The organism is Variovorax sp. Sphag1AA, from assembly GCF_014192575.1.
Classification (GTDB): Bacteria; Pseudomonadota; Gammaproteobacteria; order Burkholderiales; family Burkholderiaceae_C; genus Variovorax.
Genome location: NZ_JACHYC010000004.1, coordinates 1 through 54705 on the forward strand (window position 1 = coordinate 1; position 54705 = coordinate 54705).

A 54705-nucleotide genomic window follows, 5' to 3' on the forward strand; every position below is an offset into this window, starting at 1 on the left:
CCGGGCGGTCGACGCCCCGGAGGTACGCGCTCCCTCGTGAATCGAGAGAGAGGGGCGCGGCGAGTGCGGCTGCCCACCTGTTTTTCAACAGAATCGCTGCACAACGGCCTTCCATCCATCTACGAAGCGAACCATGGGCAAGTCATAGTCCACCCCCGAGCCGATGCTGCATTGAACCAGCGAACCCACCCCGCGGCGCGGGGCGGCGGGCTCAAGCTTCGACTCTTGGCTTTCGATTGCGCCAACGCCTCGTCGGCGTTCTCGTAGAAGGTGCCGATCCAGTAGATCTCCCGCGCCTCCTTGCCGTTGGCGACTTCGCGGGCGAACCCACGGGCGATGCGTACCAACTGCTCGATTTGCTCGACGGTGGTCATCTTGCCCGTCTGGCGCTGGTTCCAGATGTTGTCCTCGATGCCGCAGCGCACGTGCAGGCCGAGCGCTATGGCCATCATGTTCAGCGGCAGGACATTGCGCATGGAGGTTTCGAGCGTGAGCACCGAGCCGTCCGGGCATGCGCACGAAATTGGCCAGGTTGTACAGGTTCGGCGCTTCGAAGCCGCCACCGATGGCCACCCAGGTCAGGATGAGGGGCACATTCGCAACGCCGCGCCGCATCATTCGCTCGACGGTCTCCAGCTGCGAGATGCCGGCCAACTGGAAGTGGGTCTGGATGCCGTTGACCGTCAGTCGGCGGATGTGCTCCTCGACCCATTCAGGACCGGCGGGAATCGTCATCTCGAGGTAGGCTCTGGTCATCTCTGGATTCGCCAGAGTTTGGGTGTCGTTCGGGGCACGAATCGGCTGGCCGCACGGACTTTTGGTGAAAAACCCTATCGCGCTTCCTTCGCGGCGTGACGCTCGACGTAGAGTCCCACGTCGACTCGACCCAAAGCCTGCCGCAATAGCAGAGTTGGCACTCCCCGGCGTGGAAATTGCGGTAGCAAGAGCACGAGTGCACGCCCACGTGTATACTGCCCTCATCGTTGCGGCTTGCTTGCTGCCGCAATGGTTGCTTGACATGACTGCAAACATGCAGCTCACATTCTTCCCGGACACCCCTTGAAGATCGTCAGTCTTCATTAGGCAAGCTCCTCGCCAGTCCATCCACACGACATCGGACCGGCTTCTCCTCCGATCTAATAAGCGACCGCTCTCCCGGCAAGGGACGGATGTCGTTTGCGCCGGGCCGAATGCCCGCCATCTACATGCAGAACAACACCATCGCGGTGGGCAAGTACCTTGTCACGCCGCTCACGAAACTCATTGGAGCCAATGCCTATGCCGCGTCGGTCTCCCTCCGCCGAGGCATGCACGACCGGGTTTTCCGGCTGCTGCCGCGCTTCACGAGCGAATCGCAAGCGATGTGCTACGCGCTCGATCAGGGACGGCGCATGGCGGCTCACAGCCAATTGCCGTGAGCGTCTCAATCCTTCACTTCAACATGGGAGCCCGGTGGCCAAAGAAGAACTTATCGAAATGCAGGGCCGAATCGAAGAGGTTCTGCCCGATTCACGCTTCCGCGTGGTGCTCGACAACGGGCACGCGCTCATCGCCTATACGGGCGGTCGCATGCGTAAGCATCGCATTCGCGTACTGGCGGGTGATCGTGTCTCGCTCGAGATGTCGCCTTACGACCTGACAAAGGGGCGGCTGACCTTTCGGCATCTGGAGCCGCGCGCCCTAGGTGGCGCCTCCATCGCGAGACGGCCACGGCGCTAAGGCCTGCCCCGTCGCTTTCCCATTCACTCACCCCCTGCGCCGGACCCGCACATCGCGGCCGGCACGACACAACCAACCATTCAAGGACTTCCATGGAAAACAAACTCTACGTCGGCAACCTCTCCTATTCGATGCGCGACGACACCCTCCGGCATCAGTTCGCCGCGTTCGGCCAGGTTGACTCGGCCAAGATCATGATGGAGCGGGACTCGGGCCGCTCGAAAGGATTCGGCTTTGTCGAGATGGCTACGTCCGACGAAGCGCAGGCCGCCATTCGAGGGCTGAACGGCAAGGAGGTCGATGGCCGTGCGCTGACGGTGAACGTGGCCCGTCCAATGGAACAGCGAAGCGGTGGCTCGTATCGCAACGGCGGCCGCGGATACTAAGCGGGAGCCACCCGTTACGGAGCGCTCGGTTTCGCCCAATGTATCGATGGACTTCCAATACTCGCGCAGGATCGAACACACAGTGTCTCCCCTCGCAGTGATGGGGTCTGGCTCAAGATTGAAGGCACTACCGTCGGCAGTGCCGAAAAGACTCATAGGTGAATCGAGCGATCGCGCGCAAGATGCGGGTTCGAGGCGTCCCGCCTTCCTCCCAACAGGAAAATCCTATGTTTCCCACCCGCCATCTCCGGGCGTTGCAAGGCTCGGTCGAGCCGGCGAGTTTGATGTCTCCGCCTGATCTCCATCTGGTTCCCGTTTCCGACGAAAACCTTGTCACCCGATACAGCCTTGTTTGCCATGAGACCAGGACGAGGGTCGTCGTGGGTGCCAATGGCTGCTGCAAGACCGAGATGCTCTCAGCACTTGGAACGGACGACGCCAGAGATGCCTTGTGCGCCTTCCTCATGCACAACCGTTCACATCCGCTGGTGCTGGTCGCAGAGAACTGGGCGGAAGAGAGAAGCTTTCCTCTGTATCGCGAGTTCTCGGACGGGTTGAGCGAGGAAATCGCCGAATGACCTATTTCGTCATCGAGGCAATAGGCAGTTTCGCGATCGCACTCAGCTTCGGGGCGCTGTGCTGTTTGCTGGTACGCGCGCTCAAGGTTCGGCGTCGCGCCAGCAAGCAATTGCGGATGACCCGTGAAATGCGGCGCGCATTCGAGGATGAGCTCGGACAATTCCCCGCGCTGTTCCTAGGCAGCCCGGATCGGCCCGCGCCCCTTCGCTAGCGTTCTCGAAGCTCGCTTTCCAGACCCAAGGGGGCGAGTGTCCACCAGCGTCGGAGTTCGTGCGGCCGTGCAGCGTGAACTCCTTGGATTGCGACTCTGAGAGGTGAACTGGCGTCATCCACACAGCTGGATTCGTCGCAGATCGTGACCATGCCCGCGAGCGGCAGTGGGTCGGCCGGTTCACCACGAGCGGAAACGACGCGTGTTCGATCCTGCGCAAATAGTGGAAGTCCATCGATACCTCGGTCGAAGCCGGTTCCGCAGGAAAAGTCATCAGGACCGGCATCAGCGGCCGCCGTGCAAGTGTCCCGTGATCCTCAGATCCACATTTGCGCGAACCGGACTGTCGGCGATGTCTCTGCTCGTGGCGGCCACGTTCTGGACGGCGCTCTGGTGTCCGATTGGCCTGATCATGTTCGCGCCGCTTACTGTTTGCCTGATGGTCATCGGCCGGCATGCCCAGACTTCACCTCTTGAACGTTCTGCTCGGCAGCCAGGCAGCGCTCGACCCGCCGACCCGCATGGATCAACGCCTTCTCGCCGATGACCTGGAAGAGCGACCGAGCTTGCGAGCGACCAGGTGGTGGACGGCAACGTCCTCGGCTTCTACAACGACATCGGCCTGCCCGTCCCTGCGGGTGGCCTCCAGTGACCACGCCAACGTAGCGAGCGCCGAACACTGTCATCGTGTGTCATCGGCACCGAGTCCATCATCGAAGAGCTGCGCGATTGCATCCGGAACCCCAGCGGCAAGCCGGCGCGCCGGCCGTCGTCTGCAGCGGCGGCAAGTGGGAAATCGATGCGCTCGCGTCGCGCATGCTGGCCCACTCGCTTTGCGTGCAAGGATGCGCGGCCGGGTCGTGCGGCATGGGCGCGGCGACCTCGGAGTTCATTGCCGGCGCGCGCTCGACGGCGTGCAGTACGGCTGCCTCTCTTGCTTCAGTCCAGACCCAGAAGTCCAGGCGCGCCCTTTCAGTCGTCGCCTCAAGCGGCGATGGCCGGGGTCGGGATCGTGCTGGGACTATGGAACGCACCGCCCAAACTACTCGGAGACGAGGCGGGTCGTGCGATGGGTGCTGAAGCGGTTGTGGCGTCGATGGGCGAAGCCGCCGTTCGCCTCACCGAGTGGACCGGGACGCGGCTCCGCGAGCGATTCAGGGAAGCCACCATTCCCTGAGGCGGAAGCCGAGCGCTTGGACGCATTGCATGCGAGCGGCGCACTGGACCCGCACCCAGCCGAACTTCATTGCGGCATGGCAGCGCGCTGCGGACGTGTTCGACGTGCCGCTGACCATGGTGTCGATTGTCGAAGCGGACACACAGGAAGTTTGCGGCGCATCGGGCGAACTACGAGATCCCCCCGATCCCTTTCAGTCTGCGGCCACTGTGCCTCAAACCAAAGGACTTCGCGCTTTTGTGCGGGCGCGCCGCTTCGATGGCGGGATGGCCTCGTGCTGGAAGCCTGGTGTCTTCTCGCCACGGCATCTGAACAACACCGAGGTCCGTCTGCTCCATGCGATGGCAAAGGAGTTGATGCAGGCCTTGCGCGCTGCTGTTTCGCAATGGGGCTTACCCGCCAATGCCGCAGGCATCACTGCGAGCAGTGACTCGGCAACGGTGGGCCAGATGATCCCCGAGGCCCGATGAGCTGCCCGGGATCGGACAACGTGTCAGGCGATTGCGCTAGAGAGCTCGGCCATCAACTCTTCCTTGCGGGCCGCCAGTTCTTCGCGCATTCCGACGAGGTCCAGCCCACGCGCCGCGCGCGCCTTGACGAACATCTCGTTGCGTTCCTCCTTGACATGGTGGTCGATGTATTCGCCAAGCACCGTCACCTTGGCGTCGAACATGTCATCCACCTCCGTCGCATCCTGGATCTGGGCGATCAGGTCCTTCGCCGTCGCGTGCTCCACCTCCGCTTCATCGAGGAGGTCGGTTTCCTTGAGCGCTCCACGCACGGCTGGATAGAAGATCTCCTCTTCGATTCGGGCGTGCACGGTCAGCTCCGCGCAGATCTCTTTTGCGAGCTCACGCTTCCTCTGCGATGCGCTAGCGGCTTTTGACTTGGTCAGATCTTCGTATGCCTTGAACAGCTTCTTGACTTGCCGGTGGTCTGCATCCAGCAGACTGCAGGCATCGGGTTCGGCGCGTTTGGTGGTGGGCATCTTGGGCTCCAGTTGGGTTCGGGGGGTGCCAGAGTGCGTCCCTCGACCACGATGCCGCGTAGGAGGTCGCCGCGTGGCCTTGGGGGCGGAAGAGGATGCGTCGGGTACATTGGCGCATAGGCGTGCGCGTTCTCGCCGCCCATCGACAACGGCGTCCGATCCCACAACACCACGGGTCTATCCCTCCACTCTTGTCAGGATAGGTCCCTCAGGATGGTCCGCTGGAAACACCGGAGATCGATATGTCCAACCCCTGGTTGAAGAAGAACCCCCTCATGAGCATGTGGCTCAGCGCGGCCAACTCCGCCGCTGGCTCCGCGCGGGGCCGAATGACTGCGCAAGCAAGACGCGCGGGCACCTCGGCCGCGTCCTCGGCGAGCTCAGAGTGGATCAAGCTGTGGACCACGCCGCCCAAGCCGGCCCGCAGTACTCCGACCACGCGCGTCAAGAAGCGTCGTTGACGCACGTGCAGCCTGTCAAGGGGACGCGATGAAGCAGATGACCTGCTCGAAATGCGGCAATCGCGTGTTCTTCGAGAACCTTCGTTGTGAAGCTTGTGGTTCGACCCTCGGCTACGCGCCCGAAGAGCAGCGCATGCTGGCCTTCGATGAATCGGGCGAAGACTCATGGCACCGGCTGGGTCCGGAAGGCGCCGCGTACAGCCCGTGCGCCAATCGAAGGGCGAACGTGTGCAACTGGATGGTGCCCTCGGCCACCGGGCATCACCTTTGCCTGTCGTGCCGCACGACCCACACGATTCCCGCACTGGCCAAGGCGGAGAACCACGGGTACTGGGCCGTGCTCGAACAGGCCAAGCGCCGTCTTTTCTACACGCTGATCGAGCTCGTGCTGCCGACGCCGAACAAGCTGGAGGACCCCGTCAACGGCCTGTCGTTCGAGTTTCTCGAGCAAGTGAGCCCGCAGGAGCATGTCCTTACCGGGCACGACGAAGGCGTCATCACGCTCAACATCGCCGAGGCGGACGATGCGCGCCGCGAATATGCCCGCCAGCTGATGCACGAGCCCAGCCGCACGTTGCTGGGTCACTTCCGCCATGAGATCGGGCACTACTACTGGGACCGGCTGGTGCGCTGCACGCCGTGGATCGACGAGTTCCGGTCTCTCTTCGGCGATGAGCGCGCGGATTACGGCGCGGCATTGAATATTCACTATTCGTCGCCCGACCCCGATTGGCCCCGGCGCTTCATCAGCGCCTACGCGAGTTCGCATGCGTGGGAAGACTGGGCAGAGACCTGGGCCCACTACCTGCACATGGTGGACGGTCTGGAAACTGCCGCCTCCTGGGGCACGCACCTGGAGGCGGCCTCGCCGTCCGGCCCCGCCCTGAAAGTCCGCCCGCTCGACCTGAACGCGGAATCCATCCGCGACTCCATCGCCGAACAATGGCTACCGGTCTCGCAGTTCATCAACGCGATGGACCGCAGCCTCGGCGCGCATGACAGCTACCCCTTCATCGTGGTCCCGCCGGTGATCGAGAAGCTCGACTTCATCCACCGCGTGGTGCGTGCCGGGAGCACCGGACGCATGTCGATGAATTTCCTGCCGCGTTCCTGAACGCACCAATGCGAGCGCACCCTCATGGTCAGCTTGCAGTCGCCGCCACTTCGTCGCACCGGACGTTGAATCCAGTCAGCTCGTTGGGGCCGAAGGTGCTGGACAACGCCACGTCGCTGGCGTCGCGCCCCTGCGCAATCAGAACGCGGCCGATGCGGGGCACGTTGTTGCGGGCATCGAAGGTATACCAGCGGTCGCCCAGGAAAGCCTCGAACCAACCCGCAAAGTCCATCGGGCCATAAGGGGGCGGGGTCCCGACATCGCCGAGGTAGCCGGTGCAATAGCGGGCAGGAATGTTCAGGCAGCGGCAGAGGGTGATTGCCAGGTGCGCATAGTCGCGGCAAACGCCTTGCCCTTCCTTGAAGGCGTCCAGAGCGGAGCGGGTGCGACGGGCGTGCTGGTAGCCGAACTCGATGTGATGATGCACGAAATCGCAGACCGCTTGCACGCGGCCCCAGCCTGTCGGTCCGCTCCCAAAGCGCTGCCAAGCGAAATCGGACAGCAGGTCGGTTTCACAGTAGCGGCTACCCAGCAGATAGATTAAGGTGGACTCGGGCAGGTACTCCACCGGCGTCTGCGGTGCCGAGGGCGCGACGATGTCTGGCGCGCCGCTGTCGCGGATGACGGTATCCGTACTCAGCACGAAGCGTCCCGCGGGTGCTACCAGGCGTGTGCACCAGTTGCCAAACAGATCGCGGTACGCGGTGGTGGGTACCGCCGGCTTGGTGAGCAGATGGTCCGGCCGCAGGAGATCCGAGGTGCGCGAGTAGTGAATGCTGAGCGTCAGGATCATCGGCGTCGGCTGCGGGAACTGGTAGGCGATCTCAAAACCGAGCTGGATGTTCATGAACCCATCATGCGCTCTGATTGGTACTTCCGGAGGAACTTCTCGGTATGGTTACAAATAGGCTCGCCCCAGCGCGTGCAGATCGAGAGGTACGCCAAGACGCAATCCGTGGCGGAAGCGGCGAGCAACCGGCGGCAGAATCGATCGATTTTCCATCGATCCCGCGCATCACGGCGTGTTCAAAGCCTCACGTTGGTCATACGCGGGGCCGCGCCATGACGCCCTTGGGGAATCCCGTGGTTCCGCCGGTGTAGAGAATGCAGGCCAGATCGTCGCCTGCACAGCCCGCGTCCCCGACAGGCGTTGCGTTTTCGATCAGGGTCTCGAGCGCAGCATGCCTTGGGGCGCCGCCCCGTCGCCGCCATGGATGAAGAGGGGCGAACTTAACTGCCGCGGCGAATCCGCGTCGGCACATTTCACGCCAGCACGACCCCGCCGGCCGCATGAAAGTACTACCCATGAGGGAGCTTTTCCGCGGTCATCGGAGCGCACTGCTCGATGGTTCCCTCTTGGACCAGCCGGTCATGATGGTATGCGTGCCACTCCGCCCGCCTCATTTGCCCTGGCGTGGAGACCACAGTGCTCTCGGTGAGCCTGTAGATCTCTTCGTCTGACGAGGCCATGTCGAGTGGAATAGAGATTGGCGGCACATACCAGGGCGTCGGCACAGACAGTTCGATTCGATTGCCTTGCGGGTCCAGGAAGTAGATTGACCAGGATCCGCCGTGGTTGGTCGGGTTGATGCCCGCGACGCCGGCCGCCTCGACTTCGACATGAAGGCGGCGCAATTCCGCTAACGAGACGACCCGGAACGAAATCTGACTGATGGTAGAGGGTCTGCCTGGCGCACGACCCGGAACCAGAACGATCTGATGGTGCTCATCAGGACTGCGCGAGAGGAAGACCGCGTCGACGCCGCAAATGTTGGCGCGATCGGTGATTGAGAATCCGAGCACCGCCGAGTAGAACTGGACCATCGTAGGCATGTTCCATACATAGAGGCCCATGTGGGAGAACGTCATGCGCGGTGCGGGGTTCATGTTTCAACTCCTGTGAGTGACACAAGGCCCGGCGTGCTGCGGTGCTGGCTGGACGAGTGAAGGCCTCGATAGTAGGCTCACAATCAGCAAACAGGCCCGAATTTCTCGCCGGGGCCGCCCCTCGCCGGTCCGCATCCTTCCGAAAAGATTCATTCGCGGCCTTGGCCACGCAGATGCATTGCACGGTGATCGGGAGTTGGCGCATCAGTCCGATTCCTCGTGCCAAGGCACAACACACGGTTGCAAGGGCACGCTCCCGCTGCTGCGCGCCCATATCGCGCTCCACGCTCCAGCAACTACACCGCGCTGGCAAACACTGCCAGATTGTTGAAGTCGTGTGCCGCGCCGCAGGTCCGCCGCCCGATACCTTTCAACTTCTGCGACAAGTGAGGCGCCCAAGGCTCGAAAGTCTGAGAGACTCTACTTGGCTTTCAGATGCAGCAAGCCGAGTTCCAGGCCTTGGTCAAAAGCGTCCTGCAAACTGTGGGCCCGATGACTCGTGGGGCGGTCCGTCAGGCGATCGGCGCGCCCCTGGTTGTCGTGAAGGTACACATGAAAAAGCCACTCGTCGGATTCGATGCTGTAGCCGGCGATCACTTGGATGCGGACGCCTTGGTAGGTACCCTGAATGACATGACGCGGTCCGGTTTCGACCTGCACAAGGTTTTCTATCTGTTCCATTCTCAACTCCGTTCACCGAAATTTGGCTATACCGCGAGTCGGAATCTAAGCGATCTGGCGCATTGGCAACCTGAGCACGCTTGCTATTGAACTCGATTGTCGTTGCCTGAGGTGGACGAATGTGCCTTGGTGAGGCGTCGTTGATGATGGTTCATTGCAGCCGATAACTGAATCTGCGGCCGCCCGCGACGACGGCGTCGAGCCCGATCCAGTCGCCCTGCACCGAGTACCACACGTCCAGCGGCGCGGCCGGTCCCTCGATGCGCCAGTGCTGCGCCGCGACAGGCTCGCCGCGCACATCCAGCGCGCCATCGCCGAGGCGGCGAACCCGCACAGACTCATCCGCGCCGCTCTGCGGGTTCAGCAGCCTCGTTTGCAACCGCAGGGCCGGATTCCAGTACGCGAAGGTCATCGTGCAGCCGGAAAGCGAGCGCGAGGCGCTATTGACGGTGACGTCGAGCCGGCCGCTGTCGCCCGCACGCGCGCGCACCTGGGACACCTTGCCGTCGTCGTCCGTGCTCGCCTCCCCGCCGACGACCCGGAAGCCGCCAAGTCACTGACAGCGCTGGTGACCGAGATGAACGGCAAGCTGGAGCAGGCATTGCGCGACGGCATCGCGAGCGGCGAGATCCGCGCCGACATCGATGCCGCCGCCATGGCGACCGCGTTGTGGGGCATGTTCAACGGCATGCTGACGCTGGCCGTGCGCAACGACGCCTTCAAGCTCGACGAGGCAACGCGCGACAAGGTGCTGGCCACTGCGACGCTCGTGCTCGAGGCTGGATTGGCTGCGACGCAGCGCCAGCCGGCAACGGCCACGAGTGGTCGTCGCAAGGCCGCACAAGGCAGGTTGTCGCGCGAGAAGCGGAAGCGCTCCTGATCGGAATGACGACGGCGTCGGCGGCCGCGGGATCGAAGATGGGGCCTCGTACGGGTGACTGCGAGGGTGTACTACCGGCAGCTTCAGAGCGGCGAGATCGCTGCCAGCGGATGTCGGCTTGGCGCTGCCTACATTCGATCTCGCACCGCGACCTCACCTTCCTGGCCGGTCTTTAGTGGCCGCGATCGGCTGATACGAGCATGGCCACCGCGAAAAGCGGTGGCTCCATCGTGCGGCAGCTTTGTGGAAACCGAAGGTCAGCTGAGGGCACCGAGCTGCCGTGCGCGGCAGGGAACTTCGCATACCGCTTTCCAGCCCATTGCAGACGAGCGGAACTTCAAGGGGCGGGTCAGCGCGCTTCATGGCCCGTTAGCATCGCGCACCGCCTACAAGCTCCTTGAACGCGTTGCGCTCAAACCCCTCAAGTTTTCGGATGTACCGATGGACCGTGGCCTCGGAGCGTTGGCCCGTTTGACGCTGAATCGCCCATGTCGGCACCCCCGCCCTAGCCGCCTCCGTGACCAAGCCGGCTCGAAGGCTGTGAGCAGAGATGCCCACTGTGTCCGCGCCCACCTGTTTCATTCGCATGCGAAGAATCTCGCCCACAGTGGGGCCCTGCAGCCCCTCCCCCAGACACCCGTAGCGATCGATTCGCCGGAACAGCGGTCGGTGCTGCCCCAGGGGATCCTTCTTAGCCAACACGAGCAACCATGCACTGAGCAGCTTCACAGGACAGGAGCGCCCACCGCGCCGCGGGATTTCCACCACCCTTCCCTTGGCCTCCTGATCCGTCTTTGAGCGTCGCACCAGAAGGATGATGCCGCTGGCACTGATTCGCACATCCGCCGGCGTCAGCGTCACCAACTCGGACCGTCTGAACCCGCCTGCAAAGCCAATGAGCAGCAGGGTGCGGTCACGCAAATCGCGCAGCGGATGTACGGAGCGAAGGGGCGCCACCAGCCGCTTGAGCGTCACCAGCTCCAGCGCCCTGGCCTGTTTCTGGGCTGCGCCGTGCATACGCCTGATGCCCCGCATCGTCGAAACCACCAAGGCCGAACGCGCCGGCGACGGCCTCTTCACCTGCGCATGGGCGCTCGAAATGGCTGCCAAGCGTCTTTGCAGCGTCGCGACTTTGAACACGGACGCGTGCGCCACCAGGTAGCGGGCCACCATTTGGGGCGTAGCGGGAATGCGCCCGCCCCAAGCCCGGAAGTGCGCGAGGTCCGATGCGTAAGCCTCTCGGGTGCTCCGCGCCAGGGCGCTGGCCACATACAGCTGAACCTTGCGGTCGTACTGATTCTTTGTTCTCATGAGCGCCGCCTCCTAGGACAGTTGAGGCGACAAGGAGATGGGCAGACGCGAGAAGCTGACCACCAAGGTCAGCACGCCCGGCACTCCCGGGGCAGCATTTCCGCCGAGCCGGATGGTCAGGTGCAGCGCCCCCGCGCCCATCGCCAGCGCTGCCTGCCGCCCCACACCTCGGACGTCGCGCACCGTCAAGCCATGCTCGCGTGGCGCCCACAGCACGATTAGCATGCCCTGGGCACGCTCGATGCCAGGACCATGGCCGCTCAACTCTTCCAGGGCTTGCACCATGGCTTCTGGCAATTGCGCGGCGCTGTCGAACGGCTGCGCGAGCAGGACCAACTCCACCTCAGGCAGGCCCAGCGTTTCGACCACGTCGTCGCAGTCCCAGGCGGCCTCCAACAACAATGGCGTGCCATCGAGGATCGCTCGACGCAATCCCAGGTAGAACCACTGCAGCGGCCCCAGCGTCTCGGGGTCGTCGTCGGGCACATCGATGCGCGCATCGATGGCATCACACAGGACGCCCAGCATGCTGTCGCCCGAAGGCCGTAAGTGTTCTCCGGCGATGACAACGCCGATGACATGACCCTCGCGAGCCCACATGCCCCAGACGAGGTGCATGGCCGCCTCAATCTCAGCGGGCCGGGCGTCCGCGCCAAAGGCTAGAAAGAGCAGGCGAGCATTGCCCAGGTCCGCCGGGTCCAGCAAGGCATCGCTCTGGCCGCCTGCGATCAGAATGAAACTGGAGGGCTCCTCGCGCAGCTGCGCCAAGGGAGGGTGTTCAGGTGGCGCGCTGGCATGGAAGCTCTGCACGAAACGCGCCCCAGTGGCGCCGACGCCGATCAGGCGCGCGGCCTGCAAAGTTGGGCCGCTCGCAGCGGCGTGAAGAATGGTCATGGAGTAGCTCGAGATGGCGCAGCCGCCCCCTCGTCCCGAGCGGGCGACTGACAAACTGAGAATTCAGGAAGAGGCGAACCTGAATGCGGCTCGCCCAGAAATGGCAAAGGCGCCGAGCCGGCCTTGTGGCCAACCCGGCGCCTCGTGCGCGGTGCGCTGGTGCGCTTGGGGGAGATGCTTTGGGGTGCGCGCTGGGACTGTCGTCAGTCCAACGCTCTCACCACCCGCTGCCTCCGATTTACCAGTCGATGCCTACTGCATGGAAACGCGCAGCGTGCACACCTCGTAGAAGTAGTTGCTTGGCTGGATGCCGGGGTCGCACGCTGCCATCTGGTTCGCAAGTTTGTTCTTGCTCGTGAGCTTCAGCGTGCCCGCGCTGCCGGCGCTCGTGGGGCTGGCGCCCGTGCGCTCCTTGAGCACGACACTTTGGCCGGTGGCAAAGTCGGTCTTGATGTAGCCCTCGTAGGCGTAGTCGAAGGACACCCGGCTCGTGTAGAGGAAACCATCCTTGTAGATGGCATCCAGCATCAAGCCGAAGCTGAGGCCTGTGGCACTGACCTTGGGGATGCCCGCGCTCAGGTCGTTGACGTACTGGAACGCCCCGCTCGCGAACTGCAGCACCTTGGTGCCGTAGTCCGACGGATCGGCCGCGTGGGAGCCGGCCGGATTGCCCGAAAGCAGCACATTGAGCTTGCCATTGACGGGAATGGCCACCAAGCCATAGATCGACATGTTCTGGGTGTCCGCCGGGAAGGCTGTGTAGTCGGGCGTGAACGTCCCATCACCATGGCCCCACATCACCAGCGGCTTGCGGTGGCCGCCCGCGGCGGCCGAGGTGTCCGTCGAGAGAATGTCGACGTTCCCATCGCCGTTCACGTCGGCGAGCGACGCCTGGTGGCCGTAGATCGGGGCGATGGGCAACTGCACGACTTTGTAGGTACCGTCGCTTTGGCTGAGCAGCACGTGCTGCGCCGACAGGTCCTGCCATGCGCTGCCCTGGCTCACGAACTGGTAGTCCGGGCCGGTGCAACCAGTGAAGACGTCGGGGCGACCGTCGTTGTTCAGGTCCGCGATCTGCACGAAGCCCGGAGTCACGCAGGTGTAGCGGCTGGCCGCGTCCTTCACCAAGGTGCTCGTCACGTCCGTCCACCGGCCCTGCGAGTTCTTGCGCAGGAAGTACAGCTTGGCCGGCGCATCGGGCCACTTGTTCGGGTTGCTGCCGTCGGTGTCCACACCCTTGTACAAGGTGCTGTAGGCCACCGCGGAGAAGGCACCCTCCTGCAGGAAGTCAGCAAAGCCAACCGCGCGCTGCGAAAAGTTCTGCTCGCCCGGCTCGGGGTTGAGGCCCATGCCGAACATCGAGGGGATGGTCGGATCGTCCAGGGCAATGCTGTTCTTGTTTTCGTAGCTGGTGGGCAGCACGGGCATGGGAACCACCAGTTGGGCGCTGGCCGTGGCGTCGCCGCCTGCGCCAGTGCAACGCAGGGTGTAGGTGTAGCTGCCGCCGGCGGCGGGCGTCAGCGTGGTTTCGCCGGAGGTGGGCTGCGCGCCATTCCAGGCATCCGAGGCGGTGCATGAGGCCGCGTTGACGGAGGACCAGCTGAGGGTCACGGCCTGGCCCACGGAGACCTTGCTGGCCGAGAGGGTGAGCTGCGCGGTGGGTACCGGAGCGGTCGGCGTCGTGGGATCGCCGGCGCTGCTAGTTCCGCTGCCCTCGCCTCCCCCGCCGCCACCACAGGCAGCGAGCAGCAGGACGGGAAGAGCGCAGACGAGTGTTTGTAGCTTGTTCTTCATTGGTTCTTAGGCTTGAGGTTGCGAACTTGCCCATGGCACCTGATGAAGAGGTGCGCCTGGGCGTTGGATGGAATCAGCAATGAAGGCGGCTCGTGCGGCTCCGCACGAACCTGCCCCGGTTCAACATGAACTCCCCACGGATTCGGCGGTGAACTCCCGGCCCTCGACGCGCTCGAGCTGCCGCAAGCACACCGGTTGTTGGCTCTTCACGGCGTGCGCCAGGAGGAATCGGTCGCCGTCGGACAGCCCGAAGGCGTTCATGCGCACCGTGTTGCCCTTGGCCGTGTACAGGCACATGGCTTCCTCGCCACACATCTCGTAGCGGGTGACGACCGACATTAGGTTCTCGGGGCCGGACTGCTTCGCGGCCGCCGGCGCCAGCGTGTCTGCACCGCGGTTGGGATTGCCCGCGGCGATCAGGTCGGCCGCCTTCTGCAGCTTGGCCTCCTCGGCTTGGGCCGCAGAACTGGCTGCGACCGTCGCTGGCCCACCTGGTGCAGCACCGGGCGGGCAATCGAGCGCTTCGCCCTTGTCATTGCGCTGCGTCGAGTAGCCCTGCACTTTGAAGATGTTCGGGTTCACGGTCTTCTGGATGCCCGTGAGGCACACGGCGTGACCGCCGCGCTGGGCCGCCAGCAGCGCGTTGGCGCCGCGCTCGTCGACCTTGCGCTCGTCCAGTTCGTAGTAGGCCTCGGTGCCTATGCCGCCTTGCGCATCGCGCGCCCGCATGCAGTACAGCTGGTGCTTGCTGCAGTGGTACGGGTCGTTGTGGCCAGTGGCAAAGTCCTGGATGACCACCGCCTTGCGCCAGGTGCCGCTGGCCGAGAGCCGATCGGTCTCGGCTTGCTGGGCCGCCTGCGCCTTGCCTTGCTGGGCCTCGCGCTTGAGCATCAAGTCTGTTTGCGCGGCGATACGCAAGTACTGAATGGAGCCGTTCACATCGACGTTGGTGCGCACCACGTAGTCCTTGCCGCCCTCCTCCTTCTGGATGCGGTAGTTCACGCTCTTGCGCACCGGATCGGCGGTCAGCGGCCCCTGGTTCCAGAGCTGAAAGGCGGCCACATCGGCTTGCTGCTGGGCCAGATCCTTGCGCGGGTCCGGACCACCAAAGGCCGCGGACAGGCCTGCGATGTTGCCCATGATGTTCAGCAGCGGGCTCTCCATGGCTGCCACGTACCTTGCCATCTGGGCGGGCCGGTCCTTGGGTGCCTGCACGGTGTAGGTGACCTTGCAGCTGCGAGTCTTGAGCTTGTCGTCGTAGGCCGTGACCTCGGGCGCATCCAAGGTGATGGTGGCCAGGTCACTGGTCTTGTAGCTCACGCCCTTGAGGTTGTCGTCGTGCGCCTGGGTCACCATTTGCAGCATCGAGCGGGTGACCTCCGCATCGTTGCAGGGCGGGGCTTCGGGGTCGCAGCCCGTGAGAAGCAGCATTGCACTGGCGGTAGCGATGAAAGCAGAAACGGCTTTTCTCGCAGACCAACTGTTTCTATTGATGTTCATGTTGCGAATCCTATTTTTGGTTGTCACTAATGATGTATTTGAAGCTCATTAATAAATACAGAATGAGGAAAAGTTGGCCGACGCAAGTGCCGTCGCACAGGCAGTCTCCACGTTGACTGACTCACTAATGATATTCAAACACCGTGGCTTCAAACGCCTCATCTGAGAACGATCGACTAGATGTCTCGTTCACAAGCCACAAGTAAACACCTCACACTCCGATCGCTGTTCGCAAGGAATGTGCGAATGGCGCGCATCCATTTGGGGCTGTCGCAAGAAAAGCTCGCACTCGAATGTGGGCTGGACCGCACCTTTGTCGGGAGCTTGGAGCAAGGCATCCGCAACATCTCGATCGACAACATCGAGCTGATCGCGAAAGCCCTTCGCATTCCGGCCGATGAAATGCTGAGCCCTACGCTGGCAACGGATCGAGGATTTGATCCGACGCTCACACGAGCACCTCGATCTACTAGCACAAACGCGATCAAGCGTCGTCGGGGACGAGCTAGCAAGCACTAGATATTGGAAGGTCCGCATCTCAGTACTCGCTGGGGAGGAGCAACGTGGTGACTGCACGATCCGCTTCGGTGATAACCCACACTGTTCGGTCTGCCAGGTCATCCGCAAGCTCGCGAATCGGTTGATCGTGGCGCCTGCCAGTCCCCAGTGGAAGCCGGTAGACGGACATGAGCCGAGCGCCGTGCTTTAGCGCCTCGACGTTCGTCTGCACGTCTTCTGGATCGCAATCACCCCAATCTCCGGTGACATGCAGCGCCAGTAGCTTGTCTGGTTCAGTTTGAGTCTGCTTGAGTAGATCCAATGCACCTCGGGTCGCGACCACCTGCCCCAGCGGGAACAGCGGCAAACGGTTCAGGTCGAGAGCGGCGGCAAGAAAAGGAATCATCGCAAAGTACCTTTCAAAGTTGAAAGCGCCCATGCGGCAGCGCGCCCGGCCCGTATGGGACGAGGCGTGCAGCTACAAAAAGTGGGAGAAAGGGCGCGGGGTTTTGGAAATGAAAACAGCCGCAAGGGCACCCCGGTTAAGGGGCCGCTTGCGGCTGCTTTTGGCCCGCCCGCGCCATGGCCGGCGGGGCGTACGGGTATGGGCTTAGCTGGCTAGTGCCGGCCGGGCTTGCCCGTGGGGGCAGTATACCATAAATGTGACATTTTGTGTCAACAATCGAGAGGCGGCGGTATTTCGGAGCCCCAGCGAGGAAAGCGGAGTTTTCGCACCTGCGGGCGGCCCCGGGCGGCCGGGCGGCCGGGCGGCTGGGCGGCTGGGCGGCTGGGCAGTAGTGCAACCATGCCCAACACGAACCACTACAAACCACCAGCTTTTAGGGCACCGTTAGGGCACGGGGCGGCAAAATGAAACGGGGGTTAGCAGGCACTTACCGGCTAACCCCCGTCATTATTGGTCGGTGTGAAAGGATTCGAACCTTCGACCCCTTGCACCCCATGCAAGTGCGCTACCAGGCTGCGCCACACACCGAAGCCTCAGATTATAGCCGCCCGAATTCAGTGACTCGGAGTCAACAGCGCACGAATTTCGTTGAGCTCGCGTCGAAGATGAAGCAGCTGCGACACGTCCACCGTACGAGATGGCTGCGGCTGCGCGTCCTTGTCGTCCTGCATGGCGGCGTCGAATTCCTCCTGGTCGATCTCGACCGCTTCCATTCCTTCGAGGGGGACATCGTTGCCGGCCTTGCGTCGCTCGCGCTCGGACTGGACCAACTCCTGCAACTTGTTCCGGGCACCACTGATGGTGAATCCCTGGTCATACAGCAGATCGCGGATGCGGCGGATCATCAGCACCTCGTGGTGCTGGTAGTAGCGGCGGTTGCCGCGCCGCTTCATCGGTCGCAGTTGCGTGAACTCCTGCTCCCAGTAGCGCAACACATGCGGCTTGACGCCGCACAGCTCCCCGACCTCACCGATCGTGAAGTAGCGTTTGACGGGAATCGGCGGGAGGGCTTTCTCCATTGAAATCAGGGCGGTGCGAGCGAAACCTCAGAGATTACTCCACCTCCGAGTGCCCAAACAAGAAACTTACTCCGCGCCGAGGCTCCATTCGACTTCTTGCGGCGCTTCCTCGGAGATGCTTCCGTGGATTTGTTCCTTGAGCTTGGCGCTCGCATGGAAAGTCGCTACGCGACGCTCGCCGATGGGGATTGCTTCTCCTGTACGCGGATTGCGCCCCGGGCGAGGCGCCTTCACGCGAATCTGGAAGTTGCCGAAGCCCGAAATCTTGACGTCCGTGCCTTCGATCAGGCTGCTGGCGATCAAATCGAAAAAGGCCTCGACCATGTCCTTGGACTCGCGCTTGTTCAGGCCGATCTGCTCGAACAGCAGATCCGCCAGGTGCGCCTTGGTCAATGCCGGCGTTTCGAGGGCTTCGAGCGTGAATTCCATGGCGTTCATACCCGCAGACGCGCGCCGAGCCTGGCGCCGAGTTGAGCAACGATCGCATGCACTGCCGCCTCGACCTGCTCGTCTGTAAGCGTCGCCGCATCGCTGTTGAAACTGAGCCGCACGGCCATGCTCTTTTCGCCCGGAGCCAGGCCGCCCGCCGCAGCGACGCTGCCATCACGAGCAACGACCGGACGGTAGATATCGAAGAGCGACAGTTCGCGCAGCAGACTGCCGTCCGCGACTTCGCGGATCGCACTCATCAGCGCATCGTGGGTGACCGATTCCGCGACGACGACGGCGATGTCGCGCTCCACAGCCTGGTGCTTTGCCACCGGCTGCGCGACAGGCACGGGCCGCGCGACGACAGCATCCAGATCGAGCTCGAACAGCACCGGCGCATGGGCAAAGTCCCACTTCTGGCGCCAGCGTGGATGCAATTCGCCGACGACGCCGATCTCATGTCCGTCCACGAGGACGCGGGCTGCGCGGCCCGGGTGCAAGGCCGGATGCTCGACGGGCGCGAAAGTCGCGACACACGGCGCGAGCAGCGCCTCGAGATCGCCCTTCACGTCGAAGAAATCGGTGCGGCGTCCCTTGCCCTCCCAGCGCGCCTCTTCGCCATCGCCCCAGGCGAGGCCCGCGACACGCATCGGCTGGTGAATGCCCTGGACGGTGCTGTCGGTCGTCTTGACCTTGTCGTCGCGCAGGAAGACACGGCCGATCTCGAACACGCGGGCACGTGCGGCCCTGCGGTCGACGTTGAACTTGAGAACCTGCAGCAGCGAGCCCATCAGCGAAGAGCGCATCACGCTCATCTGGCTCGCGATCGGATTCAGCAGCTTGATGGGGTTGGCGTTGCCGGCGAGCTCGTGCTCCCAGTGCTCCTCCACGAAGCTGAAGTTGATCGTTTCCTGATAGCCCAAGGACGCGAGCGCTTGACGAACCGATGAGCGGCTCCGGCGCGCTTCAGGCCGGATGCGCGCAGTGATCGGCGCCAGCGGCGGAGTCGTGGGCAGGTTGTTGTAGCCCACGAGCCGGGCGACCTCTTCGATCAGGTCTTCCTCGATCACCAGATCGAACCGATGCGGCGGCGGCGTGATCACCAACGTGCCGTTACCCTCCTCGACCGGCAGCGCAAGGCGGCGCAGTGCGTCGGCGCATTGAGCCTGCGTCAGAGGCATGCCGATGACGCGCGCTGCGCGCTCGACACGCAAGGTGACTGGCTTGGCCTCCGGCAGGCGCAGCGTCTGGTCGTCGATCGGACCCGCCTCACCACCGCAGATCTCGACGACCAGTTGCGTGATCCGCTCGATGATCGCCACGGTACGACTCGGATCGACCCCGCGCTCAAAACGGTGGCCCGCGTCCGTCGAGAAGTTGAAGCGCCGCGAACGGCCTTGCACACTCTCCGGCCACCAGAAAGCGGCCTCGATGTAGATGTTGCGTGTGTCGTCGGAGACTGCCGTCGCGTCGCCGCCCATGATGCCGGCGAGCGATTCGACCTCGCGGTCATCGGCAATGACACCGACCTTTTCATCGACGGTGACCGTATTGCCATTCAACAGCTTGAGCTGTTCGCCAGGCTTGCCCCAGCGCACGACGAGGCCGCCGTGGATCTTGTCGAAGTCGAAGATGTGCGAGGGCTGGCCGTACTCGAACATCACGTAGTTCGAGATGTCCACGAGCGGCGAGACACTGCGTTGCCCACAGCGTGCCAGCCGATCGATCATCCACGCCGGGGTTGCGACCTTGGTATCGACGCCGCTGACGACACGGCCGGAGAAACGGCCGCACAGTTCGGGCGCTTCGACCTTGACCGGCAGCTTTGCCGACGCGGTCGTCGCCACCGGAGTGATCGCGGGGGTCTTGAGCGGTGCGCCGGTCAGCGCGGCGAGTTCGCGCGCGATGCCGTAGACGCTCAGGCCATGCGCCAGGTTGGGCGTCAGTTTGAGCGTGAGCAGCGCATCGTCGAGCTTCAGCACCTCGCGAATATCGGCGCCGATGGGCGCATCGGCGGCGAGTTCGAGCAGACCGCCGTGGTCGTCGCTCAGCTTGAGTTCACGCGCCGAGCACAGCATGCCCTGGCTCTCGACGCCGCGGAGCTTGCCCAGCTTGATCGAGAACGGCTTGCCATCTTCGCCCGGAGGCAATTCGGCGCCCACAAGCGCCAACGGCACCTTGATCCCAGCGCGCGCATTCGGTGCACCGCACACGATGTTGAGCAAAGCGCCCTGCCCCGCGTCCACCTGGCACACGCGCAGGCGATCGGCATTGGGGTGCTGGGCAGCCTCCTTGATCTCGCCGACCACGACCTTCGAGAAGGGCGGCGCCACCGGCCGGCGCTCCTCGACTTCGAAGCCGCCCATCGTGAGCGTTTCGGCCAGTTCGGCACTGCTGAGCGGCGGGTTGCAGAACTCGCGCAACCAGGACTCGGGAAATTGCATCTCGTCGATCTCGTTCTGTTTACTGGAATTGGCTCAGGAAGCGAAGGTCGCCATCGAAGAAGAGGCGAAGGTCGTTGACCCCATAGCGCAGCATCGTGAGCCGGTCTGGCCCCATGCCGAAGGCGAAGCCGATATAGCGCTCCGGATCGAGGCCCATGTTGCGCACGACGTTCGGATGCACCTGGCCCGAACCGGCGACTTCGAGCCAGCGACCAGCCAGCGGGCCGCTTTGGAACTGGATGTCGATCTCGGCGCTCGGCTCGGTGAAAGGGAAGAAGCTCGGGCGAAAGCGCAGGATCAGGTCGTCGCTTTCGAAGAAAGTGCGGCAGAAGTCGGTGAAGACGACCTTCAGGTCCTTGAAGCTCACGTTCTCGCCGAGCCAGAGGCCTTCGCACTGGTGGAACATCGGCGAATGCGTCGCATCGCTGTCGACGCGGTAGGTGCGCCCCGGTGCGATCACGCGGATCTCAGGCGCCTTGACGGTACCCGTAGCGTCGCTCGCTGCAGCTTCGAACTGTGCGGCGTACCTCTTGATGTGCTGATGCGCATACCGAACCTGCATCGGGCTGGTATGCGGACGCAAGTTGTAGGGGATGCCATCCTCGCCGTTGATGTCCACGTAGAAGGTGTCCTGCATCGACCGCGCGGGATGGTTCGGCGGGTTGTTGAGCGACGTGAAGCTGTGCCAGTCGCTCTCGATCTCAGGGCCGTCGGCGACGTCGAAGCCCATGCTGGAGAAGATGGCTTCGATACGCTCCATGGTGCGGCTCACCGGGTGAAGACCACCCGTGACGCGGCGCCGACCCGGCAGCGTGACGTCGAGTGCCTCGGCGCGGAGCTGCACAGCCAGTTCCTCATCGGCGAGTTGCTGGCGACGCTCGGTGAGCGCTGCCTCGATGCCCTGTTTGGCGACATTGATCGCAGCACCGCGGGTCTTCTTCTCGTCGACGCTCAGGGCAGCCATGCCCTTCATCAACTCGGTGACGCGGCCCGATTTGCCGAGAAACTGCGCCTTGGCATTTTCGAGTTCGGCGGGCGCCTTCGCGTCAGCAAAGGCGGCGCGTGCGGTTTCGACCAGGGAGTCCAACTCGTTCATGGGGGAATACTTCGACGTAAAAAGAAAAGCGCGCTGGAGAACGATGAAAAAAGGGCTGGTGCCCTTTCAAGCGCCAGCCCTTGTGCCGTGGGCGCAGGGAGCCGTCACGAGACGGCAACCTGCTTGCGGAATCAAGCAGCCAGCTTGGCCTTGACCTGCTCCACGATGCCGGCAAAAGCGGCCTTGTCGTGCACGGCGATATCGGCGAGGACCTTGCGGTCGATCTCGATACCGGCCTTGCGGATGCCGTTGGCGAACTGGCTGTAGGTCAGGCCCAGTTCACGGGAAGCGGCATTGATACGCGCAATCCACAGTTGGCGGAACACGCGCTTCTTGTTGCGGCGGTCGCGATATGCATATTGGCCAGCCTTCATCACCGCCTGCTTGGCGATGCGGAAGACATTGCCGCGGCGACCACGGAAACCCTTGGCGAGTGCGAGAACCTTCTTGTGGCGGGCGCGAGCCGTTACACCACGTTTGACGCGAGGCATGTGTGTACTCCTTGTTCGTCTGGATTAAATGCCGCTACCGGGCAACATCGCGGCCATCGAAACCATGTTGGTCTCGTGCACTGCCGTTGCACCACGCAGGTGACGCTTGTTCTTGGTGGTCTTCTTCGTCAGGATGTGACGCTTGAAGGCTTGACCGCGCTTGACGGTGCCACCGGGACGAACGCGGAAACGCTTTTTCGCGCTGCTCTTGGTCTTCATTTTGGGCATGTGAATGCTCCTTTAGTTTGTGCTCGTGAGGCGCCGCGGATACTCCACGGACTTGTTGGCCCCGAGACACTTCTTCATCCCACCCTGCCTGTACCGAAGTACCGACAGTGGCGAAATCCCTTCAATAACCTCTACCCGACGAGCCTTAGGCCGCGGCGGGGGCAGCCGAGGGCTCTGCTGCAGGCTTTGCCGCTCCGCCAGCCTTCCTGCGGCCCGGCGCGATCATCATGATCATCTGCCGACCCTCGAGCTTCGGGAACTGCTCCACGATGATCGAGTCGCCGAGTTCATCGCGGATGCGCTGCAACAGCGCCAAGCCGAGTTCCTGGTGCGTGATCTCGCGACCGCGGAAACGGAGCGTGATCTTGCACTTGTCGCCATCGTCAAGAAAGCGCCGGATGTTGCGCATCTTGATGTTGTAGTCACCGTCGTCTGTACCAGGCCGGAACTTGACTTCCTTGACTTCAATGACCTTCTGCTTCGACTTCGCTTCGGCCGCCTTCTTCTGCTCGTGGTACTTGAACTTACCGTACTCGATCAGCCGGCAGACCGGCGGGTTGGCCGCAGCCACGACCTCCACCAGATCCACGTCCTGCTCGCCGGCCAAGCGCAGTGCCTCGGCAAGGCTCACGACTCCCAATTGCTCGTTGTCCGGCCCGATGAGGCGGACTTCCGGGGCCATGATTTCCCGGTTCAGGCGGTGTTGGCGTTCCTCGCGGTGGCGGCGGTCGCGAAATGCAGTAGCGATGGTCAGATCCTTCAAACAATTTGCTACAAAACCGTAGCGGGTACCGAAGCGTTCGCGCTCACAAGCCGGGTTGATCGAAAAATCGGCCCTTGAATTTGTTCAAATTCAAAGCTTGTGCTGGATGTCGTGAGCGATCTTTTGGGAGAACGCCTCGACCGACATGGCACCGAGATCAAGATTGCCTCGGGCGCGCACTGCGACGGCTCCAGCTTCCTTCTCCTTGTCGCCCACGACGAGGATGTAGGGAAGCTTTTGCAACGAATGCTTCCGTATTTTATACGTAATCTTTTCGTTGTGCAGATCGAGCAAAACTCTAAGCCCTTGATTTTGCAGCGTTTTCGCAACTTGAGATGCGTAGTCGGCCTGACCTTCACTGATATTGAGCACCGCGACCTGCACAGGAGCGAGCCAAGACGGCATTGCGCCCGCGTGGTGCTCGATCAGCATGCCGATGAACCGCTCGAGGCTGCCCACGATCGCGCGGTGCAGCATGACCGGGTGCGAGCGCCCGCTCGTCTCGTTCACGAACTCGCCGCCGAGGCGTTCAGCCGTGTTGAAGTCGACCTGCATCGTGCCGCACTGCCACTGGCGGCCAATGGCGTCCTTGAGCGTGTACTCGATCTTGGGGCCATAGAACGCCCCATCTCCAGGGGCAATCACGAACTCAACGCCGGAGCGACGCAGCGCCTCCATCACGGCATGCTCGGCCTTGTCCCATAGCTCGTCGGAACCGACCCTGTTATCGGGCCGCGTCGCGACCTTGTAGAGGATGTCCGTGAAGCCGAAGTCCGCATAGACCTTCTGGAGTTGCGCCGTGTACGCCACGCATTCCTCGAGGATCTGGTCTTCCGTGCAGAAGATGTGGCCGTCGTCCTGCGTGAATCCGCGCACGCGCATGATGCCGTGCAGCGCCCCGCTCGGCTCGTTGCGATGGCACTGTCCGAACTCGCCGTAGCGCAGCGGCAGGTCCCGATAGCTACGCAGATCGGACTTGAAGATCAACACGTGGCCAGGACAGTTCATCGGCTTGAGCGCGTAGTCGCGTTTCTCCGATTCCGTCACGAACATGTTTTCGCGGTAGTTCTGCCAGTGCCCCGTCTTCTCCCACAAGCTCTTGTCGAGGATCTGCGGGCCCTTGACCTCCTGGTACCCCGTGTCCTTGTAAACCTGCCGCATGTACTGTTCGACCTGCTGCCACACGGCCCAGCCTTTGGGATGCCAGAACACGACGCCAGGCGCGACTTCGTCAATGTGGAACAGGTCGAGTTCCTTGCCGAGCCGGCGGTGATCGCGCTTCTCGGCTTCTTCGATTCGCTTGATGTAGTCGTCGAGCTGCTTCTTGTCGGCCCAGGCCGTGCCGTAGATGCGTTGCAATTGCTCGTTCTTCGCATCGCCGCGCCAGTACGCGCCCGCCAGCTTCGTCAGCTTGAAGACCTTGAGGAACCGCGTATTCGGCACGTGCGGGCCGCGGCACATGTCGACGTACTCTTGGTGGTAGTAAAGGCCCATCGCCTTCTCGTCGGGCATGTCTTCGACGAGACGCAGCTTGTAATCTTCGCCGCGCGTTTTGAAGACCGAGATGACTTCGTCACGCGGCGTCATCTTCTTGATGACGTCGTAGTCCTGCGCGATCAGTTCGCGCATTCGCTTCTCGATCGCCTCCATGTCCTCGGGCGTGAAGGGGCGCTCGTAGGCGATGTCGTAGTAGAAGCCTTCCTCGATCACAGGGCCGATCACCATCTTTGCCGTCGGATAGAGCTGCTTCACTGCATGGCCGACGAGGTGGGCCGTCGAGTGGCGAATGATCTCGAGCCCCTCTTCATCCTTCGGCGTGATGATCTGCAGCTTGGCGTCGCGATCGATCACGTCGCTGGCGTCGACCAGCCGGCCGTCGACCTTGCCTGCGACGGTCATCTTCGCGAGGCCGGGGCCGATGGACTTGGCAACGTCGGCCACGGAAACCGGGCCGGGAAACTCACGGCGGGAGTTGTCGGGAAGCGTGATCTGAATCATTGAAAAACCTCGGGCGAGAAAACAAAAAAGCGCGGTACTCGACCGCGCTTTGCTTGGGTTGATGCACCGGAATCCGGCATGCGCGGCCTACCGGCCTTCTCCTTCGGGGAAAAGACCGCTGAATGCGTGCGGCGTAGTTCGCGGTGTCATAACCAAGGTGCCTTTCTCGCTCTTGTTGCTGCTGAGATGGAACGCGCGATTCTATCCGCGAGTGGCTCAGGATGCCGGCGCTGCGTTCTTGAGGCCCAGGACGTCGATCGATTCGATCGTCGGCGGCTTGGCAAACAGGTCGGGCGCCTTGGCCATGAGCGCCTTCGCGATCTGGCCGTTCAGATGTGCCTGGCGGCCGTCTTCAGTCTCGAAGGCATCGAAAACGCCGAAGGTGCTCGGCGAGAGGCGCAAGGCGAACCAGATGGGCGTGGTTTTCTCGTCGCGCGACATCGCAAGGCCAGCTTCGAGGAATTGCTGGACTTCGGCTTCCTTGCCCGGCTTGGCCTCAAGGCGGGCGAACAGTGCGTACTTGATCATGCTTTCTCCTTTGGATGCGGTTGCGCGGAAGTGCGACGACCGTGATGAACTCTAGGCCGCCCCCTGCAATCGTCCTATTGGCATTTTTGACGTCTTTGCTATCGTTATTGCCATGAAGATTCACGTACTCGCTCTGGACGACGTGTTCGACACAGGGCTTGCCACGACCCTCGACGTTTTCACCACCGCGAACGAGTTGGCGGGCATGCTCGAACTCGACGTTGCGCGCTTCGACGTTTGCACCGTTGGCCTTCGAAAAAAAGTCAGCACGGCGCAAGGCCTTCGAGTTCCGGTCAGGCAGGCTGCCGAGCTCGCCGATCCGGACTGGACCGTCATTCCGGCGATCGGAGAAAAGATGCCCGATGGCCTGCAGACGGCGCTACGCCGCAAGGACATCGCCGATGCGGCGGGCCTGCTTCGAGAGCAGGCAGCATCGGGCACAAAGATCGCCGCGGCTTGCATCGGGACCTTCGTGCTTGCCGAATCCGGTCTGCTCGACCAGCAGCAGGCGACCACGACATGGTGGCTCTCTTCGCTGTTTCGCCAGCGCTACCCCACCGTTCGGCTCGACGAGTCGCGCATGCTCGTCAGTTCCGGACCCTTCGTGACCGCGGGAGCCGCACTGAGCCACGTCGACATGGCGCTCTTCCTCGTGCGTCAGGCGAGCCCCGAACTCGCGACGCTGGTCGCCAGATACCTGATCGTCGACTCCCGACCGTCCCAGTCTGCGTACGTCATCACGGATCACCTGAGCCATTCGGATCCGACCGTCGAACGCTTCGAGCGCTGGGCCCGCGGGAGGCTCGCCGATGGCTTTTCACTCGACGAAGCTGCCTCCGCCGCCGGAACCAGCAAGCGCACCCTCGCACGGCGCATGCAGCAGGTGCTCGGCAAGACGCCCCTTTCCTACTTCCAGGATCTTCGTGTCGAGCGCGCGGTTCATCTTCTGAAGACGAGCGACAAGAGTCTGGAGCAGATCGCAAGCCTCGTCGGCTATGCCGAAGGCGTGACGCTGCGAAGCCTGCTTCGCCAGCGGCTCGGACGCGGCGTGCGCGAACTGCGCAAGTTCGAATAGCGCCCCCTCCAAGAAAAAATCCCCGTGGATTGCCCACGCGGGGATTTCTTCAGTGACCGAGAAAGCAGATCAGTGGAACTGCTCTTCTTCGGTCGAGCCGGTCAGCGCCTTGACGCTCGACGAGCCGCCCTGGATGACCGTAGTCACGTCGTCGAAGTAGCCCGCGCCGACTTCCTGCTGGTGCGACACGAAGGTGTAGCCTTGTTCGCGCGCTGCGAATTCGGGCTCTTGAACCATCTCAACGTAGTGCTTCATGCCTTCGCCGTTTGCATACGCATGAGCGAACTTGAAGGTGTTGTACCAGTTGACGTGGATGCCCGCGAGCGTGATGAACTGGTACTTGTAGCCCAGCGCCGAGAGTTCGTCCTGGAACGCAGCGATGGTCTTGTCGTCGAGGTTCTTCCTCCAGTTGAACGACGGCGAGCAGTTGTACGACAGCAGCTTGCCGGGGCTCGCCGCGTGCACAGCCTGGGCGAACTCGCGGGCAAAGCCGAGGTCCGGCGTGCCGGTTTCGCACCACACCAGGTCGGCGTACGGCGCGTAGGCGACACCGCGGCTGATGGCTTGCTCGAGGCCGTTCTTCACGCGGTAGAAGCCTTCCTGCGTGCGCTCGCCGGTCAGGAACGGCTTGTCGTTCGCGTCATGGTCGGAGGTGATCAGGTTGGCCGCTTCAGCGTCCGTCCGGGCCAGCACGATGGTCGAAACGCCCATCACGTCGGCGGCGAAGCGCGCGGAGATCAGCTTCTCGCAAGCTTCTTGTGTCGGCACGAGCACCTTGCCGCCCATGTGGCCGCACTTCTTGACAGCAGCGAGCTGGTCTTCGAAGTGCACGCCGGCAGCGCCCGCTGCGATCATGTTCTTCATCAGTTCGAAGGCGTTGAGCACGCCGCCGAAACCGGCTTCAGCATCGGCCACGATCGGCAGGAAGTAGTCGATGAATTCCTTGTCGCCGGGGTTGATGCCGCGCGACCACTGGATCTCGTCGGCGCGCTTGAAGGTGTTGTTGATGCGGCGAACCATGGTCGGCACCGAGTCGTACGCATAGAGCGACTGGTCGGGGTACATGGTTTCGGAGGAGTTACCGTCGGCGGCGACTTGCCAGCCCGAGAGGTACACGGCTTCGAGGCCGGCCTTGGCCTGTTGCATCGCCTGACCAGCGGTGATGGCGCCGAACGCGTTGACGTAGCCCTTGCGGGCACCGCCGTTGATCTTTTCCCAGAGCTTCTCGGCGCCGCGGCGAGCGAGCGTGTACTCGATCGGCAGCGAACCACGCAGACGCACGACGTCGGCGGCGCTGTAGCCGCGCTTCACACCCTTCCAGCGGGGGTTGGTGGCCCAGTCTTTTTCGAGGGCGGCGATCTGCTGTTCGCGGCTGAGTTGTTCGGTGAGGGTCTGAGGCATGGTCACTCCGAGAGTTGTTGAAAGGGTCGGTCGCTTCGCGTCCTTGGCGTCTACTGTACGTGGACGCGAGACTCTTATGTCTTATAGAAGAGTTATTTTTGACTCAACAAAATCAACAACTTACGCATCTTTTTCTCAATGAGAAATTATTTTTCTTGTATTGAGAAAAAATATTGCGGCGCAACACATTAACTTTTTACATTGTGGAAGTGCTTTTACGGCGTGAAAAGGAGGACACGCGCCCTCACGCTCGCGACATCCAGTCGCCGCTCGCGATGACCGGTCTGCCCTCGATGCGCGCCGGATGGATCTCATACACAAGACAGGCGATCGGTCGACCGGCCACCTCCACCACGACTTCTCGACGGATGTACTCCCCAGAGCCGTCGGGCTTCACTTCCTCGAGCGCGTCGAGCTGCACTTCGAGTGCCGGAGTGATCCGGTAGATCTCGCCCTTGATGCGCGCCGGCCCACCGAGCACCGCGCCAGGGTACGCATCGAGATCGAACAGCGTGCCTGCGATCTCGCCATCTCCTACCCGCTGCGGCGCCGGAGAAAACCGCGAAATATCGTTGCTGCCGCCGCAGCGCAGCGTGCCGTAGACGAACACATGACGGGCTGTGGGATCGGGTTGCGGCATCATCCAAGTACTCCTCGCTACGTTCGCCACTCTATTGAACACCGCACTTCCGGCGCCTCGCCGCCTTGTCGCCTACGGCTGCCTCGCGCTAAGCATGTCGCTCGTCGGCAGCTACGTTGCTCTCTCCAAGCCGCTGGTCGCTGCTTTCCCGGTCCTGCTTCTGGCATGGCTGCGCTTCGGCATCGCGGCGCTCGCGATGCCGCACTGGCTTCGCCGTCCTGCTGACGAACCGCCGATGACGGCACACACGCGCGGCCTCGTCTTCCTCGAGTCCTTCCTCGGCAACTTCATGTTTTCGATCTGCATGCTCTTCGGCGTGAGCCTCACGAGCGCAGTGTCGGCCGGCGTGATCATGGCCTCGATTCCGGCCGTGGTGGCGATCGGCAGCTGGCTCTTCTTGCGCGAACGCATCACTGCGCGCGTCGGCCTCGCGATCGCATGCGCGGCCTTCGGCATCGGGCTGCTCGCTCTTGCACCTGCGCAAGCCGCGACGCACGGCTCCGGCACGTCGCCGGGCAGCTTGCCTTGGCTGGGCAACCTGCTCGTCTTCGCGGCCGTGGTGTGCGAAGCCTCGTATGCGGTGATCGGCAAGTCGCTCACGGGACGGCTCGGGCCCAAGCGCATCTCGTCGCTCATCAACCTCTGGGGCTTCATCCTCTCGACGCCCTTCGGCATCTGGTTCGCGCTGCGCTTCGACTTCGGTGCCGTGCCGATGGGCCTCTGGGGATTGCTCGTGGTGTACGCACTCGCAGCGAGCATCTGGACCGTATGGCTCTGGATGACTGGGCTCAAGGGCGTACCCGCGTCGCAGGCGGGCGTGTTCACCGTGATGCTGCCGGTGAGCGCTGCACTGGTCGGCGTCGTGGTGCTCGGCGAGAGTCTCTCGATGCCACAAGTGCTCGCGTTTGCGCTCGCATTGCTCGGCGTCGTGCTCGCGACATGGCCCGCTCGACGCGCCTGAAGGCGCTCTCAGAGTGCCTCCAAGGGAAAACGCTGTGCTTCTTCCCTCTGAAAAAACAACAACTCCCAATGAAAAAACCCCTTTTTCCCTTGGAAACGCGTTTCTTCTCCTTTAGCATCCGCAATGCCGGTGAAGAGACACACTCTCATTGGTGAAAGCGTTCAACCAAAAAAGGAAATCAACCATGGCAACTGCAAAGAAGGCTCCGGCCAAGAAAGCGCCGGCAAAGAAGGCGGCTCCGGCCAAGAAGGCCGCGGCGCCCGCGAAGAAGGCTGCTCCTGCAAAGAAGGCAGCACCCGCCAAGAAGGCCGCTCCGGCCAAGAAGGCTCCTGCGAAGAAGGCTCCCGCCAAGAAGCGCACTCCGAACGCTGCGTTCATGAAGGCACTGACCCCCAGCCCGGCACTCGCCGCTGTTGTGGGCTCGACGCCTCTGCCGCGCACCGCCGTGGTGAGCAAGCTGTGGGACTACATCAAGAAGAACAACCTTCAAGACAAGGCCAACAAGCGCAACATCAACGCCGACGCCAAGCTGAAGGAAATCTTCGGCAAGCCGCAAGTGTCGATGTTCGAACTGGCTTCGCTCATTGGTAAGCACGTCAAGTAAGCACAGAGCGTCTTGCACGCTCCACAAAAAAAGCCGGCAACCGCCGGCTTTTTTTCGTCTGCGCAAAGGGCGTGCTATCGCGCCTGCGCTGCCTTCCTGATTGCGCTCAGTGTTCCTCGGGTGGTGATGACCTCGGGGTCGAGCGGAATCTCGATCAGCGTGCCCGTATCGGCCGCCAGCGCCCGCTGCAGCGCACCTTCGAACTGCGCGGTCTCGGTGACCCGCTCCGCCGCGTAGCCATAGGCCCTCGCGAGCGCACAGAAGTCCGGATTACGCAGCTCCGTACCGCTCACCTTGGTCGGGTACTCGCGCTCCTGATGCATGCGGATGGTGCCGTACATGCCGTTGTTGAGCAGCACGATGATGCTCTTGCCGCCGTGCTGCGAAGCTGTCGCGAGTTCCTGTCCCGTCATCAGGAAGTCCCCGTCGCCCGCGATCGTGAAGGCGACACGCCCCGTTGCCAGGTTCGCCGCGATGCCCGCCGGCACGCCGTAACCCATCGCGCCGCTGGTCGGCGCGAGTTGCGTCTTGGCGCCCTTCGTGAGCCCGTGATAGCGGAAATAGCGATGCACCCAGCTCGCGAAGTTGCCGGCGCCGTTGGTGATTGCGGCGTCTGGCGGAAGGTGCTTCTGCAGCAACTGGACCACCGCCACCATGTCGACCGCGCCGCGCGGCGTCTCCGCCGGCAAGCCGGCGAGCGACTGCGGTTCGAGGTTCGCCAGGTAGTCCGCATTCGCTGATGCGGTCCACGCTTCCCAAGGCAGCTCGGTCGGCGCGCTCAGCACTTCGAGGCTACGCGCGGCCGCGCTCATGCCGGCGTTGATCGCGAGATCGGCCTGATAGACGCGATTGAGTTCCTCCGCGCTGGCATGGATGTGCACCAGCGTCTGCTTCGGCTTCGGCGCCTCGAGGAGCGTGTAGCCGCTGGTCGTCATCTCGCCGAGCCGCGGACCGATGGCCAGGATCAGATCGCTCTGCCGCACCCGCTCCGCAAGCTTCGGATTGATCGCGATACCAACATCGCCCGCGTACAGCGGATGGTGGTTGTCGAACGTGTCCTGGAAGCGGAACGCATTCGCCACCGGCAGCTTCCAGTTTTCGGCAAAGCGTTGGAGTGCCTGCGCAGCCTGCTGAGTCCACCCGCCGCCGCCGGCGATCACGAGCGGACGCTGCGACTTCAGCAGCAGTTCGCGCAGCGTGCGCAACGCGCCAGGGTCGCTCCAAGGCTCGACGGCCTCTACGCGGCGCAGCGGACGCGATGTCGTGCTGCTGCGCAGCATGTCCTCCGGCAACACCAGCACCACCGGCCCGGGGCGCCCATTCATGGCCGTCGCAAATGCGCGCGCGATGTACTCCGGGATTCGATTCGCATCGTCGATGCGTTCCACGCGCTTGGCGAAGCCCTTGGTGCTCGGCCCGAAGAAGCTGCCGTAGTCGACTTCCTGGAAGGCCTCCCGATCGCGGAAGTCGCTGCCGACATCGCCAACGAAGAGCACCATCGGCGTCGAATCCTGGAACGCGTTGTGCACGCCGATCGATGCGTTGGTGGCACCCGGCCCGCGCGTGACGAAGCACACGCCCGGCCTTCCGGTCAGCTTGCCGTGGGCCTCGGCCATGAACGCCGCACCGCCCTCCTGGCGATTCACTATGAAGCGGATGCGATCGCCGTATTGATGAAAGCCGTCGAGCACCGCGAGAAAGCTCTCGCCCGGTACACCGAAGGCCAGCTCGACCCCCTGCTCGATCAGGCACTCGACAATCAGGTGCCCTGCGGGTTGTGGTGAGCTCATGTGCGATGCGCCTCTCTGCTTCAAATGGGGTTCGCGAATTATCGGCGTGCCTCCCCCTGCTTGCCCGCTTGCCTTAATTCCCCATCTGGTTAAATTCGCCGCATGAAACCCCGCCGCACTCAAGCGCAGACCGAACCGCGCTCGCGCGATGCCGACCGCTCCCAGCTCGCGATCCTCGCCTCGGCGCGCGACGAGTTCTCGCAACGCGGACTCGCGGGCGCGCGCATGGACAGCATCGCCGAGCGCGCGGGCCTCAACAAGCGGCTGATCTACTACTACTTCGGAAGCAAGGACGATCTCTTCCTCGCGGTGCTCGAAGGCACCTACGCAAGCATCCGACAGGCAGAACAGCGGCTGCACCTCGAAGACGTGGAGCCAGTCGAAGCGATCCGCCGCCTAGTCTCCTTCACCTGGCACTACTACCTCGAACACCCCGAGTTCATCACGCTGCTCAACAGCGAGAACCTGCACCGCGCGGTGCACCTGAAGCGCTCCGAACGCATCCAGGAGATGAACTCCCCGCTGATCGAGCTGCTCGACGACGTGCTCGATCGCGGGCGGCGAAGCGGCGTCTTTCGCGATGGCATCGATCCGGTGCAGCTCTACATCTCGATCGCCTCGCTCTGCTACTTCTACCTCTCGAACAACGACACGCTGTCGACCATCTTCGGCCGCGACCTGCGCACCCCCAAGGCGATGGCGCAACGCCTCTCGCACATGACCGATCTGGTGCTCGGCTACGCGCTGCGCTGATTCGGGTATCTCCTAGGCAGCGGTCGTTGACTGCAGCGGGGACCGGTTTCTAGAATCGTTTAATTCACTTTCCGGTGAATTGGAACGCGCGGTTCGACCGCGATGCCAACGGCTTCACGCTCAACCCACCTGCTCTCGTCGATGCTTCGCAACCTGCTGCTTTCACCCGCACTGAGGCCCTTCCTGCTGATCCTGATGCTGCTGGTGCTGTGGGACATCGTGATCCGGGTGTTCAAGATCCCGCCCTACCTCATCCCCCCGCCGATGCAGGTCGTGCACCAGTTGATCGCCGAATGGCCGCGCCTCATCGCCGAAAGCTGGAAGACCACGCTCGCCACCCTCGGTGGCTTCGGCCTCACCATCCTCATCGGCATTCCGATCGCGATGGTGATCGCCTACTCACGCGTGGTGGAGTCCTACGTCTACCCGCTGCTGGTGTTCTCGCAGAGCATCCCCAAGGTCGCGATCGCGCCGCTCTTCGTGGTGTGGTTCGGCTTCGGCATCTTTCCGAAGGTGATCTCGGCCTTCCTGCTCGGCTTCTTCCCGGTGGTCGTCTCGACGGTGATGGGCTTCAAGTCGGTCGAGCCCGACATGCTCGATCTCGCACGCTCCATGGGTGCGACGCGTCTGCAGACCTTCTTCAAGATCAGCCTGCCGCAGGCGCTGCCGGCGATCTTCAGCGGGTTGAAGGTGTCGGTGACGCTGGCGGTGGTCGGTGCGGTGGTCGGCGAATTCGTCGGCTCCAACTCCGGCATCGGCTACGTGCTGCAGGTCGCCAACGGCAACTTCGACCTTCCGCTCATGTTCGCCGCGCTGGTGGTGCTCTCGACCATCGGCGTGCTGCTCTTCGTCGCAGTCGATCTCGTCGAGCGGCTGATGATCCCGTGGCACGCCTCCCAGCGCCACGCCAACTGAGTTCCGTTGCAAACCACTCTTCCAGGAGACAAACCATGAAGAAGATGCTTACGACCCTCCTCGCCGGCGCTGCCGCCGCGGTGGCACTCGCGGTGACACCCGCCCAGGCGCAGAACAAGCCGGCGGACAAGGTCACGCTGATGCTCAACTGGTACCTCTACAGCGAACACGCGCCGTTCTTCCTCGGCAAAGAGCGCGGCTACTTCGCGGAAGAAGGCATCGACCTCGACATCCAGGAAGGCCGCGGCTCCGCGGTCACCGCGCAGGCCGTCGCAGCCAAGTCGGCCACCTTCGGCTACATCGACGTCACGACCATGATCAAGGCCGCCGCCAAGGGCGCGCCGCTGAAGTCCACCGGCGTGCTGTTCCAGGTGAGCCCGATGTCGGTCATGGGATTCAGCGAGAAGGGCATCAAGACGCCCAAGGACGTCATTGGCAAGACGGTCGCGACCACGCCGGGCGATTCGATGTCGCAGATGTGGCCGGTCTTCCTCAAGGCCAACAACATCACGCCGGACCAGGTGAAGGTCATCTCGGGTGATGCGCAGACCAAGCTCAATGCGGTGGCCAACGGCCAGGCCGACCTGCTGCTGGGCTATGTGATGGACCAGGCGATCAAGCTGCAGGACGCGACCGGCAAGCCGGTGACGCCGATCCGCTTCGCCGACTCGGGCGTGAACCAGATCAGCTCCGGAATCATCACCAACAAGAACCTGCTGACCGAGAACCCCGATCTGGTGAAGCGATTCATGCGCGCCGCCACCCGCTCGGCCGAAGCCGCAGAGAAGGAGCCGGAAGCCGCCGTCGACGCGATGCTCAAGGCCAACCCCAAGGCCGGCGTGCGCGACACGCTCATCATCGGCCTCAAGCAGAGCACCGCGCTCTATCACACCAAGGACACGGCCAACCAGCGTCCGTTCCGGGTGGCAATGAAGAACGTCAACGACTCGCTGGACCTGCTGGTGCAGTACGGCGGGATGGATGCTTCGACACGCGGCAAGCCTGAGGACTACGTCACTCTCGACTTCCTTCCGAACTGATGACTCGCGCGCTTCAACTCTCCCATCGCTCCAATGTCCACTGATGTCCTGATCGAAGCGCGCGGCGTCTCGAAGATCTATCAAAGCAAGGACGGCCCGGTCGAATCGCTGAAGCCGCTGGACTTCTCGATTCGCGAAGGCGAGTTCGTCTCCGTCGTCGGCCCGTCCGGCTGCGGCAAGAGCACGCTGCTGAAGATGGTGGCGGGCCTGCTGCCGATCAGCGGCGGAATGCTCACCCTTGCCGGACACCCGATCAAGGGACCGCAGAAGGACGTCGGCATCGTCTTCCAGAGCGCGGTCCTGCTGGCCTGGCGCAGCGTCGAAGACAACATCCTCCTGCAAGCCGAAATCCGCCATCTGCCCAAGGAAGCGTCGCGGCAACGTGCACGCGAACTGATGAAGATGGCCGGCCTCACCGGCTTCGAAAAGAAGTACCCCTGGCAGCTCTCCGGCGGCATGCAGCAGCGCGCATCGATTTGCCGCGCCCTGCTGCACGACCCCTCGGTGCTGCTCATGGACGAGCCGTTCGGCGCACTCGACGCGATGACGCGCGAGAAGATGAACCTCGAACTGCAGCGCATCTGGTCGGCATCGAAGAAGACCGTGCTGCTGATCACGCACAGCATTCCGGAAGCGATCTTCCTGTCCGACCGCGTGGTCGTGATGAGCGAGCGCCCGGGCTCCATTGCAGCGATCTACGACATCGACCTGCCGCGCCCGCGCCCCCTCGACGTGATGGGCACGGAGCGCTTCGCCGAGTACGCCCGTACGCTGCGCGCGCATTTCTTCGCACAAGGGCACCTGGACGCCCACTGAGGTTCGCCGTGAGTGCTGTCCCGTCCTCCGCACCCCGCCTGCGTGTGCTCGCCGTCGAATTCGGCGTGCGCGCGATGTCGCTGCGGCTGCCGTTCAAGTTCGGCGCATCGACGCTGACACGCTGCCCGCAGGTCTTTGTGCGCGCCACCGTGGACTGCGGGCCGCACGGGATCGCTGACGGCTGGGCTGCAGAGTTGATGGTGCCGCGATGGTTCGACAAACGGGCGGATCGAAGCCAGGCCGACAACGTACGCGATCTGCAGCACGCGCTGGAATCCGCATCCGCCGCCTACACCCGGGGCACCCCGACGACCGCCTTTGCACTCTTCGCGCAAAACTACGACGCACTGATGCACCACGGCAAGGCAACGGGTGCGACCGCGCTTTCCACAGCCTTCGGACAAGCGGTGATCGACCGCGCGGTGATCGACGCGCTCTGCCGCAGCCTTCAGTTGCCGATGCATGCGGCCTTCCGCGACAACCTCGTCGGTCTTTGCGACGCGCCGCTGACGCAGGACCTTCAGGGCTGGGACTGGGATGCGTGGCTCTCCACGTTGGCGCCCACTCACGATCTGCACGCAAGACACACCGTCGGCATGCTGGATGCACTGGAAGGCGACACGGATGACGCCAAGGGACTGCTGGTCAGCCTCCCCGCCGTCGTGCGCCACTACGGTCACCGCTATTTCAAGATCAAGCTCGGCGGCAACCCTGCAGCCGATCTCGCACGGCTCGACGACGTCCTCGCCACGCTCGACAGGGTCGCACCGGGCCACCATTTCACCCTCGACGGCAACGAGCAGTATGCGGACCTGCAGGCCCTGAAGGCGCTCTGCGAGGGCTTGCGCGCACTGCCACGCCTCGCCAAACGCCCAGAAGCACTGCTCTATCTTGAGCAACCGCTGCCACGCGACGCGAGCATGGACCCGGCGCTAAGCCAACTCCAGCCACCGGCCCCACTGCTGCTCGATGAGGCCGACGGCACGCTCGACGCCTTCCCGCTGGGCCGCAATCACGGCTGGCGCGGCGTATCGAGCAAAGGGTGCAAGGGCATCTACAAGGCTGTCATCAATCGCGCGCGCTGCGATCAATGGAACCTCGCGCCCGGCCACAAAGCCGACCGCTGCTTCATGTCGGCAGAAGACCTGACCTGCCAGGCCGGACTCGCGGTGCAGCAGGATCTCGCGCTTGCCGCGCTGCTCGGCCTCTCGCACTGCGAACGCAACGGTCACCACTACGTCGACGGCTTCGGCGACGCACCGGATGTGGAGCAAGACGCCTTCGCAAAGGCGCATCCCGACCTTTACGAAACCACCGCCGGGCGTCCGCGCCTGGCGATCCGCAACGGCCGCATCGAAGCCGCATCGCTCGACCGCCCAGGCTTCGCGCACGCGGCCAACCCTGATTTCACGAGCCTGCTGCCGCTCCAGCAGGCGCCCTCGCTGGTGTAGGCGCCACGCGCCCTTCCCGCCCCTCAAGGAGAAAACCATGACACAACAACGACTCGGAATCATCATGCACGGCGTCACCGGACGCATGGGCATGAACCAGCACCTGATCCGCTCGATCTGCGCGATCCGCGCGCAAGGGGGCGTGACGCTCTCCAACGGAGACAAAGTCATGCCCGATCCGATCCTCATCGGCCGCAACGCCGAGAAGATCGAAGCCCTCGCCAAGGCACACGGCATCGCGCGCTGGGGCACCGACCTCGACAAGGCGCTGGAGAACAAGGACGACACCATCTTCTTCGACGCCGGCACCACGCAGATGCGCCCGCAGCTGCTCGCCAAGGCCATCCGCGCCGGCAAACACGTCTACTGCGAAAAGCCGATCGCAACCAACCTCAACGAAGCCGTGGAGATCGCCCGCCTCGCGCAAGGCTCAGGCCTCAAGCACGGCGCGGTGCAGGACAAGCTCTTCCTGCCCGGCCTGCGCAAGCTCGACATGCTGCGCCGCGCCGGCTTCTTCGGCCGCATGCTTTCGGTCCGGCTCGAATTCGGCTATTGGGTCTTCGAAGGCGATCTGCAGCCTATCCAGCGTCCGTCGTGGAACTACCGCAAGGAAGACGGCGGCGGGATGATCCTCGACATGATGTGCCACTGGCGCTATGTGCTGGACAACCTCTTCGGCGAGGTGAAGTCTGTCTCGTGCCTGGGCACCACGCACATTCCGCGCCGCTGGGACGAAGCCGGGCAGCCCTATGAAGCGACGGCCGACGACGCGGCCTACGCGACGTGCGAACTCACCGGGCACAACGGCGAACCGGTGATCGCGGCGATCAACATGAGCTGGGTCACCCGCGTGCGGCGGGACGACCTCGTGACCTTCCACGTCGACGGCACCGATGGCTCGGCGGTCGCCGGCTTGTCGTCGTGCCGCGCGCAATCGCGCGTCGCCACGCCGCGCCCGGTCTGGAACCCGGACGAGAAGCAGACGATGAACTTCTTCGACCAGTGGCAGGAGATCCCTGACTCGCAGGTCTACGACAACGGCTTCAAGATCCAGTGGGAGCACTTCATCCGCCACGTGGTCGAGAACGCGCCGTACAAGTGGACGCTGCCAGAAGGCGCCAAGGGCGTGCAGCTCGTCGAGGCCGCGCTCGAAAGCTGGAAGGACCGCCGCTGGATCGACGTGCCCGAACTGAAGATCTGAGGAGGCGTTCCATGGCCCTCTCGCTCATTCTCCCCACTGCAGACGGCGCGCTTGCGCCTTACGCGCTCAAGGGCAGCACGCCGGTCAAGCCGCCGGCGGGCGTCAAGTTCAACCGCATCGCCTACTCGGCGGCGCACGTGGTTGCGGACCCGAAGGCCGCGATCGATCCGTGGCTGCAATGCGCGGTCGACTGGGACGCCACCATCGGCTACCGGCGCCGGTTGTGGTCCCTCGGCCTCGGCGTGGCCGAAGCCATGGACACTGCACAGCGCGGCATGGGCCTCGACTGGCCGACCTCGCTCGAACTCATCCGCCGCTCGCTCGAAGCCGCGAAGGATGTGCCCGGTGCGCTGGTCGCTTCCGGTTGCGGCACGGACCACCTCGACATCGACAAGGTCAAGAGCGTCGATGACGTGATCCGCGGCTACGAGGAACAGATGGCCGCCATCGAAGCGCTTGGCGGCAAGCTGATCGTGATGGCGAGCCGCGCGCTCGCGCGCGTCGCCAAAAGCCCGGCCGACTACGAGCGCGTCTACGACCGCATCCTGAGCCAGGCGAAACAGCCGGTGATCCTGCACTGGCTCGGCGACATGTTCGACCCCGCGCTCGCCGGCTACTGGGGCACCTCGGACATCGACAGCGCGATGAACACCGCACTCGGCATCATCGCCGCGCATCCGCACAAGGTGGACGGCATCAAGATCTCCCTGCTCGACAAGGACAAGGAAATCGCGATGCGCCGGCGCCTGCCCGCGGGCGTTCGCATGTACACCGGCGACGACTTCAACTACGCGGAACTGATTGCTGGGGACGGCCACGGCAGCGAACCGACGCATGGCAAGAGCGATGCACTGCTCGGCATCTTCGACGCGATCGCGCCGGCTGCGAGTGCGGCGCTGGGTGAACTGGCTGCCGGCAACCTCGACAAGTTCCACGCGATCCTCGGGCCGACGGTGCCCCTGTCGCGCCACATCTTTGCGGCGCCGACGCGCTTCTACAAGACCGGCGTGGTGTTCATGGCGTGGCTCAACGGGCACCAGAGCCATTTCACGATGGTCGGGGGGCAGCAGAGCACGCGCTCGCTGCCGCATCTGGCGGAACTCTTCCGGTTGGCTGACGCGGCGAATCTGCTTGAACAGCCCGAGCTGGCAGTGCAACGGATGAAGACCCTGCTCGCGCTGCACGGCATCGAAGGCTGATCGACATGCGCGACTTCTCGCAAAGCCACGAGTGGCTGTCGATCAACACCGCCACGATCCGCAAGCAGAACGGCGCTGAGGTGCCACTCGATCGCATCATCGATCAGTGCGCCGAGCGCGGCATCCGGGCGATCAGCCCGTGGCGCGACCAGGTCGCTGCGGTGGGCATCGACAAGATCGCGAAGCAGCTCAAGGCGCATGGCATTGGGCTGTCAGGCTACTGCCGCGGCGGCTTCTTCCCCGCGCCTGATGCCGCCGGACTGAAAACGGCACTCGACGACAACCGACGGGCGATCGATGAAGCCAAGCTGCTTGGTGCGCCCTGCCTCGTGCTGGTTGTGGGCGCGCTGCCGGGTGCGCTCGACGGCAAGGCGCTCTACAAGGACATCGGACGCGCACGCAGCGAAGTGCGCGACGGCATCGCGGCATCGCTGGAGTACGCGCAGCAGGTTGGCATGCCACTCGCCATCGAGCCGCTGCATCCCATGCAGGCAGCAGATCGCGCGTGCATCAACACCCTCGAACACGCGCTGGATCTGTGCGACGAACTCGACCCGTCACGCTCGGGCATGCTTGGCGTCGCAGTCGACATCTACCACGTGTGGTGGGATCCGAAGCTCCAGCAGCAGATCGCGCGCGCCGGTAAGGAGCGCCTGCTGGCCTATCACGTCTGCGACTGGCTCACGCCGACGCGCGACCTGCTCTCCGATCGCGGAATGATGGGCGACGGCGTGGTCGAACTGAAGAAGGTGCGTGGCTGGGTTGAGGAGGCAGGCTACGCCGGCTTCAGCGAAGTCGAGATCTTCTCGGTCTTTGACTGGTGGAAGCGCTCGGGCGAAGAGACGCTCGCTACCTGCATCGAACGACACCGCAGCGTGGTTTGAGCGCGTACGGCGCAGCGGGCATGGCCGCGCTGTGCTGCAATCTGCGCATGCCCGAGCCCACTCTGGATGCGCTGCGCCGCTATGCGGTGGTGCGAACTCTCTTCACGCCGACCACGCTGCCGGCCGCGATCCGTCGATTGGGGTTCGTGCAGGCGGACCCGATCCGCGCCCCGGCGCGCGCGCAAGACCTGACGCTGCGCCAGCGCGTCAAGGACTACCGTGCGGGCGATCTCGAAACCCGCTATACGCGGCTCGCCGTGGAGGAAGACTGCCTCGTCAACTACGGATTTCTGCCGCGGGAGCATCTGGCGCTCATGCATCCCCGAGAGGCAAAGCAGGCGTGGGACGCCGAGACCCGGCGCAAGGCGGATGAGGTGCTGGCCTTCGTGCGCGAGCGCGGCTTTGTGCACCCGCGCGAGGTCGATGCGCATTTCGCGCACGGGCGCATGACGAACTATTGGGGCGGATCAAGCAACGCCAGCACGCACCTGCTCGACGGCATGCACTATCGCGGACTGCTGCGCGTGAAGCGACGCGATAGCGGCACGCGCATCTACGAGGCCGTGACGCATCCGCAAGTCGACGACAGTCCCGCCGAGCGAGCCCGGCGCGCAGCTGCGCTGATCGATCTGGTGGTGCGCAAGTACGCGCCGCTGCCGGCCGCGAGCCTCACCTACCTGATCCGCCTGCTCGGCTACGGCGCGCCGCACCTCGCGCCGCAGACGCAGGCCGCATTGCGCATGGCGCGCGAAGAGCTCGCGAGTTGCCATATCGATGGCACGACCTGGTATTGGCCTGCCGACGAAAACCCCGCGTCGCGGCGCCATGCGCCTGACGACTCGTTGCGGCTGCTCGCGCCGTTCGACCCGATCGTCTGGGATCGCCGCCGCTTTGAACTGCTGTGGGGCTGGACATACAAGTTCGAGGCCTATACGCCCCCGCCGAAGCGGCAGTTCGGCTATTACGCGCTGCCGATGCTGTGGCATGACCGCGTGATCGGCTGGGCCAACGTCACGGTTCACGACGGCCGGCTGCAGCCCGCGTTCGGCTATGCGGACCGTGCACCGTCTGGAGCCGCCTTCCGCGCTGCGCTAGACGATGAGATGCATCGCATGGCCGAGTTCCTCGCGTTGCGCTGAGCCAAGCCAGCCTTGGGGTCTTGCCTCCTGCGTGACAGCACAACGCGCGCGACTTCCCTAGAATCGCCCGTGCTCCGGCTCAGGCTGGAGCAAAGCGTTCTCAGGGCGGGGCGAAATTCCCCACCGGCGGTCATGGCGGCGAAAGTCGCACGAGCCCGCGAGCGCCCGTGGCGTGCAATGCGTCGCGGGGTCAGCAGACCCGGTGTGATTCCGGGGCCGACGGTCACAGTCCGGATGAAAGAGAGCGCGATGCCGTTGCCGGGCGGGCGCGTTCGCGTGCACGCTGGGCGTCGGCTTCGTGCGCCCTGATTCAGGCAAACCCTTCAAAGGCAAACCATGAGTCAGATCAACGACCTTCCCCTCTCCGCCGTTCAGGCTTCGGACGCACCACGCGGCCGCCGCATCGCCTTCGTCCAGGCGCAATGGCATTCGGACATCGTCCATCAGGCGCGCGACGCCTTCCTCGCCGAGATGAAGCGCCAAGGCGTTCCGCTCGACACCATCGACATCTTCGACGTGCCCGGCGCGTTCGAGATCCCGCTGCACGCCAAGCGGCTCGCGCAGTCGGGGCGCTACGCGGCGATCGTCGGCGCGGCGCTCGTCGTGGATGGCGGCATCTATCGCCACGAGTTCGTCGCCAACACCGTCGTCAATGCGCTGATGACGGTGCAGCTCGAAACCAACGTGCCGGTGCTTTCCGCCGTGCTCACGCCGCACCACTTCCACGAACATGTGGAGCATCGCAAGTACTTCCACACCCACTTCGCGGTGAAGGGCACCGAGGCCGCGGAAGCGTGCGTGGAGACGATCGAGGGCCTGCAGCGGCTGGACGCAATCCTCACCGCCTGAACGGTCTTCGACGATCCGCGAAACCTCGCGGGCGTAGGCTGCGGTGATGAACACTGCAGCTAAGCCTTACACGCTCTACGGTGCGCCCGGTTCGGGCGCGACGCCGGTACACGCCGCGCTGACGCTCATCGGCGTGCCCGTCGAAACGGTCGACATCGTGCCGTGGAAAGGCGAAGCCGAACGCCAGAAGCTTGCGCATGTGAATCCGATGCGGCAGGCGCCGGTGCTCGTGCTGCCGTCCGGCGAAGTCATGACGGAAAGCGCAGCGATCCTGATGTGGCTTGCCGAACAACATCCCGAGGCTGCGCTCGCGCCATCCATCGACCATCCACTGCGCGCGCAGTACCTGCGGTGGATGGCCTACGTGCCCGCGTCCATCTATTCGATGTACTGGGTGCGCGACGAACCGTCGCGGCTCGCAGCCGACAAGGGAGCCGAAAAGGTCGTCCTCGAACGCGCCAGCGAGCGGATCGCCGAGTGCTGGCGGCTCATGGATGCGCAGGTGCCGCGCGGCACGCCCTATCTGCTTGGCGACCAGATCGGCGTGCTGGACATCTACGTTGCCGTGGTGTCACGCTGGACGCCAGGACGCACGCGCTTCTATCGCGAGGCGCCGCGCATGGCTGACGTGGTGCGCCGCGTGGATGCCGATCCACGCCTTGCGGATTTCTGGGCAGCGCGGTTTCCGTTCAAGCACGGATGGGAAGGCCCCGAGACGGCCTGAGCGCGGAGGACAATCGTCGGATGGCAAACGCAACCTCCTCCGTCACCATCTTCCACAACCCTGCGTGCGGCACCTCACGCAACACGCTCGCGCTCATCCGCGAACACGGCATCGAACCGCAGGTCATCGAATACCTGAAGACGCCGCCGACCAAGGCGAAGCTCAAATCGCTCGTCAAGGCGATGGGCGTCCCGGTTCGCGAAGTGCTGCGCCAGAAAGGCACGCCTTATGAAGAACTCGGCCTTGGCGATCCGAAGTGGACGGACGATCAGCTGCTCGATTTCATCGTGGAGCACCCGATCCTGATGAACCGGCCGATCGTCGAAACGCCCATCGGGACGCGCCTGTGCCGGCCGGCGGATCTGGTGGTCGACCTTCTGCCGAAGAAGTAATTCAGCGCGCGAGCAGCACCGGCACCGACGACGCCAGCAAAGCGAAGCCGGATGCCGTCAGCAGACTGAGCACGATCTTGCGAAATACCTCGTCGCTGATGCCGACGTAGAGCCGCGCGCCGAGCAGCACCGGCACCAGCACGGCCAGCGCGACGAGGCCGAGCATCGGCAGCATGCTGACGGTCACCAGCCCCGTTCCTACGTAGAGCGAGAACGCGACCGCGAGCATCGAGAGATTGAAGTTCTGGATCACGGCGCGCTGCGCGTCCTTGTCGAAGCCGCGCAGGGTGCACCAGAGCGTGGGAATGGGCCCGGTGAACCCGCCGATGCCGCCGCAGATGCCACCGAGCCAACCGGCGATCGCATCCGCCGCTCGCCCGCCGGCAGTCACGCACGGCAGGTTGCGCGCCATCAGCATCGTCGGACACCAGATCAGCAGCAGGCCGCCGAGACACGCCTTGAAGAGCGGCACGTCGAGGCGCGGCAATAGCCAGACACCAACCGGCAAGCCGACCAACCCACCGATGACAAAAGGCGCGAGCAGCGCCTTATCGAGCTGTCGGCGACCGGTGACCGCCGCGATGACCTGCCCGGTGAGCGCGCCAAAGGTGGACAGCACCGCCGCCAGCTTTGGGTCGACCGTCCAGGCCCAGAACGACATCGCCACCAGCCCGAACGCGAAGCCCGACAGGCCTTGCACGAAGCCGGCGACGACCGCGCCAAGGGCGACGACCAGATAGAGAGAGATCGTCAAGACGGCTTCAAGCCGAAGCCGGAACCAGCGACTCCCGGCGCACGCGGCGCACGTTGAATGCACTCACGATGAGCACGCCCTGCACCACTGCCAGACCGGCCAGCACACTGGTGTACTGGCCATGGTCCATCAGCCGGCCGAAGATCAGCGGCGCGATAGCCTGGCCGATATCCAGCCCAGCGTAGACCACGCCATAGACGCGGCCCGACGCATTGGCCGGTGTCGAGCGCTTGACCAGCAGGTCGCGGGAAGGACCTGCGATGCCGGTGGCAAAGCCCATCGCGCCGAACATCACCGGCACGAGCACCGGCATGAAGTTCGCCAGCGCGAGGATCAGCGCGATGCCCGCTGCGATGCCAAAGCCGGCACCAACGATGCGCTCGCAACGCGAAGGGTCCGACGCCAGGAAGCCGCCGACCACCATGCCCGTTGCGCTCGCAACCATGTAGACGGTCAGGCAGATCGCGATCAGCGTCACCGGCACGTCGTGCAGCCGGCCGGCAGCGGCGGGAGCGAAGGTCTGCACCACGCTCAGCGCGCCGGCATAGAAGAAGAAAAAGCCGAAGCACATCCAGACGGCCGGAATCTTGAGGAAGGCGAACTCACCGCCCGCCGCTGCATCGGTCCCCGTGGCCTTGCGGACCGCGGCGGCGTCGAGCGACAGGACGCTGCGGTTGAGCCACAGGATCAGCAGCACCACCACCGCGATCGTGCCCGCGCCAGCCAAGGCAACGCGCCACGAGAAGGCCATCGCCAGCGGCACCACGAAAGCCGGTGCCAGCGCCCAGCCCAGGCTGCCGGTGATGCCGTGCACGCTGTACGCATGGCCAAGCCGGGTCGGCGCAACCTTGCGGTTGAAGAGCGTGTAGTCGACCGGGTGGAACACGCCGTTGCCGATGCCCGCCACGACTGCACACACCAGCAGCATCCAGTAGCTCTGCGCCGAGGCATAGCCGAATCCCGCCAGACCCAGCATCGACAACCCGACGAACAGCACCGGGCGCGGACCCAGCTTGTCGACGATGAACCCGGACGCCGCCTGGACGATGCACGAGGTGACAAAGAACACCGTCAGCACCGCGCCCAGTTCGGTGTAGCTCACGTTGAAGGCGTCTTTCAGCCATGGGAACAGCGGCGGCAGGATCAGCTGGCTGAAATGGCTGACGGCGTGCGCGAGCCCCACGAGTCCGATCAGTTTGGCGTCGGCGCCCAGCGTGGGCGTGCCGGCGGTGGCGGTGTTGGAAGACATGGATTGCTACAAGAATCTCGGTTGGGCACCGATCCTAAGCGGGCCGGCGGCGGCAGAATGGCGATACAGAGACAACATTTGTCGAAACTATGCCGTCCACAGCCGCCCAATCCACGGCGCCCGTCGACCCGCCCGCCCGGCGCGCCACGCCGCCCTACCCCGCGCCGACCAACAGCGTGGGACCGCTCACACCCCACCTCTACGCCCCCGACGTGCTACGCCCGCTGCGCGCCAAGGAACACTTCCTCAAGGCCGACACCCTCGTCGAGTTGCATACGCACCCCTGGCCGCAGCTCACCTTCTCGACGCGCGGCGTGATCCGCCTGAGCACCGAGGACGGCAGCTACATCGTCCCGCCCTCGCGGGCGCTGTGGGTGCCGGCGAACATGTCGCACAGCATCACGCTGATCGAGGACGCAGAGCTGCGCACCGTCTACCTGCACAGCTGGCTCGGACCGAACTGGGAAAAGTGCGAAGTGCTGGAGATCAGCCCCCTGCTGCGCGCGCTCATGCTCGCGCTCGACACCACGCCCGACGGACTGCCGCCGGCCGACCCACATGCGGCGCAACGCGAACGCTGGATCGCCCCTCTGCTGGTGGACGAGTTGGAGCGTGCGACCCAGATCCGCATCGACGTACCGCTGCCCGCCGACAAGCGACTGCGCCAGTTGTGCGAAGCGTTGCTGCGCAATCCCGCCGGTCGGGCCACACTGGCTGAACGTGCCGAAACGATCGGCGCGAGCGAACGCACGGTGGCGCGCCTGTTCCGCGACCAGCTCGGCATGAGCTGGCAGCAATGGCGGCAGCAGGCGGTGCTCGCGCATGCGCTGCCGTTGCTGGCGCGCGGCATGGCGGTAAGCCAGGTCGCATCGGCGAGCGGTTACGCCACCGACAGCGCGTTCTGCGCGATGTTCAAGGCGGCGACCGGCAAATCCCCGACCGCCTTCCAGCACAAGCGGCGCGCGGCGAACGACGTCAGCCCAGCATCCGCAGCAGCTTGAGCATGCGCTGCAGGCGCGCGCCATACGGCGGGTAGAGCATCGACCCGAGCGCCCAACGCGACTGGACCAGCACCGACTTCTGCTGCGTGAAGCGCAGGAAGCCGGTTTCGCCGTGATAGGCGCCCCAGCCGCTTTCGCCGACGCCGCCGAAAGGCAGGCCCTCATGGGCGATGTGCATCAGGGTGTCGTTGACGGTGACCGCACCGCTCACGGTCTGCGCGAGCACGCGGTCGCGCGCGGCGGTGTCGTCACCGAACCAGTAGAGCGCGAGCGGGCGCGGGCGCGCATTGATGTATGCAATGGCCTCCGCACTATCGTCGCAAGGCAGCACCGGCAGGATCGGACCGAAGATTTCCTCTTCCAGCAGGCGCAGCCCGGGTTGCCCGCCGAAGACCAGTGCGGGTGCGAACTGGCGGCTTCCAGGTGCGGACCCTTCTGGTCGCTCGACGCGCGCGCCCTGCGCTCGCGCCTCGTCCAGCAGTTGGTGAAGGCGTGCGAGGTGCCTTTCGCCGAGGATGCCCGCGTAGTCCGGATTGCCTTCGATGCGCGGAAAAAGCCGCGCGACCGCACGCCACCAGGCCTTCGCGAAGGCGTCTTCGCGTCTGCGCGGCAGCAGGACGTAGTCCGGCGCGATGCAGGTCTGCCCCGCGTTGAGCAGCTTCCCGTGCGCGATGCGCAGGGCCGCTTCGTCGAGGTCGGCGGATGCATCGACGATGCACGGCGACTTGCCGCCCAATTCCAGCGTCGTCGGAGTGAGGTTGGCCGCCGCAGCCTGCGCCACCTTGCGGCCGACGCCGGTGGAACCCGTGAAGAACAAGTGATCGAAGGGCAGCGCCGCAAACTGCGCAGCCACATCCGCATCGCCCTGCACGACGGCAAACTCCTCCTCGGCGAATGACTGGGCGACAAGCTCGGCCAGCAACGATGAAGTGCACGGGGTCAGTTCGCTCGGCTTGAGCAGGACGCGATTGCCCGCCGCCAGCGCCGTGGCTGCCGGACCAAGCGAAAGCTGAAGCGGATAGTTCCACGGCGAAATCACCCCCACGACACCGAGCGGTTGCCGTTGCACCCAGCCCCGCGCGGGCTGCAGGTAGATCGGCGTTCGAACCCGCACTGGTCGGCTCCATCGTGCCGCGTGGCGCAGCAGTTGCGAGAGCAGGCTGCGCAACACGATCAGGTCGGCCACCTCGGTCAGCGCGGGCGAACGGACGCCAAAGTCGGCCTCCACGGCGGCGGCGATCCTGGAGCCGTGGTCATCGAGCATCCGTTTGACACGCCGCACGCGATCGAGGCGCGTCGCGACCGGCACGTCCGGCGCCTGACGGCTCGCGCGGTGCTGGAGATCGAAAAGGGGTTGCAGATCGGTCATGCCCGCAATCTAGCGGCAACAGGCAGCGATGGCTGAGTTCGTCAGCCGCATACGTATCATCGGCGGGTGCACTCCCCAACCTCCTGCGCCCCAAGGCCATGACCTTGAACCGCGACCAGCTCGCGCGCTGGCTTCCCTTCCTCGCATGGCCGCGACCGGATCGCGCGCTACTCGTCAACGAGGCCTCGGCCGGCGTCACGGTCGCTTTGATGGTCATCCCCCAAGGCGTGGCCTATGCCGCGCTCGCGGGCATGCCGCTGGTCACCGGCGTGTATGCGGCGCTCTTCCCCGCGCTCGTCGCGGTGCTCTTCAGCTCTTCGGCCCGGCTCTCGGTGGGCCCGACCGCGCTGACCAGCCTGCTGGTGGGCGCCTCGCTGGCACCGCTCGCCATCCGGGGCAGCAGCGAATGGGTCGCGATGGCCGTCTGGCTGACGCTGTTGTCGGGCGTGATGCAGGTCGTGCTCGGGGCGGCGCGCTTCGGCTGGCTGCTTCGCATGGTCAATTCGCCAGTCCTGATGGGCTTCACGCAGGGCGCTGCAGTGCTCATCACGCTGTCCCAACTGCCGGCGCTGCTGGGATTCACCGGTCGCAGCTTCGTGCAGCTCCTGCACGGCCCGCCGCCCGACTTCATCGCGATCGCATTCGGACTTGGCGGCATGGCGGCGCTGTGGCTCGGCAAGAAATGGGTGCCGCGCTTCCCGACGACGATGGCGCTCGTCGCCGCTTCGGCAGTGATCAGCGGCGCGATCAGCTATGCGCTGCGCGGCGGCGCCGTCATCGGCACGCTGCCTTCCGGCCTGCCTCCGTTCTACTGGCCGGGCTGGCTTTCACTCAACGAGTTCAGCAACCTGCTGCTGCCGGCGTTTCTCATCACGCTGGTGAGCTTTCTTGAAACCGCATCGAGCGCCAAGGTCGACAACGCACGCGCCGGCAAGCTCTGGAACGAGAACCAGGACCTGATCGGCCAGGGGCTGGGCAAGATCGCATCGGGCCTCACGGGTGCATTCCCGACGAGCTCGTCCTTCTCGCGCTCGGCCATCACGCTGTATGCGGGCGCCAAGTCGCAATGGTCGACGCTGTTCAGCGTGGCGGTGGTCGCAGCGGCGCTGCTGTGGGCGATGCCTTTGCTCTATCACGTGCCGCAAGCCGTGCTGGCGTCGATCGTGGCGACGGCGACCATCGGCCTGCTGCGGCCCTCGGCCTTCGTCGCCCTGTGGCGCATCTCTCGCATCGAATCCGCCATCGCGCTCGGGACGTTCTGCCTGACCATCGCGACCGCGCCTTCCATCTACTGGGGCGTACTCGGCGGCCTGCTGGCGGCGCTTGCGCACTACATGTACCGGCACCTGCATCCCCGCATCATCGAAGTGGGACTGCATCCGGACGGCAGCCTGCGCGACCGTCATCTGTGGCACCTTCCGCCGCTCGCGCCCAATCTCTACGCGTTGCGCATGGATGCCGAGCTGGACTTCGCGTCTGCCAGCACGCTGGAACGCGCGGTCAGCGTCGCACTCGCCCGGCAGAAGCTGACCGACGTCTGCCTGTTCGCCTACCCGATCAATCGCGTGGACATCACTGGCGCGGAAGTGTTCGGCAGCATCCGCCGGCTCCTTGAATCGGAAGGCGTGCGCCTGCACATCTCGGGCCTCAAGCTGCCGGCCCAACAGGTGTTGGAGCGTGCCGGGCTGCTGGCGCCGGGACCGATGCTTTTCAGCTACCGCACCGACGCCGAAGCGCTTGCCGCGCTCACCCTGGCGCGGGCGCAGGACGACGCCCCGGTGGAGGTCAATCGCGAACCTGTCGCCGCAGGTTCTTGATCTCTGAGCGCTGGCTCTTGCCCTCGAGCCGGCGCTGCTTCGCGGCATAGCTGGGCTTCGTGGCCCGCCGCGCGCGAGGCGGGGTCGCGACCGCATCGACCACTTCCTGCAGGCGCGCGATCGCGTCGTCGCGATTCATGTCCTGGCTGCGATGCCGCTGCGCCTTGATGACCAGCACGCCTTCGTGCGTGATGCGGCTGTCCCGCGAATTGAGCAAGCGCGCCTTGACGTCATCGGGCAATGAGCTGGCCGGTATGTCGAAGCGCAGGTGCACTGCGCTCGATACCTTGTTGACGTTCTGCCCGCCCGCGCCTTGCGCGCGGATGGCGCTGAATTCGACTTCGGATGGATCGACGAGGATCGCGGGCCGCAGCATCGACGCAGCGACCTACTCGCCGCGCGACGGCTTCACAGAAACGTCGGTGACGCTACCCGCATCGTTCAGGCGCACCGGGCTGTCGGTTGCCTGTCCTTGTGCGCGCGCGCTCACGACGTCCGCCGCCGTCGGCTCCTGGGGGTGGCCAGCCGAGCGAAAGCGATCGAACCCGCTGCGAGGATCGAAGCGCATGACCCACGGCTGCACCGGCTTGCCGGTGAGCCGCGCCCACGCATAGCGCAAGCCCCAGACCGCCGCCAGCAACAGCACGGCGACGGCGAGGCTGGCCGCGAAGACCAGCCCCAGCATGAAAAGAATCAGTCGAACGAGGAAATTGACCATCGGTTTTAGGCCACGGCCCTCGCCGCAGGTTCCCCGGCCTTTTCAAAGCTGAACTGGCCGGGTGCCTGGATCGGGTCCGTGGTGGCCACGATCGTATCCTTCGGACCGAAGGTTCCGTCAAGCAACAACTTCGACAGTGGGTTCTCGATGCGCTGCTGGATCGCCCGCTTGAGCGGTCGCGCGCCGAACACCGGATCGAAGCCGACCTTGGCGATCTCCGCCAGCGCCGCCGGCGACACGTCGAGCGCCAGATCCATCTTCGCGAGGCGCTGCTGGAGCACCTTGAGCTGGATCGATGCGATCGCTTCGATGTTCTTCGCGTCGAGCGCGTGGAACACCACCGTCTCGTCGATGCGGTTCAGGAACTCGGGGCGGAAGTAGTTCTTGAGCTCTTCCCACACTGCTTCCTTGATCTCCTCGGTCGGCCGGCCGACCATCTGCTGGATGATCGGCGAGCCGATGTTGCTGGTCATGACGATCACCGTGTTCTTGAAGTTCACGGTACGGCCCTGACCGTCGGTCAGGCGGCCATCGTCGAGCACCTGCAGCAGCACGTTGAAGACATCCGGGTGCGCCTTTTCGACTTCGTCGAGCAGCAACACGCTGTAAGGCTTGCGACGCACCGCTTCAGTCAGGTAGCCGCCCTCTTCGTAACCCACGTAGCCGGGCGGGGCACCGATCAGGCGCGCAACCGAGTGCTTCTCCATGAACTCGCTCATGTCGACGCGGATCAGGTGATCCTCGCTATCGAACAGGAAGCCCGCCAACGCCTTGCACAGCTCGGTCTTGCCCACGCCCGTCGGGCCGAGGAACAGGAACGAGCCGGTCGGGCGGTTCGGGTCCGAGAGGCCCGAGCGCGAGCGGCGGATCGCGTTCGCGACCGCGCTGATCGCTTCGTCCTGGCCGACGACGCGCTCATGCAGTTTGTCTTCCATCATGAGCAGCTTGTCGCGTTCGCCCTGCATCAGCTTGCTGACCGGAATGCCGGTCGCGCGCGACACCACCTCGGCGATTTCTTCCGAGCCGACCTGTGTGCGCAGCAGCGTGGGCGCGCTGGACTTGCCCTTGCTGGCTTCGGTTTCCTGCGCTTCCTTCAGGCGCTTTTCGAGGCCCGGGAGCTTGCCGTACTGAAGCTCCGCGACCTTGTTGAAGTCACCCTTGCTGGTGAATTCGGCGATCTGGAACTTGATCTTGTCGATCTCTTCGCGAATTTGCGCGCTGCCCTGGGCTTGCGCCTTCTCGGCCTGCCAGACCTCGTCGAGATCGGCGATCTCCTTCTGCAGCCGCTTGATCTCGTCCTCGATCAAGCCAAGGCGCTTCTGCGAAGCCTCGTCCTTTTCCTTGCGAACCGCTTCGCGCTCGATCTGCATCTGGATCAGGCGGCGGTCGAGGCGGTCGATCGCCTCGGGCTTCGAATCCATCTCGATCTTGATACGCGCTGCCGCCTCGTCGATCAGATCGATCGCCTTGTCCGGCAGGAAGCGATCGGTCACGTAGCGATCAGACAGCTCAGCCGCAGCCACGATGGCCGGGTCGGTGATGTCGACGCCGTGGTGGACTTCGTACTTTTCCTTCAGGCCGCGCAGGATGGCGATCGTCGCCTCCACACTCGGCTCGCCGACGAGGATCTTCTGGAAGCGGCGCTCCAGCGCGGCATCCTTCTCGATGTACTTGCGGTATTCGTCGAGCGTGGTTGCGCCGACGCAGTGCAGTTCGCCACGCGCCAGCGCGGGCTTGAGCATGTTGCCGGCGTCCATCGCGCCTTCGGCCTTGCCGGCGCCAACCATGGTGTGAAGTTCATCGATGAAGACGATGGTCTGGCCTTCGTCCTTCGCGAGTTCGTTGAGCACGCTCTTCAGGCGCTCTTCGAATTCCCCGCGGTACTTCGCACCTGCAAGCAGCGCCGCCATGTCGAGCGACAGCACGCGCTTGCCCTTGAGCGAATCGGGCACTTCGCCCGCGACGATGCGCTGCGCGAGGCCTTCGACGATCGCGGTCTTGCCCACGCCCGGTTCACCGATGAGCACGGGGTTGTTCTTGGTGCGGCGTTGCAGCACCTGGATGGCACGGCGGATTTCCTCGTCGCGGCCGATGACCGGGTCGAGCTTGCCGAGGCGTGCGCGCTCGGTCAGGTCGAGACAGTATTTCTTGAGGGCTTCGCGCTGGCCTTCGGCATCGGCGCTGTTCACGCCCTGCCCGCCGCGCACCGCATCGATCGCTGCTTCGAGCGACTTGCGCGTGACGCCGTTGCTGCGCGCCAGATTGCCGATCTCGGCCTTGCTGTCAGCCACGGCGAGCAGGAAGAGTTCACTCGCGATGAACTGATCGTTGCGCTTGATGGATTCTTTTTCGGTGGCTTGGAGCAGCTTGCCGAGCTCAGGCCCAACTTGAACCTGGTCGTGGCCCTGCACCTGGGGCAGCTTCTTGATGGCAGCTTCCCCGGCCTGGAGCAGTCCGGGCACGTTGGCGCCGGCCCGTTCGAGCAGTGCGCGCGGACCATCTTCCTGGCGCAGCATGGCGACCAGGAGATGGACCGGCTCGATATACGCGTTGTCATTGCCCAATGCCAGCGATTGCGCATCGGCGAGGGCTTCCTGGAATTTGGTGGTGAGTTTGTCTTGACGCATGGCTTGATTCCTGCATTCAAAATAGGGATGTTCCGAGTCGATATCAAGGCGGCCCGGATTTTTTCAATCAGCAATCTTTGGAGTCGATAGATGCTCAAGTCAACATGGGGTGGCGCCAGGCGCCTGATGCAAGGCCTTTTCGCGGCCGGCCTGCTGGCCGCGGGGGGCGTGGCACTCGCGCAGCCGGGCGGCACGCCGATCCGCCTTTTGGTCGGATTCCCGGCCGGCGGCGGCACCGACGCCATTGCACGCATGTTGGGTGAAAAGCTCAAGGACCAACTCGGGGCCCCGGTGCTGGTCGACAACCGTGCAGGCGCGGGCGGCCAGATTGCGGCGCAGGTGCTCAAGTCCTCGCCGGCGGACGGCAACACCCTCTTCCTGACGCACGACCACACGATCTCCATCCTGCCCCAGGTGGTGAAGAACCCCGGCTTCGACCCGCAGCATGACTTCGTGCCCGTCGCGGGCTTTGCCACCTTCGCCAATGCGCTCGCGGTCTCGGGCGGCACGCCGGCCAAGACAATGAACGAGTACGTGAACTGGGTGCGCACCCAGCGCGGCGGTAAGGACACGATCGGCGTTCCGGCGCCGGCATCGATCCCTGAATTCCTCGTCAAGCTCATCGGTACGAAGTACAAGCTCGACCTCCAGGCCGCGCCCTATCGCGGCAGCGCGCCGATGATGTCCGACATGCTGGGCAACCAGATTTCGGCTGGCATTGGGTCCATTCCCGACTTCATCGAGAACCAGAAGGCCGGCAAGATCCGCGTGGTGGCTGTGATCGGCGCGAAGCGTCAGGCTGTGCTGCCGCAGGTGCCGACTTTCGAGGAACTCGGTCTTTCGGGGCTGGAGGATCTGCCCTACTACGGCGTCTTTGCGCCGGTGGGCACGCCGCAAGCCGCGATCGATCGCTTCAACACGGCGCTGGCAAAGGTGCTGGCGATGCCTGATGTGAAGGAGCGGCTCACCGCGATGGGCCTGACAGTGGGCTTCATGCCGCAGGGCCAGTTCGCTGGCGCCGTGCGTAGCTATACGCAAACCTGGGCCCAGATCATCAAGGCCAGCGGGTTCCAACCCCAATAACTGGCTCGCCCCCCAGCCTTGCCCACTGCGTGTGGCTCGGCACCCCCTTCCGGGGGCGCTGCAAGTGGACCGGCGGAGCCGGATCCACTCCAGCCCACGAACAACGGCCGGCGCTGCGCTCGGCCGTTTTTTTATGCGTTGTTGGCTGTGATGCCCCAGCGGGACAAGGCTGCGTCGTCGGCAACTCTGGCGTCGACCCAGCGCGCGCCCTCTGGGGTTTGTTCTTTCTTCCAGAACGGCGCCTGGGTCTTGAGATAGTCCATCAGGAACTCGCAGGCCCGGAAGCTTTCACCGCGATGGGCCGAAATGACGGCGACCATCATGATCTGGTCCAGTGGCTGCAGAAGACCGACGCGGTGGATCACGCGCGCGCCGAGGATGTCGAAACGACGATGCGCCTCGTCGATCATGGATTCGATCGCCTTCTCGGTCATGCCGGGGTAATGCTCCAGCTCCATCGACGCGATGTCGCTGCCGTCGTTTCGGTCGCGCACGGTGCCGATGAAGCTGCAGACGGCGCCGACTCGCGGGTTGCCCGCACGCAGCGCGGCAATCTCGGCCTGGAGGTCGAAGTCTTCTGTCTGGATCGAAACGCGGGCCACGGTCATCCGCGGATTGTGGCACTGCGATAGACTCGCGCGATGCCCTGCAACGCCCCGCAACGCCTCTGGTCTTCGTTCGAAGAAGCGGCCTGCGCGCGCCTGCAAGGTA

At 64.1% G+C, this 54705-nt stretch carries 56 protein-coding genes, 1 tRNA gene, 3 pseudogenes and 1 riboswitch; of the genes and pseudogenes, 28 read left to right on the forward strand and 32 right to left on the reverse strand.

The annotated features are described in order from the left end of the window. Window positions 1-119: 119 nt before the first annotated feature. A pseudogene (locus FHW64_RS15950) lies at window positions 120-1104 on the reverse strand (3-keto-5-aminohexanoate cleavage protein). 86 nt (window positions 1105-1190) lie between these two features. On the opposite strand from FHW64_RS15950, the gene FHW64_RS15955 reads away from it, so the two are divergent. From FHW64_RS15955 to FHW64_RS15980, 6 genes are all read left to right on the forward strand, one after another. Next, entirely contained in the window at window positions 1191-1418 is a 228-nt protein-coding gene (locus FHW64_RS15955) for a hypothetical protein (protein WP_260304604.1), read from the forward strand. A gap of 34 nt (window positions 1419-1452) precedes the next feature. Continuing rightward, window positions 1453-1719 carry a translation initiation factor IF-1 gene (gene infA, locus FHW64_RS15960; RefSeq protein ID WP_184527958.1) on the forward strand — a complete coding sequence of 89 codons (267 nt, stop codon included), beginning with the start codon at window positions 1453-1455 and terminating at the stop codon, window positions 1717-1719. Between the two features lie 92 nt (window positions 1720-1811). Next, window positions 1812-2105, forward strand: a complete 294-nt coding sequence (locus FHW64_RS15965) for an RNA-binding protein (RefSeq protein ID WP_184527960.1) — start codon at window positions 1812-1814, stop codon at window positions 2103-2105. 227 nt (window positions 2106-2332) lie between these two features. Continuing rightward, a complete protein-coding gene (locus FHW64_RS15970; RefSeq protein WP_184527963.1) occupies window positions 2333-2683 on the forward strand; it encodes a hypothetical protein in 351 nt (116 codons plus the stop codon). Beyond that, a complete protein-coding gene (locus FHW64_RS15975; RefSeq protein WP_184527965.1) occupies window positions 2680-2895 on the forward strand; it encodes a hypothetical protein in 216 nt (71 codons plus the stop codon). The genes FHW64_RS15970 and FHW64_RS15975 overlap by 4 nt, the downstream gene beginning before the upstream one ends. Before the next feature lie 1206 nt (window positions 2896-4101). Further along, window positions 4102-4542 (forward strand): hypothetical protein, encoded by a 441-nt coding sequence (locus tag FHW64_RS15980; RefSeq protein ID WP_184527967.1) that lies wholly within the window; start codon window positions 4102-4104, stop codon window positions 4540-4542. 23 nt (window positions 4543-4565) lie between these two features. Here the strand turns inward: FHW64_RS15980 and FHW64_RS15985 are convergent, their stop codons facing one another. Then, entirely contained in the window at window positions 4566-5060 is a 495-nt protein-coding gene (locus FHW64_RS15985; protein ID WP_184527969.1) for a hemerythrin domain-containing protein, read from the reverse strand. Between the two features lie 242 nt (window positions 5061-5302). On the opposite strand from FHW64_RS15985, the gene FHW64_RS15990 reads away from it, so the two are divergent. After that, entirely contained in the window at window positions 5303-5521 is a 219-nt protein-coding gene (locus tag FHW64_RS15990; protein WP_184529246.1) for a hypothetical protein, read from the forward strand. Window positions 5522-5549: 28 nt separating this feature from the next. Then, entirely contained in the window at window positions 5550-6635 is a 1086-nt protein-coding gene (locus FHW64_RS15995) for a putative zinc-binding metallopeptidase (protein ID WP_184527971.1), read from the forward strand. Between the two features lie 28 nt (window positions 6636-6663). Here FHW64_RS15995 and FHW64_RS16000 read toward each other — a convergent pair whose 3' ends face one another. The 5 genes and pseudogenes from FHW64_RS16000 to FHW64_RS16020 form a co-directional block, all read right to left on the reverse strand. After that, window positions 6664-7482, reverse strand: coding sequence for a transglutaminase family protein (locus FHW64_RS16000; RefSeq protein WP_184527973.1), 819 nt, complete (start codon window positions 7480-7482; stop codon window positions 6664-6666). A 196-nt stretch (window positions 7483-7678) separates the two neighbouring features. Continuing rightward, a complete protein-coding gene (locus tag FHW64_RS34865; protein ID WP_409350626.1) occupies window positions 7679-7942 on the reverse strand; it encodes an AMP-binding protein in 264 nt (87 codons plus the stop codon). After that, window positions 7935-8522 carry a VOC family protein gene (locus FHW64_RS16010; RefSeq protein WP_184527975.1) on the reverse strand — a complete coding sequence of 196 codons (588 nt, stop codon included), beginning with the start codon at window positions 8520-8522 and terminating at the stop codon, window positions 7935-7937. Before FHW64_RS16010 ends, FHW64_RS34865 begins: the two co-directional genes overlap by 8 nt. A gap of 420 nt (window positions 8523-8942) precedes the next feature. Next, window positions 8943-9203, reverse strand: a complete 261-nt coding sequence (locus FHW64_RS16015) for a hypothetical protein (protein ID WP_184527977.1) — start codon at window positions 9201-9203, stop codon at window positions 8943-8945. A 151-nt stretch (window positions 9204-9354) separates the two neighbouring features. Next, window positions 9355-9729: pseudogene (locus FHW64_RS16020) on the reverse strand (DUF6134 family protein); the annotation flags it as partial. Between FHW64_RS16020 and FHW64_RS16025 the strand changes: the two are divergent. Beyond that, complete coding sequence (locus FHW64_RS16025; protein ID WP_409350632.1) at window positions 9694-10083, forward strand: TetR family transcriptional regulator C-terminal domain-containing protein; 390 nt, start codon at window positions 9694-9696, stop codon at window positions 10081-10083. The pseudogene FHW64_RS16020 and the gene FHW64_RS16025 sit on opposite strands and share 36 nt — an antisense overlap. Before the next feature lie 369 nt (window positions 10084-10452). On the opposite strand, the gene FHW64_RS16030 is transcribed toward FHW64_RS16025, so the two are convergent. From FHW64_RS16030 to FHW64_RS16045, 4 genes are all read right to left on the reverse strand, one after another. Next, window positions 10453-11394: a site-specific integrase gene (locus FHW64_RS16030; protein WP_221210388.1), complete on the reverse strand. Its 942-nt coding sequence runs from the start codon at window positions 11392-11394 to the stop codon at window positions 10453-10455. A gap of 12 nt (window positions 11395-11406) precedes the next feature. Further along, window positions 11407-12288, reverse strand: coding sequence for a hypothetical protein (locus FHW64_RS16035; protein ID WP_184527983.1), 882 nt, complete (start codon window positions 12286-12288; stop codon window positions 11407-11409). Window positions 12289-12540: 252 nt separating this feature from the next. Further along, complete coding sequence (locus tag FHW64_RS16040; RefSeq protein WP_184527985.1) at window positions 12541-14082, reverse strand: VCBS repeat-containing protein; 1542 nt, start codon at window positions 14080-14082, stop codon at window positions 12541-12543. Between the two features lie 120 nt (window positions 14083-14202). Then, the gene (locus FHW64_RS16045; protein ID WP_184527987.1) at window positions 14203-15582 is read right to left on the reverse strand and encodes a hypothetical protein; all 1380 of its coding nucleotides are present in this window, start codon (window positions 15580-15582) and stop codon (window positions 14203-14205) included. A 180-nt stretch (window positions 15583-15762) separates the two neighbouring features. Between FHW64_RS16045 and FHW64_RS16050 the strand changes: the two genes are divergently transcribed. Beyond that, window positions 15763-16101, forward strand: coding sequence for a helix-turn-helix domain-containing protein (locus tag FHW64_RS16050; RefSeq protein ID WP_184527989.1), 339 nt, complete (start codon window positions 15763-15765; stop codon window positions 16099-16101). A 19-nt stretch (window positions 16102-16120) separates the two neighbouring features. On the opposite strand, the gene FHW64_RS16055 is transcribed toward FHW64_RS16050, so the two are convergent. From FHW64_RS16055 to FHW64_RS16105, 11 genes are all read right to left on the reverse strand, one after another. Further along, the gene (locus tag FHW64_RS16055) at window positions 16121-16519 is read right to left on the reverse strand and encodes a type I restriction endonuclease subunit M (protein WP_260304641.1); all 399 of its coding nucleotides are present in this window, start codon (window positions 16517-16519) and stop codon (window positions 16121-16123) included. A 478-nt stretch (window positions 16520-16997) separates the two neighbouring features. Next, window positions 16998-17074, reverse strand: a tRNA-Pro gene (locus FHW64_RS16060). 26 nt (window positions 17075-17100) lie between these two features. Next, a complete protein-coding gene (locus tag FHW64_RS16065) occupies window positions 17101-17565 on the reverse strand; it encodes a MerR family transcriptional regulator (RefSeq protein WP_184527991.1) in 465 nt (154 codons plus the stop codon). Between the two features lie 66 nt (window positions 17566-17631). Beyond that, window positions 17632-18003: an integration host factor subunit alpha gene (locus FHW64_RS16070; protein ID WP_184527993.1), complete on the reverse strand. Its 372-nt coding sequence runs from the start codon at window positions 18001-18003 to the stop codon at window positions 17632-17634. Beyond that, complete coding sequence (gene pheT / locus FHW64_RS16075) at window positions 18000-20438, reverse strand: phenylalanine--tRNA ligase subunit beta (RefSeq protein WP_184527995.1); 2439 nt, start codon at window positions 20436-20438, stop codon at window positions 18000-18002. Before pheT ends, FHW64_RS16070 begins: the two co-directional genes overlap by 4 nt. Window positions 20439-20457: 19 nt before the next feature. Continuing rightward, window positions 20458-21534 carry a phenylalanine--tRNA ligase subunit alpha gene (gene pheS, locus FHW64_RS16080; protein ID WP_184527997.1) on the reverse strand — a complete coding sequence of 359 codons (1077 nt, stop codon included), beginning with the start codon at window positions 21532-21534 and terminating at the stop codon, window positions 20458-20460. Between the two features lie 131 nt (window positions 21535-21665). Then, window positions 21666-22025: a 50S ribosomal protein L20 gene (rplT, locus tag FHW64_RS16085; RefSeq protein ID WP_088957598.1), complete on the reverse strand. Its 360-nt coding sequence runs from the start codon at window positions 22023-22025 to the stop codon at window positions 21666-21668. Window positions 22026-22049: 24 nt separating this feature from the next. Then, on the reverse strand, window positions 22050-22253 hold the full coding sequence (gene rpmI, locus FHW64_RS16090; protein WP_028253491.1) for a 50S ribosomal protein L35: 204 nt from the start codon (window positions 22251-22253) through the stop codon (window positions 22050-22052). A 145-nt stretch (window positions 22254-22398) separates the two neighbouring features. After that, on the reverse strand, window positions 22399-23007 hold the full coding sequence (gene infC, locus FHW64_RS16095) for a translation initiation factor IF-3 (RefSeq protein WP_260305536.1): 609 nt from the start codon (window positions 23005-23007) through the stop codon (window positions 22399-22401). 99 nt (window positions 23008-23106) lie between these two features. Next, complete coding sequence (gene thrS, locus FHW64_RS16100; protein ID WP_184528001.1) at window positions 23107-25014, reverse strand: threonine--tRNA ligase; 1908 nt, start codon at window positions 25012-25014, stop codon at window positions 23107-23109. 216 nt (window positions 25015-25230) lie between these two features. Next, a complete protein-coding gene (locus tag FHW64_RS16105) occupies window positions 25231-25542 on the reverse strand; it encodes a putative quinol monooxygenase (RefSeq protein WP_184528003.1) in 312 nt (103 codons plus the stop codon). A gap of 112 nt (window positions 25543-25654) precedes the next feature. On the opposite strand from FHW64_RS16105, the gene FHW64_RS16110 reads away from it, so the two are divergent. Further along, entirely contained in the window at window positions 25655-26617 is a 963-nt protein-coding gene (locus tag FHW64_RS16110) for a GlxA family transcriptional regulator (protein ID WP_184528005.1), read from the forward strand. 69 nt (window positions 26618-26686) lie between these two features. Here FHW64_RS16110 and aceA read toward each other — a convergent pair whose 3' ends face one another. Together aceA and FHW64_RS16120 are read right to left on the reverse strand one after the other, a co-directional pair. After that, window positions 26687-28018: an isocitrate lyase gene (gene aceA, locus FHW64_RS16115; protein WP_184528007.1), complete on the reverse strand. Its 1332-nt coding sequence runs from the start codon at window positions 28016-28018 to the stop codon at window positions 26687-26689. A gap of 244 nt (window positions 28019-28262) precedes the next feature. Beyond that, window positions 28263-28661, reverse strand: a complete 399-nt coding sequence (locus FHW64_RS16120; RefSeq protein ID WP_311733315.1) for a gamma-glutamylcyclotransferase family protein — start codon at window positions 28659-28661, stop codon at window positions 28263-28265. Between the two features lie 91 nt (window positions 28662-28752). On the opposite strand from FHW64_RS16120, the gene FHW64_RS16125 reads away from it, so the two are divergent. Further along, a complete protein-coding gene (locus FHW64_RS16125) occupies window positions 28753-29619 on the forward strand; it encodes a DMT family transporter (RefSeq protein WP_260304733.1) in 867 nt (288 codons plus the stop codon). Between the two features lie 184 nt (window positions 29620-29803). Next, window positions 29804-30223: an SWIB/MDM2 domain-containing protein gene (locus FHW64_RS16130; protein WP_093161618.1), complete on the forward strand. Its 420-nt coding sequence runs from the start codon at window positions 29804-29806 to the stop codon at window positions 30221-30223. A gap of 74 nt (window positions 30224-30297) precedes the next feature. On the opposite strand, the gene FHW64_RS16135 is transcribed toward FHW64_RS16130, so the two are convergent. Continuing rightward, window positions 30298-32013, reverse strand: coding sequence for a thiamine pyrophosphate-binding protein (locus tag FHW64_RS16135; RefSeq protein WP_184528011.1), 1716 nt, complete (start codon window positions 32011-32013; stop codon window positions 30298-30300). Between the two features lie 102 nt (window positions 32014-32115). Here FHW64_RS16135 and FHW64_RS16140 point away from each other — a divergent pair, with 102 nt between their 5' ends. From FHW64_RS16140 to arsC, 12 genes and pseudogenes are all read left to right on the forward strand, one after another. After that, window positions 32116-32766, forward strand: a complete 651-nt coding sequence (locus tag FHW64_RS16140; RefSeq protein WP_184528013.1) for a TetR family transcriptional regulator — start codon at window positions 32116-32118, stop codon at window positions 32764-32766. A gap of 141 nt (window positions 32767-32907) precedes the next feature. Further along, the gene (locus FHW64_RS16145) at window positions 32908-33681 is read left to right on the forward strand and encodes an ABC transporter permease (RefSeq protein ID WP_184529135.1); all 774 of its coding nucleotides are present in this window, start codon (window positions 32908-32910) and stop codon (window positions 33679-33681) included. Between the two features lie 35 nt (window positions 33682-33716). Beyond that, entirely contained in the window at window positions 33717-34721 is a 1005-nt protein-coding gene (locus FHW64_RS16150) for an ABC transporter substrate-binding protein (protein WP_184528015.1), read from the forward strand. A gap of 33 nt (window positions 34722-34754) precedes the next feature. Then, window positions 34755-35537, forward strand: coding sequence for an ABC transporter ATP-binding protein (locus FHW64_RS16155; RefSeq protein WP_184528017.1), 783 nt, complete (start codon window positions 34755-34757; stop codon window positions 35535-35537). Between the two features lie 8 nt (window positions 35538-35545). Further along, on the forward strand, window positions 35546-36988 hold the full coding sequence (locus tag FHW64_RS16160; protein WP_221210387.1) for a hypothetical protein: 1443 nt from the start codon (window positions 35546-35548) through the stop codon (window positions 36986-36988). Between the two features lie 37 nt (window positions 36989-37025). Then, on the forward strand, window positions 37026-38189 hold the full coding sequence (locus tag FHW64_RS16165) for a Gfo/Idh/MocA family protein (RefSeq protein ID WP_184528019.1): 1164 nt from the start codon (window positions 37026-37028) through the stop codon (window positions 38187-38189). Window positions 38190-38200: 11 nt separating this feature from the next. Continuing rightward, entirely contained in the window at window positions 38201-39388 is a 1188-nt protein-coding gene (locus tag FHW64_RS16170) for a dihydrodipicolinate synthase family protein (protein ID WP_184528021.1), read from the forward strand. 5 nt (window positions 39389-39393) lie between these two features. Beyond that, the gene (locus FHW64_RS16175; protein WP_184528023.1) at window positions 39394-40272 is read left to right on the forward strand and encodes a sugar phosphate isomerase/epimerase; all 879 of its coding nucleotides are present in this window, start codon (window positions 39394-39396) and stop codon (window positions 40270-40272) included. A 47-nt stretch (window positions 40273-40319) separates the two neighbouring features. Beyond that, the gene (locus FHW64_RS16180; protein ID WP_184529140.1) at window positions 40320-41411 is read left to right on the forward strand and encodes a DNA glycosylase AlkZ-like family protein; all 1092 of its coding nucleotides are present in this window, start codon (window positions 40320-40322) and stop codon (window positions 41409-41411) included. 92 nt (window positions 41412-41503) lie between these two features. Next, a riboswitch (FMN riboswitch) is annotated at window positions 41504-41661 on the forward strand. A gap of 86 nt (window positions 41662-41747) precedes the next feature. After that, window positions 41748-42260: a 6,7-dimethyl-8-ribityllumazine synthase gene (locus FHW64_RS16185; protein ID WP_184528025.1), complete on the forward strand. Its 513-nt coding sequence runs from the start codon at window positions 41748-41750 to the stop codon at window positions 42258-42260. A gap of 46 nt (window positions 42261-42306) precedes the next feature. Beyond that, complete coding sequence (locus FHW64_RS16190; protein WP_184528027.1) at window positions 42307-42984, forward strand: glutathione S-transferase family protein; 678 nt, start codon at window positions 42307-42309, stop codon at window positions 42982-42984. 20 nt (window positions 42985-43004) lie between these two features. Then, window positions 43005-43370: pseudogene (gene arsC, locus FHW64_RS16195) on the forward strand (arsenate reductase (glutaredoxin)); the annotation flags it as partial. A gap of 7 nt (window positions 43371-43377) precedes the next feature. Here arsC and FHW64_RS16200 read toward each other — a convergent pair. Beyond that, window positions 43378-44130: a sulfite exporter TauE/SafE family protein gene (locus tag FHW64_RS16200; protein WP_221210386.1), complete on the reverse strand. Its 753-nt coding sequence runs from the start codon at window positions 44128-44130 to the stop codon at window positions 43378-43380. 7 nt (window positions 44131-44137) lie between these two features. After that, window positions 44138-45379, reverse strand: a complete 1242-nt coding sequence (locus FHW64_RS16205) for an MFS transporter (protein ID WP_184528032.1) — start codon at window positions 45377-45379, stop codon at window positions 44138-44140. Window positions 45380-45468: 89 nt separating this feature from the next. On the opposite strand from FHW64_RS16205, the gene FHW64_RS16210 reads away from it, so the two are divergent. Next, complete coding sequence (locus FHW64_RS16210; RefSeq protein WP_184528034.1) at window positions 45469-46380, forward strand: helix-turn-helix domain-containing protein; 912 nt, start codon at window positions 45469-45471, stop codon at window positions 46378-46380. Here FHW64_RS16210 and FHW64_RS16215 read toward each other — a convergent pair. Then, window positions 46355-47749, reverse strand: a complete 1395-nt coding sequence (locus FHW64_RS16215; protein ID WP_184528036.1) for a coniferyl aldehyde dehydrogenase — start codon at window positions 47747-47749, stop codon at window positions 46355-46357. The two genes, FHW64_RS16210 and FHW64_RS16215, sit on opposite strands and share 26 nt — an antisense overlap. A 98-nt stretch (window positions 47750-47847) precedes the next feature. Between FHW64_RS16215 and FHW64_RS16220 the strand changes: the two genes are divergently transcribed. Further along, complete coding sequence (locus FHW64_RS16220) at window positions 47848-49566, forward strand: SulP family inorganic anion transporter (protein ID WP_184528038.1); 1719 nt, start codon at window positions 47848-47850, stop codon at window positions 49564-49566. On the opposite strand, the gene arfB is transcribed toward FHW64_RS16220, so the two are convergent. The 3 genes from arfB to clpB are packed head-to-tail and all read right to left on the reverse strand — an operon-like array spanning window position 49535 to window position 52911. Next, window positions 49535-49942 carry an alternative ribosome rescue aminoacyl-tRNA hydrolase ArfB gene (arfB, locus tag FHW64_RS16225; RefSeq protein ID WP_184528040.1) on the reverse strand — a complete coding sequence of 136 codons (408 nt, stop codon included), beginning with the start codon at window positions 49940-49942 and terminating at the stop codon, window positions 49535-49537. The genes FHW64_RS16220 and arfB overlap by 32 nt on opposite strands. A 12-nt stretch (window positions 49943-49954) precedes the next feature. Beyond that, on the reverse strand, window positions 49955-50251 hold the full coding sequence (locus FHW64_RS16230; RefSeq protein WP_260304806.1) for a hypothetical protein: 297 nt from the start codon (window positions 50249-50251) through the stop codon (window positions 49955-49957). Between the two features lie 38 nt (window positions 50252-50289). Then, window positions 50290-52911 carry an ATP-dependent chaperone ClpB gene (clpB, locus tag FHW64_RS16235; protein WP_184528044.1) on the reverse strand — a complete coding sequence of 874 codons (2622 nt, stop codon included), beginning with the start codon at window positions 52909-52911 and terminating at the stop codon, window positions 50290-50292. A 90-nt stretch (window positions 52912-53001) separates the two neighbouring features. On the opposite strand from clpB, the gene FHW64_RS16240 reads away from it, so the two are divergent. Continuing rightward, complete coding sequence (locus FHW64_RS16240) at window positions 53002-53994, forward strand: Bug family tripartite tricarboxylate transporter substrate binding protein (RefSeq protein WP_184528046.1); 993 nt, start codon at window positions 53002-53004, stop codon at window positions 53992-53994. 131 nt (window positions 53995-54125) lie between these two features. Here the strand turns inward: FHW64_RS16240 and FHW64_RS16245 are convergent, their stop codons facing one another. Beyond that, on the reverse strand, window positions 54126-54602 hold the full coding sequence (locus tag FHW64_RS16245; protein WP_184528048.1) for a molybdenum cofactor biosynthesis protein MoaE: 477 nt from the start codon (window positions 54600-54602) through the stop codon (window positions 54126-54128). Between the last annotated feature and the right edge of the window lie 103 nt (window positions 54603-54705).

Excerpts from the sequence above, each read along its gene's own strand:
- FHW64_RS15955 (WP_260304604.1), top strand. The coding sequence starts at position 1,191 with ATGCCCGCCATCTACATGCAGAACAACACCATCGCGGTGGGCAAGTAC.
- FHW64_RS15965 (WP_184527960.1), top strand. The coding sequence starts at position 1,812 with ATGGAAAACAAACTCTACGTCGGCAACCTCTCCTATTCGATGCGCGAC.
- FHW64_RS15970 (WP_184527963.1), top strand. The coding sequence starts at position 2,333 with ATGTTTCCCACCCGCCATCTCCGGGCGTTGCAAGGCTCGGTCGAGCCG.
- FHW64_RS15975 (WP_184527965.1), top strand. The coding sequence starts at position 2,680 with ATGACCTATTTCGTCATCGAGGCAATAGGCAGTTTCGCGATCGCACTC.
- FHW64_RS15980 (WP_184527967.1), top strand. The coding sequence starts at position 4,102 with ATGCGAGCGGCGCACTGGACCCGCACCCAGCCGAACTTCATTGCGGCA.
- FHW64_RS15985 (WP_184527969.1), bottom strand. The coding sequence starts at position 5,060 with ATGCCCACCACCAAACGCGCCGAACCCGATGCCTGCAGTCTGCTGGAT.
- FHW64_RS15990 (WP_184529246.1), top strand. The coding sequence starts at position 5,303 with ATGTCCAACCCCTGGTTGAAGAAGAACCCCCTCATGAGCATGTGGCTC.
- FHW64_RS15995 (WP_184527971.1), top strand. The coding sequence starts at position 5,550 with ATGAAGCAGATGACCTGCTCGAAATGCGGCAATCGCGTGTTCTTCGAG.
- FHW64_RS16000 (WP_184527973.1), bottom strand. The coding sequence starts at position 7,482 with ATGAACATCCAGCTCGGTTTTGAGATCGCCTACCAGTTCCCGCAGCCG.
- FHW64_RS34865 (WP_409350626.1), bottom strand. The coding sequence starts at position 7,942 with ATGGGTAGTACTTTCATGCGGCCGGCGGGGTCGTGCTGGCGTGAAATG.
- FHW64_RS16010 (WP_184527975.1), bottom strand. The coding sequence starts at position 8,522 with ATGAACCCCGCACCGCGCATGACGTTCTCCCACATGGGCCTCTATGTA.
- FHW64_RS16015 (WP_184527977.1), bottom strand. The coding sequence starts at position 9,203 with ATGGAACAGATAGAAAACCTTGTGCAGGTCGAAACCGGACCGCGTCAT.
- FHW64_RS16030 (WP_221210388.1), bottom strand. The coding sequence starts at position 11,394 with ATGAGAACAAAGAATCAGTACGACCGCAAGGTTCAGCTGTATGTGGCC.
- FHW64_RS16035 (WP_184527983.1), bottom strand. The coding sequence starts at position 12,288 with ATGACCATTCTTCACGCCGCTGCGAGCGGCCCAACTTTGCAGGCCGCG.
- FHW64_RS16040 (WP_184527985.1), bottom strand. The coding sequence starts at position 14,082 with ATGAAGAACAAGCTACAAACACTCGTCTGCGCTCTTCCCGTCCTGCTG.
- FHW64_RS16045 (WP_184527987.1), bottom strand. The coding sequence starts at position 15,582 with ATGAACATCAATAGAAACAGTTGGTCTGCGAGAAAAGCCGTTTCTGCT.
- FHW64_RS16050 (WP_184527989.1), top strand. The coding sequence starts at position 15,763 with ATGTCTCGTTCACAAGCCACAAGTAAACACCTCACACTCCGATCGCTG.
- FHW64_RS16055 (WP_260304641.1), bottom strand. The coding sequence starts at position 16,519 with ATGGGCGCTTTCAACTTTGAAAGGTACTTTGCGATGATTCCTTTTCTT.
- FHW64_RS16065 (WP_184527991.1), bottom strand. The coding sequence starts at position 17,565 with ATGGAGAAAGCCCTCCCGCCGATTCCCGTCAAACGCTACTTCACGATC.
- FHW64_RS16070 (WP_184527993.1), bottom strand. The coding sequence starts at position 18,003 with ATGAACGCCATGGAATTCACGCTCGAAGCCCTCGAAACGCCGGCATTG.
- pheT (WP_184527995.1), bottom strand. The coding sequence starts at position 20,438 with ATGCAATTTCCCGAGTCCTGGTTGCGCGAGTTCTGCAACCCGCCGCTC.
- pheS (WP_184527997.1), bottom strand. The coding sequence starts at position 21,534 with ATGAACGAGTTGGACTCCCTGGTCGAAACCGCACGCGCCGCCTTTGCT.
- rplT (WP_088957598.1), bottom strand. The coding sequence starts at position 22,025 with ATGCCTCGCGTCAAACGTGGTGTAACGGCTCGCGCCCGCCACAAGAAG.
- rpmI (WP_028253491.1), bottom strand. The coding sequence starts at position 22,253 with ATGCCCAAAATGAAGACCAAGAGCAGCGCGAAAAAGCGTTTCCGCGTT.
- thrS (WP_184528001.1), bottom strand. The coding sequence starts at position 25,014 with ATGATTCAGATCACGCTTCCCGACAACTCCCGCCGTGAGTTTCCCGGC.
- FHW64_RS16105 (WP_184528003.1), bottom strand. The coding sequence starts at position 25,542 with ATGATCAAGTACGCACTGTTCGCCCGCCTTGAGGCCAAGCCGGGCAAG.
- FHW64_RS16110 (WP_184528005.1), top strand. The coding sequence starts at position 25,655 with ATGAAGATTCACGTACTCGCTCTGGACGACGTGTTCGACACAGGGCTT.
- aceA (WP_184528007.1), bottom strand. The coding sequence starts at position 28,018 with ATGCCTCAGACCCTCACCGAACAACTCAGCCGCGAACAGCAGATCGCC.
- FHW64_RS16120 (WP_311733315.1), bottom strand. The coding sequence starts at position 28,661 with ATGATGCCGCAACCCGATCCCACAGCCCGTCATGTGTTCGTCTACGGC.
- FHW64_RS16125 (WP_260304733.1), top strand. The coding sequence starts at position 28,753 with ATGTCGCTCGTCGGCAGCTACGTTGCTCTCTCCAAGCCGCTGGTCGCT.
- FHW64_RS16130 (WP_093161618.1), top strand. The coding sequence starts at position 29,804 with ATGGCAACTGCAAAGAAGGCTCCGGCCAAGAAAGCGCCGGCAAAGAAG.
- FHW64_RS16135 (WP_184528011.1), bottom strand. The coding sequence starts at position 32,013 with ATGAGCTCACCACAACCCGCAGGGCACCTGATTGTCGAGTGCCTGATC.
- FHW64_RS16140 (WP_184528013.1), top strand. The coding sequence starts at position 32,116 with ATGAAACCCCGCCGCACTCAAGCGCAGACCGAACCGCGCTCGCGCGAT.
- FHW64_RS16145 (WP_184529135.1), top strand. The coding sequence starts at position 32,908 with ATGCTTCGCAACCTGCTGCTTTCACCCGCACTGAGGCCCTTCCTGCTG.
- FHW64_RS16150 (WP_184528015.1), top strand. The coding sequence starts at position 33,717 with ATGAAGAAGATGCTTACGACCCTCCTCGCCGGCGCTGCCGCCGCGGTG.
- FHW64_RS16155 (WP_184528017.1), top strand. The coding sequence starts at position 34,755 with ATGTCCACTGATGTCCTGATCGAAGCGCGCGGCGTCTCGAAGATCTAT.
- FHW64_RS16165 (WP_184528019.1), top strand. The coding sequence starts at position 37,026 with ATGACACAACAACGACTCGGAATCATCATGCACGGCGTCACCGGACGC.
- FHW64_RS16170 (WP_184528021.1), top strand. The coding sequence starts at position 38,201 with ATGGCCCTCTCGCTCATTCTCCCCACTGCAGACGGCGCGCTTGCGCCT.
- FHW64_RS16175 (WP_184528023.1), top strand. The coding sequence starts at position 39,394 with ATGCGCGACTTCTCGCAAAGCCACGAGTGGCTGTCGATCAACACCGCC.
- FHW64_RS16180 (WP_184529140.1), top strand. The coding sequence starts at position 40,320 with ATGCCCGAGCCCACTCTGGATGCGCTGCGCCGCTATGCGGTGGTGCGA.
- FHW64_RS16185 (WP_184528025.1), top strand. The coding sequence starts at position 41,748 with ATGAGTCAGATCAACGACCTTCCCCTCTCCGCCGTTCAGGCTTCGGAC.
- FHW64_RS16190 (WP_184528027.1), top strand. The coding sequence starts at position 42,307 with ATGAACACTGCAGCTAAGCCTTACACGCTCTACGGTGCGCCCGGTTCG.
- FHW64_RS16205 (WP_184528032.1), bottom strand. The coding sequence starts at position 45,379 with ATGTCTTCCAACACCGCCACCGCCGGCACGCCCACGCTGGGCGCCGAC.
- FHW64_RS16210 (WP_184528034.1), top strand. The coding sequence starts at position 45,469 with ATGCCGTCCACAGCCGCCCAATCCACGGCGCCCGTCGACCCGCCCGCC.
- FHW64_RS16215 (WP_184528036.1), bottom strand. The coding sequence starts at position 47,749 with ATGACCGATCTGCAACCCCTTTTCGATCTCCAGCACCGCGCGAGCCGT.
- FHW64_RS16220 (WP_184528038.1), top strand. The coding sequence starts at position 47,848 with ATGACCTTGAACCGCGACCAGCTCGCGCGCTGGCTTCCCTTCCTCGCA.
- arfB (WP_184528040.1), bottom strand. The coding sequence starts at position 49,942 with ATGCTGCGGCCCGCGATCCTCGTCGATCCATCCGAAGTCGAATTCAGC.
- FHW64_RS16230 (WP_260304806.1), bottom strand. The coding sequence starts at position 50,251 with ATGCTGGGGCTGGTCTTCGCGGCCAGCCTCGCCGTCGCCGTGCTGTTG.
- clpB (WP_184528044.1), bottom strand. The coding sequence starts at position 52,911 with ATGCGTCAAGACAAACTCACCACCAAATTCCAGGAAGCCCTCGCCGAT.
- FHW64_RS16240 (WP_184528046.1), top strand. The coding sequence starts at position 53,002 with ATGCTCAAGTCAACATGGGGTGGCGCCAGGCGCCTGATGCAAGGCCTT.
- FHW64_RS16245 (WP_184528048.1), bottom strand. The coding sequence starts at position 54,602 with ATGACCGTGGCCCGCGTTTCGATCCAGACAGAAGACTTCGACCTCCAG.